This window comes from Fretibacterium fastidiosum (assembly GCF_000210715.1).
Taxonomy (GTDB): domain Bacteria; phylum Synergistota; class Synergistia; order Synergistales; family Aminobacteriaceae; genus Fretibacterium; species Fretibacterium fastidiosum.
This window is the reverse complement of sequence record NC_021038.1, coordinates 2,007,089-2,061,480: the sequence shown is the minus strand read 5'-3', so window position 1 is coordinate 2,061,480 and position 54,392 is coordinate 2,007,089. Positions and strand designations below refer to the sequence as shown.

The 54,392-nt window shown below is 63.7% G+C and carries 45 protein-coding genes, 1 other RNA gene, 2 pseudogenes and 1 riboswitch; of the genes and pseudogenes, 26 read left to right on the top strand and 22 right to left on the bottom strand.

Translation table 11 applies throughout. The annotated features are described in order from the left end of the window. Window positions 1-123: 123 nt before the first annotated feature. From SY1_RS09405 to SY1_RS09355, 11 genes are all read left to right on the top strand, one after another. Window positions 124-1,767, top strand: a complete 1,644-nt coding sequence (locus SY1_RS09405; protein WP_015556873.1) for a nucleoside kinase — start codon at window positions 124-126, stop codon at window positions 1,765-1,767. Further along, window positions 1,757-2,701, top strand: coding sequence for a DNA-methyltransferase (locus tag SY1_RS09400; RefSeq protein WP_208873584.1), 945 nt, complete (start codon window positions 1,757-1,759; stop codon window positions 2,699-2,701). The genes SY1_RS09405 and SY1_RS09400 overlap by 11 nt, the downstream gene beginning before the upstream one ends. Continuing rightward, on the top strand, window positions 2,698-3,333 hold the full coding sequence (locus SY1_RS09395) for a BglII/BstYI family type II restriction endonuclease (protein ID WP_015556872.1): 636 nt from the start codon (window positions 2,698-2,700) through the stop codon (window positions 3,331-3,333). The genes SY1_RS09400 and SY1_RS09395 overlap by 4 nt, the downstream gene beginning before the upstream one ends. A 12-nt stretch (window positions 3,334-3,345) precedes the next feature. Next, entirely contained in the window at window positions 3,346-5,109 is a 1,764-nt protein-coding gene (gene ade, locus SY1_RS09390; protein WP_015556871.1) for an adenine deaminase, read from the top strand. A 16-nt stretch (window positions 5,110-5,125) separates the two neighbouring features. Beyond that, a complete protein-coding gene (locus SY1_RS09385) occupies window positions 5,126-6,445 on the top strand; it encodes an NCS2 family permease (protein WP_015556870.1) in 1,320 nt (439 codons plus the stop codon). Window positions 6,446-6,625: 180 nt separating this feature from the next. Beyond that, complete coding sequence (locus tag SY1_RS09380) at window positions 6,626-8,269, top strand: type IV pilus assembly protein FimV (protein ID WP_208873582.1); 1,644 nt, start codon at window positions 6,626-6,628, stop codon at window positions 8,267-8,269. A 36-nt stretch (window positions 8,270-8,305) separates the two neighbouring features. Next, window positions 8,306-9,046, top strand: a complete 741-nt coding sequence (locus tag SY1_RS09375) for a gamma-glutamyl-gamma-aminobutyrate hydrolase family protein (RefSeq protein WP_015556869.1) — start codon at window positions 8,306-8,308, stop codon at window positions 9,044-9,046. A 100-nt stretch (window positions 9,047-9,146) separates the two neighbouring features. Beyond that, entirely contained in the window at window positions 9,147-10,070 is a 924-nt protein-coding gene (locus tag SY1_RS09370) for a helix-turn-helix domain-containing protein (protein WP_015556868.1), read from the top strand. Between the two features lie 242 nt (window positions 10,071-10,312). Beyond that, a complete protein-coding gene (locus SY1_RS09365; RefSeq protein WP_208873580.1) occupies window positions 10,313-11,524 on the top strand; it encodes a hypothetical protein in 1,212 nt (403 codons plus the stop codon). Between the two features lie 358 nt (window positions 11,525-11,882). Continuing rightward, window positions 11,883-12,980 (top strand): hypothetical protein, encoded by a 1,098-nt coding sequence (locus SY1_RS09360; protein ID WP_208873578.1) that lies wholly within the window; start codon window positions 11,883-11,885, stop codon window positions 12,978-12,980. A 345-nt stretch (window positions 12,981-13,325) separates the two neighbouring features. After that, a complete protein-coding gene (locus tag SY1_RS09355) occupies window positions 13,326-14,225 on the top strand; it encodes a hypothetical protein (protein ID WP_208873577.1) in 900 nt (299 codons plus the stop codon). A gap of 623 nt (window positions 14,226-14,848) precedes the next feature. Here SY1_RS09355 and SY1_RS09350 read toward each other — a convergent pair. From SY1_RS09350 to SY1_RS09315, 8 genes are all read right to left on the bottom strand, one after another. Further along, window positions 14,849-15,637 carry an ABC transporter ATP-binding protein gene (locus SY1_RS09350; protein WP_015556866.1) on the bottom strand — a complete coding sequence of 263 codons (789 nt, stop codon included), beginning with the start codon at window positions 15,635-15,637 and terminating at the stop codon, window positions 14,849-14,851. Beyond that, a complete protein-coding gene (locus SY1_RS09345) occupies window positions 15,634-16,611 on the bottom strand; it encodes a FecCD family ABC transporter permease (protein ID WP_243440654.1) in 978 nt (325 codons plus the stop codon). Before SY1_RS09345 ends, SY1_RS09350 begins: the two co-directional genes overlap by 4 nt. Window positions 16,612-16,643: 32 nt before the next feature. Beyond that, complete coding sequence (locus SY1_RS09340; RefSeq protein ID WP_208873573.1) at window positions 16,644-17,729, bottom strand: ABC transporter substrate-binding protein; 1,086 nt, start codon at window positions 17,727-17,729, stop codon at window positions 16,644-16,646. 77 nt (window positions 17,730-17,806) lie between these two features. Continuing rightward, entirely contained in the window at window positions 17,807-18,436 is a 630-nt protein-coding gene (locus SY1_RS09335; RefSeq protein ID WP_015556865.1) for an ABC transporter ATP-binding protein, read from the bottom strand. Continuing rightward, window positions 18,429-19,298: an ATP-binding cassette domain-containing protein gene (locus SY1_RS09330; protein WP_015556864.1), complete on the bottom strand. Its 870-nt coding sequence runs from the start codon at window positions 19,296-19,298 to the stop codon at window positions 18,429-18,431. Before SY1_RS09330 ends, SY1_RS09335 begins: the two co-directional genes overlap by 8 nt. Window positions 19,299-19,310: 12 nt before the next feature. Further along, on the bottom strand, window positions 19,311-20,165 hold the full coding sequence (locus SY1_RS09325) for an ABC transporter permease (RefSeq protein ID WP_015556863.1): 855 nt from the start codon (window positions 20,163-20,165) through the stop codon (window positions 19,311-19,313). Then, window positions 20,158-21,042 carry an ABC transporter permease gene (locus SY1_RS09320; protein WP_208873571.1) on the bottom strand — a complete coding sequence of 295 codons (885 nt, stop codon included), beginning with the start codon at window positions 21,040-21,042 and terminating at the stop codon, window positions 20,158-20,160. The genes SY1_RS09325 and SY1_RS09320 overlap by 8 nt, the downstream gene beginning before the upstream one ends. Window positions 21,043-21,187: 145 nt before the next feature. Next, entirely contained in the window at window positions 21,188-22,741 is a 1,554-nt protein-coding gene (locus tag SY1_RS09315) for an ABC transporter substrate-binding protein (protein ID WP_015556862.1), read from the bottom strand. A 171-nt stretch (window positions 22,742-22,912) separates the two neighbouring features. Then, a riboswitch (cobalamin riboswitch) is annotated at window positions 22,913-23,162 on the bottom strand. A gap of 234 nt (window positions 23,163-23,396) precedes the next feature. Between SY1_RS09315 and SY1_RS09310 the strand changes: the two genes are divergently transcribed. The 8 genes from SY1_RS09310 to SY1_RS09275 all read left to right on the top strand — a co-directional run bounded on the left by SY1_RS09310 (window position 23,397) and on the right by SY1_RS09275 (window position 31,031). After that, window positions 23,397-25,397 carry an AAA family ATPase gene (locus SY1_RS09310; RefSeq protein ID WP_015556861.1) on the top strand — a complete coding sequence of 667 codons (2,001 nt, stop codon included), beginning with the start codon at window positions 23,397-23,399 and terminating at the stop codon, window positions 25,395-25,397. Then, a complete protein-coding gene (gene mcrC, locus SY1_RS09305) occupies window positions 25,394-26,449 on the top strand; it encodes a 5-methylcytosine-specific restriction endonuclease system specificity protein McrC (protein ID WP_015556860.1) in 1,056 nt (351 codons plus the stop codon). Before SY1_RS09310 ends, mcrC begins: the two co-directional genes overlap by 4 nt. A 122-nt stretch (window positions 26,450-26,571) precedes the next feature. Further along, window positions 26,572-27,045, top strand: coding sequence for an SsrA-binding protein SmpB (smpB, locus tag SY1_RS09300; RefSeq protein ID WP_015556859.1), 474 nt, complete (start codon window positions 26,572-26,574; stop codon window positions 27,043-27,045). A 79-nt stretch (window positions 27,046-27,124) separates the two neighbouring features. Then, window positions 27,125-27,478: a transfer-messenger RNA gene (gene ssrA / locus SY1_RS09295) on the top strand. A 119-nt stretch (window positions 27,479-27,597) separates the two neighbouring features. Next, entirely contained in the window at window positions 27,598-27,843 is a 246-nt protein-coding gene (locus SY1_RS09290) for a hypothetical protein (protein ID WP_015556858.1), read from the top strand. Continuing rightward, a complete protein-coding gene (locus tag SY1_RS09285) occupies window positions 27,836-28,114 on the top strand; it encodes a type II toxin-antitoxin system RelE/ParE family toxin (RefSeq protein WP_015556857.1) in 279 nt (92 codons plus the stop codon). The genes SY1_RS09290 and SY1_RS09285 overlap by 8 nt, the downstream gene beginning before the upstream one ends. A gap of 332 nt (window positions 28,115-28,446) precedes the next feature. Then, a complete protein-coding gene (locus SY1_RS09280; RefSeq protein ID WP_015556856.1) occupies window positions 28,447-29,589 on the top strand; it encodes an adenosylcobinamide amidohydrolase in 1,143 nt (380 codons plus the stop codon). 53 nt (window positions 29,590-29,642) lie between these two features. Next, entirely contained in the window at window positions 29,643-31,031 is a 1,389-nt protein-coding gene (locus SY1_RS09275) for a serine hydrolase domain-containing protein (RefSeq protein ID WP_015556855.1), read from the top strand. 82 nt (window positions 31,032-31,113) lie between these two features. On the opposite strand, the gene SY1_RS09270 is transcribed toward SY1_RS09275, so the two are convergent. From SY1_RS09270 to nikB, 6 genes and pseudogenes are all read right to left on the bottom strand, one after another. Beyond that, the gene (locus tag SY1_RS09270) at window positions 31,114-32,631 is read right to left on the bottom strand and encodes an ABC transporter substrate-binding protein (RefSeq protein ID WP_243440653.1); all 1,518 of its coding nucleotides are present in this window, start codon (window positions 32,629-32,631) and stop codon (window positions 31,114-31,116) included. Between the two features lie 378 nt (window positions 32,632-33,009). Continuing rightward, the gene (locus SY1_RS09265) at window positions 33,010-33,606 is read right to left on the bottom strand and encodes a hypothetical protein (protein ID WP_015556854.1); all 597 of its coding nucleotides are present in this window, start codon (window positions 33,604-33,606) and stop codon (window positions 33,010-33,012) included. Further along, a pseudogene (locus SY1_RS09260) lies at window positions 33,603-34,591 on the bottom strand (ABC transporter ATP-binding protein). Before SY1_RS09260 ends, SY1_RS09265 begins: the two are co-directional and overlap by 4 nt. Continuing rightward, window positions 34,588-35,583 (bottom strand): ABC transporter ATP-binding protein, encoded by a 996-nt coding sequence (locus tag SY1_RS09255; RefSeq protein WP_015556852.1) that lies wholly within the window; start codon window positions 35,581-35,583, stop codon window positions 34,588-34,590. Before SY1_RS09255 ends, SY1_RS09260 begins: the two are co-directional and overlap by 4 nt. A 16-nt stretch (window positions 35,584-35,599) precedes the next feature. After that, on the bottom strand, window positions 35,600-36,454 hold the full coding sequence (locus SY1_RS09250) for an ABC transporter permease (RefSeq protein ID WP_015556851.1): 855 nt from the start codon (window positions 36,452-36,454) through the stop codon (window positions 35,600-35,602). Between the two features lie 15 nt (window positions 36,455-36,469). Continuing rightward, on the bottom strand, window positions 36,470-37,399 hold the full coding sequence (gene nikB, locus SY1_RS09245; RefSeq protein ID WP_208873565.1) for a nickel ABC transporter permease: 930 nt from the start codon (window positions 37,397-37,399) through the stop codon (window positions 36,470-36,472). 307 nt (window positions 37,400-37,706) lie between these two features. Here nikB and SY1_RS09240 point away from each other — a divergent pair, with 307 nt between their 5' ends. Then, window positions 37,707-39,296, top strand: coding sequence for an N-acyl-D-amino-acid deacylase family protein (locus SY1_RS09240; RefSeq protein ID WP_015556850.1), 1,590 nt, complete (start codon window positions 37,707-37,709; stop codon window positions 39,294-39,296). Window positions 39,297-39,320: 24 nt separating this feature from the next. On the opposite strand, the gene SY1_RS09235 is transcribed toward SY1_RS09240, so the two are convergent. Continuing rightward, window positions 39,321-39,659: a branched-chain amino acid transporter permease gene (locus tag SY1_RS09235; RefSeq protein WP_015556849.1), complete on the bottom strand. Its 339-nt coding sequence runs from the start codon at window positions 39,657-39,659 to the stop codon at window positions 39,321-39,323. Beyond that, window positions 39,652-40,344 (bottom strand): AzlC family ABC transporter permease, encoded by a 693-nt coding sequence (locus SY1_RS09230; RefSeq protein ID WP_015556848.1) that lies wholly within the window; start codon window positions 40,342-40,344, stop codon window positions 39,652-39,654. Before SY1_RS09230 ends, SY1_RS09235 begins: the two co-directional genes overlap by 8 nt. A 274-nt stretch (window positions 40,345-40,618) precedes the next feature. On the opposite strand from SY1_RS09230, the gene SY1_RS09225 reads away from it, so the two are divergent. From SY1_RS09225 to SY1_RS09215, 3 genes are all read left to right on the top strand, one after another. Continuing rightward, the gene (locus tag SY1_RS09225; RefSeq protein WP_208873563.1) at window positions 40,619-41,191 is read left to right on the top strand and encodes a hypothetical protein; all 573 of its coding nucleotides are present in this window, start codon (window positions 40,619-40,621) and stop codon (window positions 41,189-41,191) included. Window positions 41,192-41,330: 139 nt separating this feature from the next. Continuing rightward, entirely contained in the window at window positions 41,331-42,290 is a 960-nt protein-coding gene (locus SY1_RS09220; protein WP_015556847.1) for an L-lactate dehydrogenase, read from the top strand. A 36-nt stretch (window positions 42,291-42,326) separates the two neighbouring features. Beyond that, complete coding sequence (locus SY1_RS09215) at window positions 42,327-43,400, top strand: branched-chain amino acid aminotransferase (protein ID WP_015556846.1); 1,074 nt, start codon at window positions 42,327-42,329, stop codon at window positions 43,398-43,400. Between the two features lie 22 nt (window positions 43,401-43,422). On the opposite strand, the gene yjfF is transcribed toward SY1_RS09215, so the two are convergent. The 4 genes from yjfF to SY1_RS09195 all read right to left on the bottom strand — a co-directional run bounded on the left by yjfF (window position 43,423) and on the right by SY1_RS09195 (window position 48,052). Next, window positions 43,423-44,448: a galactofuranose ABC transporter, permease protein YjfF gene (gene yjfF / locus SY1_RS09210; protein ID WP_208873561.1), complete on the bottom strand. Its 1,026-nt coding sequence runs from the start codon at window positions 44,446-44,448 to the stop codon at window positions 43,423-43,425. After that, entirely contained in the window at window positions 44,445-45,440 is a 996-nt protein-coding gene (locus tag SY1_RS09205; RefSeq protein ID WP_208873559.1) for an ABC transporter permease, read from the bottom strand. The genes yjfF and SY1_RS09205 overlap by 4 nt, the downstream gene beginning before the upstream one ends. 60 nt (window positions 45,441-45,500) lie before the next feature. Beyond that, window positions 45,501-47,009, bottom strand: a complete 1,509-nt coding sequence (locus SY1_RS09200) for a sugar ABC transporter ATP-binding protein (protein ID WP_208873557.1) — start codon at window positions 47,007-47,009, stop codon at window positions 45,501-45,503. A 104-nt stretch (window positions 47,010-47,113) separates the two neighbouring features. Beyond that, window positions 47,114-48,052 (bottom strand): ABC transporter substrate-binding protein, encoded by a 939-nt coding sequence (locus tag SY1_RS09195; RefSeq protein WP_208873556.1) that lies wholly within the window; start codon window positions 48,050-48,052, stop codon window positions 47,114-47,116. A gap of 667 nt (window positions 48,053-48,719) precedes the next feature. Here SY1_RS09195 and SY1_RS09190 point away from each other — a divergent pair. The 3 genes from SY1_RS09190 to SY1_RS09180 are packed head-to-tail and all read left to right on the top strand — an operon-like array spanning window position 48,720 to window position 53,541. Further along, window positions 48,720-50,507, top strand: a complete 1,788-nt coding sequence (locus tag SY1_RS09190; RefSeq protein WP_208873554.1) for a GGDEF domain-containing protein — start codon at window positions 48,720-48,722, stop codon at window positions 50,505-50,507. 50 nt (window positions 50,508-50,557) lie between these two features. Beyond that, window positions 50,558-51,187 (top strand): CvpA family protein, encoded by a 630-nt coding sequence (locus SY1_RS09185; protein ID WP_208873552.1) that lies wholly within the window; start codon window positions 50,558-50,560, stop codon window positions 51,185-51,187. After that, on the top strand, window positions 51,187-53,541 hold the full coding sequence (locus SY1_RS09180) for an endonuclease MutS2 (protein WP_015556845.1): 2,355 nt from the start codon (window positions 51,187-51,189) through the stop codon (window positions 53,539-53,541). Before SY1_RS09185 ends, SY1_RS09180 begins: the two co-directional genes overlap by 1 nt. Before the next feature lie 110 nt (window positions 53,542-53,651). On the opposite strand, the gene SY1_RS09175 is transcribed toward SY1_RS09180, so the two are convergent. Together SY1_RS09175 and SY1_RS12670 are read right to left on the bottom strand one after the other, a co-directional pair. Further along, window positions 53,652-54,194, bottom strand: coding sequence for an FAD-dependent oxidoreductase (locus SY1_RS09175; RefSeq protein ID WP_341523911.1), 543 nt, complete (start codon window positions 54,192-54,194; stop codon window positions 53,652-53,654). Further along, window positions 54,128-54,392, bottom strand: a pseudogene (locus SY1_RS12670) (hypothetical protein); the annotation flags it as partial. The pseudogene SY1_RS12670 and the gene SY1_RS09175, both read right to left, overlap by 67 nt.

Sequence of the window (54,392 nt, the reverse complement as noted above, 5' to 3'; positions counted from 1 at the left end):
CCCCTTCGGGGAGCCTTCCGCCCCGCCGTTTTCCAAAAAACCGGCCATGAGCTATAATTCTCTAAAAGTACGCACAGACGCACCCTCTGCCAGGGCGTATCTCGACCGTGAGGAGGAAATGCTATGGCCTTTACCATCCACGTGCTGAACCAGGACAAGTACATCACCAGCGAGACGCCGGTGACGGGGCACAACGTGCTGGCGGATCTCGATTCCGCCGAGAAGGGGAGAGTCATCGCCTGGCGCGTGAACAACTACACCCGGCCGCTGGGCTGGGTCATCGACGACGACGCGGCGGTGGAGTTCGTCCTGACCACGTCGCCCGACGGGCTGCGCATCTATCAGCGCTCCCTGGACTTCCTGTTGGTCATCGCCTGCGAGAAGACGCTGAACCGCAAGGCGGTCCTGCGCCACTCCATCGGGGAGGGGCACTACTGGGAGCTGGAGGACGGCCCCGTGACGCAGTCCGACGTCTACAAGCTGCACGCCGCCATGAGCGAGATGGTCCACGAGGACCTGCCCATCACGCGCAAGATCCTGCCCATCGACAAGGCCAAACGCATCTTTCAGGAGCAGGGGGAGCCTGAGATCGCGGACCTCTTCGTGCGGGCCAACCTGGACCCGGTGGAGGTCTACCGCTGCAGCTCGCGCTACGGCTACTTCTGCGGGGCCATGGCCCCCTCCACGGGGCTCCTGCGCACCTTCGACCTCCTGTTGTTCGACCGGGGGCTGGTGCTTCAGTTCCCCACCGTCGATACACCGGAGGGCGTCCCCCCCTTCCAGGCGGACGCCTCGCTGGCCAGCATCTTCTTCGACTACGCCCACTGGCTTGAGGTGATGAACCTCAACTACCTCACGAGCCTGCACCGCTGTGTGGCGGAGGGGAAGGTGCAGGAGCTGATCCTCATCGCGGAGGCCTTTCACTCCCAACGCCTGGGCAGCATCGCGAAGGACATCGCCTCAAAGCCCGTGAAGGCGATCACCATCGCGGGGCCGTCGGGATCCGGCAAGACGACGTTCTCCGAGCGGCTGAAGGTGCAGCTCATGGTCTGCGGCAAGAACCCCGTGACGCTGCCCCTGGACAACTTCTTCAAGGAGCGGGAGGACTCCCCCCGCGACGAGAACGGGGATTACGATTACGAGAGGCTGGAGGCGCTGGACCTGGAGATGCTCCAGGACAACCTGGCGCGCATCCTGGCGGGCGAGGAGGTCGTCACGCCGCGCTACAACTTCATCACCGGACACAAGGAGCCCGGAAAGGTCATCCGTCTGGGGGAGGCGGACGTGCTCATCATGGAGGGCATCCACGGGCTGAACGACCGCATCCTGGCCATGCTTCCGGAGAAGAGCCGCTACGGCATCTTCGTCTCGCCCCTGACGAGCATCTGCATCGACCCCCACAACCGCGCCAGCACCGGCGACAACCGCCTGCTGCGGCGCATCATCCGCGACTACCGCACGCGGGGCAAGTCCGCGCAGGTGACCCTCGAAGTGTACCCCAAGGTCATCCGCGGCTCCATGCGCTACATCTTCCCCTACCAGAGCCGGGCGAACGCCACCTTCAACTCCGCGATGCCCTACGAGCTGGGCGTCTTGAAGAGCTACGTCGAGCCCCTGCTGCACACGGTGGACGAGCGCTCTCCCGTCTTCAGCGAGGCGCTGCGCCTCCTGAACATCCTGCGCTTCGTCCCCGCCATCCAAAACGAGGGCATCCCCAACAACTCCGTCATCCGCGAGTTCATTGGAGGCAGCTGCCTTGACGTGTGAACAGGGCGTTTTGTTCGAGATGAAATTGCCGGATTTCCGCTACGAGTGTCGAGATGCGCTTGATTTCTGCAAGGAGATACCCGATGAAACGGTGAAGCTGGTCATCACGTCACCTCCCTACAACATCGGGAAGGAGTACGAAACACGAACGGGAATTGAGGAATACGTTCGTAATCTGGAACCGATCCTTGCCGAGTTGGTCCGCGTTTTGTCGCGCGACGGCAGCCTGTGCTGGCAGACGGGCAATTGCGTTGAAGAAGGCGAAATTTACCCGCTTGACATCTACTTCTACCCCTGTTTTAAAAGAATGGGGCTGCATTTGCGTAATCGTGTGATATGGCATTTCGGTCACGGCCTGCATTGTTCCAAGAGGTTCAGTGGCCGTTACGAGACGATTTTATGGTTTACGAAGTCGGATGAGTACACGTTTAACCTCGATGACGTGCGCATCCCTTCCAAGTATCCCGGAAAAAGATACTTCAAGGGGGAAAGGAAGGGGCAGTTCAGCGGCAATCCAAAAGGCAAGAATCCTGAGGACGTTTGGGAGATGACGGTAAGCCGGTTAATTGACGATTGGGACGCGCTGGTGTGGGACATCCCCAACGTCAAGAACAATCATCCTGAAAAGGTTGAGCATCCGTGTCAGTATCCGGTTGAGCTGGCGGAGCGCTGTATCCTGGCGCTCACCAATGAAGGGGATATCGTTTACGATCCTTTCGCAGGGGTGGGGTCCTCCCTGGTGGCGGCGCTCAAGAACGGCCGCAGGGCCTACGGATCGGAATGGGAGCGGAAGTTTGTCGATACCGGCTTGGACAGACTGCGAAAGTTGAGGGAGGGCACCCTTTTAACGCGCCCTATCCATCGGGAAATATGGAGGCCCAGGCCGGGGGATAAAATCGCCCGCGTTCCCGAAGAATGGACCCAGGCACAATGAAAATCGCCCAGGTGTACAGCCATTTGAATGGACTGGAGTTCCTCCTGGTCCACAGGCCTGCGTTGTGGGATGAGGTGAAGGCCGCTGTCCAAAATGTGGATGCGTCCCTCGCCTTCAACAAAGTGAGCAGGGAAAAAACGATGACGGGAAGGACCCTGTTTGCGCCAAAGGAGCTGAACCGTCTTTTCAAAGCCGAGTTTTTGAGCAAAGGCTGGCGTGAAACAAGGATAGACTACTTCGTCAACGAGGATTTGGAGACGACGCGGGACACCGTTCACATTCGGGACAAGGACCGGCAAAGACAGGCGATTACGGAGAAGGGCTTTACTGCGTACAGCACTTATAATCAGGTGGATTTCGTGAAGGATCGCGTTGCCGTTGAGGTCCAGTTTGGCAAGTATTTTTCGGTGCAGTACGACCTGCACGTCAAGCACACGTTCTTTTATGAGAGAGGGGACATTGACGCGGGCATCGAGATCATTCCCATGCACAGCCTCATGTCGCAGATGTCGTCGGGCCTCGCCTGGTACGAAAATGAGTTGACCAACATCGTGCGCGAAGGTCGTTCTAATCCATCGGTCCCCATTGTACTGGTCGGAATTGAACCCGATGAGCGACGTCTGTCGGAATAGGAGGGAGAGTCGATGAACACACTGGCCGCAGTTGCCAGGGGCAGCCGGCCTGCGGACCTCGTGATTCGGGGGGCCCGCGTCGCGAACGTCTTTACCCTGGAGTACGAGGAGGCCGACGTCGCCGTCTGCGGGGACCGGATCGCGGGCGTCGGCAGGGGCTACGAGGGGCACCGTGTCCTGGATGCGGCGGGGGCCGTCCTGGTCCCCGGCCTGATCGACGGGCACGTCCACATCGAAAGCAGCCTGATGGCGCCGGCGGCCTTCGCGGACGCCGTGGTGGTCCACGGGACGACCACCGTCATGGCGGACCCCCACGAGATAGCGAACGCCCTGGGCCTCCCCGGCGTCCGCTACATGTACCTGGCGAGCCGCGGACTGGCCGTCGACGTCTTCCTGGGCGCGCCCTCCTGCGTCCCCGCGTCCCGCCTCGAAACGCCGAGGGATGAGCTGGACATGATGGCCGTTCGGGAGATGCTTCGGGAGGGGTGGTGCACCCACCTGGGGGAGCTGATGAACTACCCCGCGCTCATCGAAGGGGACCCGGACGTGTGGGGCAGGGTGGCGGCGGCGGGCGACGTCGTCCTGACGGGCCACGCGCCGGGCGTTTCGGGAAAGGACCTGAACGCCTACCTCACCTCGGGCGTCTCGTCGGACCACGAGTGCGTGGACCTCGATGAGGCGCGGGAGAAGCTGCGGCGCGGCATGTGGGTGATGATGCGCGAGGGCGCCTCCTTCCCCAACCTGCGGACGCTCCTTCCTCTGGTGAAGGAGAACCCGTTCCTGGCCGCGCGCTGCATGGTCGTGACGGACGACGCCACGGCGCGCTACATCCGGGACACGGGGCACATGGACGCCAAGCTGCGCATCATGATCGAGGAGGGCGTGGACCCCCTCGTGGCCCTTCGCCTGACGACGCTCTCGCCGGCGGACTACTTCCACCTGTGGGATCGGGGGGCCATCGCGCCCGGACGCCGAGCGGACCTCGTGCTGGTCGATGACCTGGCGAGCTTCAACGTGAAGCACGTCTGGAAGGACGGACGCGCCGTCGTCCAGGACGGCGTCGCGGTCAAGGGCGCGCAGGCGCGTTCCATCCCCCTGCCCCACGCTGTGCAGACGATGCCCCTCACCGAGGAGCAGCTTCGCGTCCCCGCCGGGGGCGAGACGATGAACGTCATCGAGATGCAGCCGGGCGAGATCATCACCGGCTCGCGGCGGATGCCCCCGCTCGTGTCGGAGGGGAACGCCGTCCCCGACCCGTCCCGCGACCTCGCCAAGATTGTCGTGCTGGAGCGCCACCACGGCACGGGACGCTTTGCCGTCGGCTTCGTCACGGGCTTTGGGATGCAGCGCGGCGCCATCGCCTCGTCCGTGGCTCACGACGCGCACAACTTCGTGACCGTCGGCATGGACGACCGGTCCATCGCCACGGCGCTGAAGTGCCTGTGCGAGACGGGCGGCGGCCTGGTCCTCGCGGAGGGAGGGTCCGTGCGCGGCAGCCTTCCCCTGCCCATCGGCGGCCTGATGACCCACCTGGACGCCGAGAGCGTCGCCCGCGCTCTGGAGGACCTGGAGCGGGGGGCGGAGCAGCTGGGCGTGCAGCTGCCCCACCCGTTCATGGCCCTGTCCTTCCTGTGCCTCTCCGTCGTCCCCAACCTCCGCATCACGGATCAGGGGTACGTCGATATCATGAGGGGCGGAGTTCAGCCCCTCTTTCCCGAAGGCGGCCGGGCCCCGCAGCAGGGGGACGCGACCGCCGTACCCAACTCAATCTCTTAGAAGGGGTGTCTTTGTCATGATGTCGTTTCTGGATCGCACGTTCCACGTCAGGGAGGCGGGGAGCTCCGTCCGCACGGAGTTCCTGGCCGGCCTGACCACCTTCGTCACCATGTCCTACATCGTCTTCGTCAACCCGGCCATCCTGAGCAAGACGGGCATGGACTTCAACGCGCTGGTGGTGGTCACCTGCCTCAGCTCGGCTCTCGCCACGTTCCTGATGGCCGTGCTGGCCAACTACCCCATCGGGCTGGCGCCGGGCATGGGCCTCAACGCCTTCTTCACCTACACCGTCGTGCTGGGAATGCAGATCAACGGGGCCCCCGTCACCTGGCAGATGGCCCTGGCCGCCGTGTTCATCGAGGGCGCGATCTTCATCCTGCTGACGCTGACCCGCATCCGCGAGATGGTGGTCAACACCATCCCGAAGGCGCTCAAGGTCGGCATCTCGGCGGGCATCGGCTTCTTCATCGCCTTCATCGGGATGAAGAGCGTCGGCATCGTCGTCCACAACGACGCGACCCTCATCGCCCTGGGACAGATCGGCGACAACGTCCCGGCGCTCCTCGCCATCGTCGGGCTGCTCCTGATGGCCGTGCTCACCGCCCACCGCGTCCACGGCGCCCTCCTGATCGGCATCCTGGCCGTCACCGTCCTCGCGGCCGCCTGCGGGATCACGACGCTGCCCGATACGCTCGTCTCGATGCCGCCCTCCATCGAGCCGCTGTTCTGGAAGATGGACTTCTCCCTCGTTCGTGAGCCGGACTTCTGGGTCGTGGTGTTCACCTTCTTCTTCGTGGACTTCTTCGACACCGTGGGGACGCTGGTGGGCGTCTGCAGCCGCAGCGGGCTGCTGGACGATCGGGGGCGTCTGCCCAGGGCGAAGGGCGCCCTCATGGCCGACGCCGTCGGCACCGTCGCCGGCGCGATCCTGGGGACCTCGACGGTCACCTCCTACGTCGAGAGCTCCAGCGGCGTGGCCCAGGGGGGACGAACGGGCCTCAGCTCTGTCGTGACCGCCGTCCTCTTCATCGTCGCCATCTTCTTCACGCCCGTCGTGGGCATCGTCCCGAGCTGCGCCACGGCCCCCGCCCTGATCCTGGTGGGCGTCTACATGATGATGAGCCTTCGGGACCTGGATTACGACGAGTGGACGGACGTCTTCCCCGCGATCCTGGGCTTCACGATGATGCCCCTGACCTACAGCATCGCGACGGGCATCGAGTTCGGCGTCGTCTCCTACGTGCTCGTCAAGAGCTTGTCCGGCAAGTTCCGCGACGTGAGCGGCCTCATGACCTTTTTGGCCATCCTGTTCGCCCTGAAGGAGCTCCTCTCCTGAGCCGGCCTGCGGCGTCTCGGCCCCGGACGTTTTTCGCTCCCCCGCAAGGGGGAGTTTTTTGACGACGCTCCGTGGCGGGCCCTTGCCCTTCCCCGCGCTTTCATGGATAATAGACGCAGGTGTCGTCGGGCCTCCATCGACGCCCAAGGCGCGCTTTCGCCGATGGAGGGACTTTTTTCGTTGGAGAATGGGAGATCGTCCGTGCAGTTTTTCGTGGAGATGAGGAGAGACAGGGCGGCCGCCGGATTTTCGACGTTCGACGAATTTTTGGCTCGGACGGCGAACGAGGACCGCCAATTTTTGACCGTGGAGGAGCTTCCCCTCTTTGCCCCCACGGCCTGCGGCATGGCCAACGGCGCCGGAGGCTGGGTCGTCCTGGGGGCGGAGTGGCTTGAAGAGGAAAGCCGCGCCGAGCCGCGGGGGCTCCGGAGCCCGGACGTGCTGCGCGATCAACTCGCGGTCGACTGCGGGGATGGCCGGACCTTCAGCACGGCGCTCTCCGTCACCTTTCACGTATTGAGGGACCCTGCGCCGATCCTGCTGGCCCGCGTCCTGCCGGCGGAGTGGCACGAGCGCCCCGTGTGCATCGGGCAGGACTACGCCCGCGGAACTTGGCGGCGAACGGAGGGCGTGGGCTTCCTGTCGGGCGTCGGAGCGCGCTTCCGTTTGGGGCTGGACGCCCTCGAGAGGCTGAAGGACGATCGTCCGATCCGCGGCATGAGCCTCGACGACCTTCACGAGGAGAGCGTCGCCTCCTTCCGCTCCGCGGTGGTCCGGCGCCGGCCGGAGTGGTCGGAGCTGTCCCTCGAGGCGTTTTTGGCCCGCGCGCAGGTCCTCTCAGGCGGCGCCGTCACCCAGGCAGGACACCTCATGCTGGGCCGCAGGGCCACCCGCGTCCGGGCGGAGGTCCGCAGGGGAAACGCCGACGGCGAGGCCCTGGAGGTGCGCAACCTCTGGAAGGCGTACTCCGACCTGATGCCCCGCCTCACCCGCAGCCTCTCCCCGGCCTGCGCCGCAGCCTTTCGCGAGTGCTTCGTCAACGCGCTCCTGCACGCGGACTACGACGGCGGAGACGTGACGGTGCTGCTGAGGGGTGGACCGGCCTCCGCCCGCTTCAAGAACCCCGGCCTGATGCGGACGCAGCACCGGGGCGAGAGCGCCTGCCGCAACTTCCGATTGATGAAGGTCTTTCAGCTGCTGGGGGCCGCCTGGGGCGACGGGCGCGGATTGTCCCTCATCCGTCGCTATCAGCCCGACTTCGCGCTGCAGCAGGACGCGCTGGAGCTGACCACCGCGGCGGTCCTGAACCTGGAGCCCCTGGCCGCCCTTCAAGGAACGCCCCCCACGGCACGGCGCCAGGCTGGGGCCGCGCCGCTCACCCCCCGGCCCGACGACCGGAGATCGCAGCGGGAAGCGCCGTCGCAGGAACCGGCGCCCATGGAGGCCGAGCCGGCGCCGTTCCTGCTGGCAGACCCCACGGCAACGGCCGAGGCATCGACGCCCGCCCATGAGGCCGTTTCGTCGAGGTCTGACGAGGAATCGCCCCCTTCAGGGGCTCTTGTCAGCGACCCAGTGGAGCCTGCTGAGGAAGCCCCTCTGGAGCACGCTGGGGAGGCCCCGACGGAGCCTGCCGGGAAAGCCCCAACGGGGCAGGGGGGTGAAGCGGAGCGGCGGGCGGAGGAAGCGGCCCCGGTGGCGTCCGAGCTTCGGCGGCAGACCTCCTTCGGCAGCGCCGCGGACGAGTTGGAGCGAGCCATCGCGGAGATGCGCGGCAGGCCGGAGGGCCGGCGCGCGCAGGACGAATCGGAACGGGCATCGAGTTGAGGTGCGGGGCCCATCGCGGGCGAGGAGGACTTGAACATGGCAAAGCCGATTATCGGAATTCTGGGCAACATCCTGGTGACAACGTCTTCCACCTCCGGGAGCGTCATGCGCCGCAGCTTCACGAACGACACCTGCGTCCGCTCCGTGGCGAACAACGGCGGCGTCCCCGTCATCCTGCCCTTCGTCAGCGACCTGAGCCTGATGGACCCCCTTCTTGAGGCGTGCGACGGGCTGCTGTTCCCCGGCGGGGACGACGTGGACCCCGCCTACTACGGGGAGGCGCCGCACGAGAAGCTGGGGGAGGTCGATCGCGCCCTCGACGAATGTTGGTTTCACGCTGCGCGATACGCCATGGAACGGCAGGTCCCCATGCTTGGCATCTGCCGGGGGGCCCAACTTTTGAACGTCGCCTGCGGCGGCAGCCTGTACCAGGACATCGGGGAGCGGGGGGAGGACCACCTGACGCACGTTCAGACGGAGAAGCGCCACGTCGTCACGCAGACGGCGTGCGTTGTGCCGGGCACCCGGCTGGCCCGACTTCTGGGGCGGGAGGCTGTGCCGGTGAACAGCCTGCACCACCAGTCCGTCAAGGCGTTGGGAAAGGGCCTGGCCGTCTCCGCTCAGGCGGAGGACGGAATCGTGGAGGCCATTGAGAGCGCCGACGGGCTGATCGTCGCCACCCAGTGGCATCCGGAGGACCTGATCGAGTCCGTTCCCGTGATGAACGCCCTGTTTCAGGACCTGACAGCCCGTGCCGCAGCCCGTTGTGGTGACTGACAGCCCGTGAGCAAGGGCGAACGGCAGCCGGAAGGCTCCCCGGAGGGGGGACTGACGATCTCGCCGGCCTTGAGGGCTTGTGTCGAGGAGGGATAACGGGATGAAGGACAACCTCTCCGAGAAGGTCACCCGCCCCTGGGTGCCGTTCCGCGAGTTCATCGGAAACAACCCCTACCTGGAGTTCTTCAGGACGAACAACCTGACCGTGATCGTGAGCCGCAGGCCGGTCTGTATGCTGCCCAACAGCTACCGGCACGAGAGCGTGCAGTTCTTCATCGCCCTCTCCCCGGTTCGGGGCGGGACGAGGGATGGACACCCCATCTTCGTCCCAGCCGGCTCCATCTACCCCGTCAACGGCAGTCAGCCCCACGCGGTGACCGAGCCGATCCCCAACGTCTCCTTCATCAGCCTCTACTTCCGCTATGCCTTCTTCCAAAAGATGTGCCGTACCCTGCGCGGCAGTCCCGACACGGTTTTCGAGAACGACCTGATCCCCTACGACCCCGAGCTCAAAGCCCTGATGCGCGCATTCTTCATCGAGTACGGGGGGGGCAGAAGGGGCAGCCCAGGCATCGGGTCCGGAGTGATGGTCGACTGTATCGTCATCCAGCTTGCCGTCTGCCTCATTCGCAGGCTCCGTTTCTCCGCGGCGGCCACGGAACAGCGCGTCCCAAGCGACGCGGAGCTGGACCGGGCCGTCGAGCACCTGAGCGAACGCAGTGACCCCTGTCCTCTCTCGGAGGTCTCCCAAATCGTCCATGTCAACAAGTTTACTGCCCTGCGCAAGTTCCGCGCTCACACGGGCATGACGCCCCGCCAGTTCCAGATGCTGATCCGCATCCACCGCGCGATGGATATCCTGAAGGACCCCCGGTGCACCATCGCCGAAGTGGGGAAGCTCTGCGGATTCCCCAACCCCAGCCACTTCGCGCGCGTGTTCCGCCAGAAAACCGGGCTCTCTCCCACCGAATACCGCCGAAAATCCCTCAACGAAGTGCCCCGGACCTCCAGATTTTCCTCTTAAAAAGTCAATAACGAAACAGGAAAAGGACAAAAACGGAACATTCTTTTTCAAGGCAGCGTGATAACCTAATTGCACGCAGGCTCTCATTATCTACATCTACGGGGAGGTTCGTGTACGCTCCCGGGAATGAGCAGAGGAATGATCAAACGAGGGACGGACGCGAGGCGTTGTCACGGTGCCGGGCTCAAGGAGCCTGGGGAAGACCGAAAAGGAAGGAAGTGTTGTTCGTCATGACAAAGCGTTTGAGGCAGTTTAAGGCTGCGTCAGTACTGTTTGTGTTGGCTCTGGCCGCCATCACGTTTGAGGGTAAGCCGGCTTCGGCTGCTCCTCCTGGTCTGAAGACCGAATTCTTCATCGAATACGCGGCTTCGACTTTGGAGTCGGGGGATGTAAGCGTCGAAGGGGAGACCGACCTCACGGTAAAGGGCTTTTCCGAGATGTTCCTCGGTGCGAAGGTCGATGTGGTGGGAACGCGCCAGGAGGGCGTCTTCCCCCTCAAGGTGCCCAACGAGATACAGAAAGATTCCTCTGCCGGTCTCGACTACCGGGTGGGGGTTCCCAACCACGAGGGGTCATTCGGGTTCTCGGCCGGGACGAAACCGGGCGATACGGGAAAGCTTGTGCTGAAAATGCAGAATGGGGGGACATCCTCCAAGTTCACCTTCGACATCACCGCAAAGGATCCGGTCAGCGTAGATCAGAGCAAGGCGGCACTCGCCATCGATACCTCGACGGCTTCAGAGGACACGCTGACCCTGACGCTCAAACCTATGGTCGGAGCGGTTCTCAAGGACCTCAAGGTCGCCGGCGTCGCGTTCGACTTCGACCCCGCAAAACTGGACGCAGCCAAGCTCTCCCTCACCTGGGATGGAGCCGCCAACAAGATCCAGGCCAAGGCGCTCAATGCGGCCTACAGCGTCAAGGACGTTCCGGTGAAGGCCAAGGTGGACGTGACGTTTACCGGCGTGGACGGCCAGAACTGGACCCTTTCCGAGGCCGTCAACTTCACGATTACGTCCCGGCCGGGACGCCCCGCGACCGTCACGGTGACGGCCACGGCAGGGGCCGGCGGCACCATCGCGCCGAAGGGTGCCGTCACGGTAGCCTTCGGCGCGGATCAGGCCTTCACGATTTCACCCGACAGGAACTATAAGATCAAGGACGTCAAGGTGAATGGCGCCTCCGTCGGCGCGGTGGCTACCCACACGATGAAGAACGTCACATCCGACGGCACCATTGAGGCCACGTTCGAAAAAACCTCTGGTGGCGGCGGCGGTGGCGGTAGCGGCGGCGGCGGTGGTGGTAGCGGCGGCGGCGGTGGCGGTAGCGGCGGCGGCGGTGGCGGTAGCGGCGGCGGCGGTGGCGGTAGCGGCGGTGGCGGATGCAACGCAGGCTATGCCTTCCTGCCTCTGCTGGGGCTCCTTCCGCTGGCCTCGAGGATGAAAAAACGATAATCGATAGCGGATCGAACGTAGCTTGGGAACGGGGGCCGATCTCCGGCCCCCTTATGACATCGAGTCCGTTCCGGACCTCCGGATTCTCCCTAAAAGTCAATAACAGAATAGGAAAAGGGCAAGAACGGAATATTCTTTTGCAAGGCAACGTGATATCCTGACAGCAACATAGGGGTCTGTACTGGAGGGGACGTTTCGGAGAGTTCCGCGCCCCCCTCGGGAGGAGAGGGAATCGGAAAGTAGGCGGATGGGGTTCGGACATCTTCACCATCCGTGCCGCGGTTGAGGCGCGACGAAAGATCAAAGAGGAAAGGAAGTGTGGTGCATCATGGCAAAGCGAGTGAATCAAGGAGGATTCGTGTCGGTTCTGCTCGTTCTGGCGGCTGCGGTCGTCCTGGGGACCGATCTGACGGCGGACGCAGCGGAGTTCGGATTTCACTACAAATCTTCGGCAGGGCAGGAGGGGTATGTGACTAGCGTCAAGGATACGACCACCGAAGTACCGGCACTCAAGGAGATGTTCTTGGGTGAGGAACTGGATTTCACAACCTCGGATGATTACAGCGGTGTTTGGGATAAGGTTTTGCACATGGACGCCCTTCTCGAGGAGAAGATCGAGTATGTCAACTTGGGGATGGGGACAGGGAAGGCACACTTCCTCAAAACCGTAAAACCTGGTGAAACGGGCAGACTTTTGCTGTCCCCTTCGGCCACGACAGGAGAAAAGACCTCTTTCGATCTGAAAGGGATCACCGCGAAGAGCCCCGTCAGTATGGACCTGGACAAGGCGGCACTCGCCATCGACACCTCGAAGGCTTCGGAGGACGCGCTGACCCTGACGCTCAAAGGCAAGGCCGGAGCGGTCGACAAGGACCTCAAGGTCGCCGGCGTCACGTTCGACTTCGACCCCGCAAAACTGGACGCGGCCAAGCTCTCCCTCACCTGGGACGGCGCCGGCAAGAAGATCCAGGCCAAGGCGCTCGACGCGGTATACAGCGTCGCGGGCGTCCCGGTGAAGGCTGAGGTGGGCATGACGTTTACCGGCGAGGACGGCCAGAACTGGGCCCTTTCAGAGGACGTCAACTTCACGATCACGTCCGGGCCGGGACATCCCGCGACCGTCACGGTGACGGCTACGGCAGGGCCTGGCGGTACCATCGCGCCGAAGGGGGCCGTCACGGTGGCCTACGGAGCGGACCAGGCCTTCACGATTTCACCCGACATAAACTATAAGATCAAGGACGTCAAGGTGAATGGGGCCTCTATTGGCGCGGTGGCCACCCATACGATGAAGAACGTCACATCCGACGGCACCATCGAGGCCACGTTCGAAAAAACCTCTGGCGGTGGTGGCGGTAGCAGTGGCGGTGGTGGCGGTGGTGGATGTAGCACGGGCTACGCCTTCCTGCCTCTGCTGGGGCTCCTTCCGCTGGCCTTGAAGATGAAAAAACGATAATCGATAACGGATTCGACTGTAGCTTGAGAACGGGGGCCGATCTCCGGCCCCCTTTATGACATCGAGTCCGTTCTGGACCTCCGAATTTCCCTCCTAAAAAGTCAATAACGGAACAGGAAAAGGGCAAGAACGGAACATTCTTTTGTAAGGCAACGTGATATCCTGACGGCATGCAGTCTCTCGTTCTTTATGGAGAGGCAGGGGGAGGTTCTCGTGTCCGCCTCCCGGGAACGGGCGGAGGAATGGCCAAACGAGGGACGGGCGCCGCTGCGGAGGGAGGTGTTGTCACGGCGCCGGACTTGAGGGGCCTGGGGAAGACCGAAAAGGAAGGAAGTGTCGTTCGTCATGACAAAGCGTCTAAGACAGTTCAAGGTTGCGTCAGTGCTGTTCGTGTTGGCTCTGGCCGCCATCACGTTTGAGGGTAAGCTGGCTTCGGCTGCTGTCCCTCCTATTCTGAAGACCGACTTCTTCATCAAATACGCGGCTTCGACTTTGGAGTCGGGGGATGTAAGCGTCGAAGGGGAGACCGACCTCACGGTAAAGGGCTTTTCCGAGATGTTCCTCGGCGCGTCGGTCGATGTGGTGGGAACGCGCGAGGTTGGCTTCTTGATCGCCCAACCTAACGAAATACAGAAGGATTCCTCTGCCGGCCTCGACTACCAGGTGGGGGTTCCCAACGACAAGGGGTCCTTCAGGTTCTCGGCTGGGACGAAACCGGGCGATACGGGAAAGCTTGTGCTGAAACTGGAGCATGGGGGGACATCCTCTAAGTTCACTTTCAACGTCACCGCAAAGGATCCGGTCAGCGTGGACCTGAGCAAGGCGGCGCTCGCCATCGACACCTCGAAGGGTTCGGAGGATACGCTGACCCTGACGCTCAAACCCACGGTCGGAGCGGTCGATAAGGACCTCAAGGTCGCCGGCGTCACGTTCGACTTCGACCCCACAAAACTGGATGCGGGCAAGCTCTCCCTCACCTGGGACGGCGCCGCCAACAATATCCAGGCCAAGGCGCTCGACGCGGCCTACAGCGTCAAGGACGTTCCGGTGAAGGCCAAGGTGGACGTGACGTTTACCGGCGTGGACGGCCAGAACTGGACCCTTTCCGAGGCCGTCAACTTCACGATCACGTCCGGAAAAACCTCTGGTGGTGGTGGCGGCGGTGGCGGCGGATGCAACGCAGGCTACGCCTTCCTGCCCCTGCTGGGGCTCCTTCCGCTGGCCTTGAGGATGAAAAAACGATAATCGATAGCGGATCGAACGTAGCTTGAGAAAGGGGGCCGATATCGGCCCCCTTATGATATCAAGTCCGTTCCCGTGATGAACGCCCTGTTTCAGGACCTGACGGGCCGGGCCGCCGAGTGCTGTGGGGACTGACGGCCCGTGAGCGTCAGCGAACGGCAGCCGGAAGGCTCCCCGAAGGGGAGGGGTGTAGGGGCGGCGAGTGTTTTTCATAAGACGCGCCTGTCTAACATCTCCCGCCAACGCCGAAAGACGACAATAAATTGTCCTCTTTCGGCACAGCCGACCGACACGACGCCGCAATCCTCCCGAAAGATCGGCTTGCGTGAGGCCGGTCGTCTGGCCGAGCTGCGGAAGTCCCCCGGACTTCCTTCGCCCTCAGCCGACCGACACGACGCCGACCGCCTGTCGGCGTCCGTAAGTCGTGTCGTCTGGCCGAACCCCTCCGGTTCGCTGACGCAAACCGCCTCCCCTTTCATAAGTGAGACAGCAAATCTTTGATTTGCGTCGTCGAACTTAGGGGCTTCATCAGGGGAGGCAATCCATATAAAACGCGATTTGGTATAATAGCGCTTCCTTAAGCAAGTTCAGGGGGAACGGTCCGTGGGGGTGAAGTGCGCGGCGCGTTATGCAAGCGACAGCGGAACCACGATGTCGTAAAGTTCCCCCCTGTCTTCGATCTTGCGGATCGCGGCGTGCACTCCAAAGGCGCTGCGGATGTTCTCCACCGTCACGACTTCATTCACTGGGCCATAGAGGTTTGTCCCATCCCGATTCAAGAGCAGGGCCTTGTCCGCCAGCCGCATGGCGTGGTCGGGAAAATGCGTGTTCAGCACAACGGATTTGCCAAGGTCGTGCGCCAGGTGACGAATGACCTCCAGGATCACCAGCTGGTTGTGAAAGTCCAGGTTGGACTCCGGCTCGTCCATCACCAGCAGGGATGGCTGCGTCGTCAGCGCGCGAGCGATCAGGACCATCTGCAGTTCGCCGCCGCTCATGCGATTGCAGGGCTTATCCTTCAGGTGCAGGATTCCCGTTTCCTCCATGCACTCCATGGCGATTCTCTCGTCGTCAGGCCCCGGCTGCTTGAACGCTCCAAGGTGTGCACTTCGCCCAAGGAGCGTCATTTCATACGCCGTATAGGGGAAGCCGGCCGTTCTCGCCTGCGGTACGTAAGCCATCTTTCTCCATATCTGTCGAGGGCTGAACGACGAGAGTTCGCGCCCGTCGATAAAGGTCCCTCCGTCACGCCATGGCAGGAAACCCATCATGCAACGAAGCATCGTCGTTTTTCCTGCCCCGTTTGCCCCCAGAACCGCCAGCACCTCTCCCGGCTCTATGCGGAACGAGATGTCGCGCAGAAGGATCGAGCCGCGACGATAGCCGAAACAGCCATTCTCGACCGCAAAGATCATTTCATGCCCCCCTCCTGCGTGGAGCGCAACAGCATGATGAACACGGGGGCGCCCACGATGGCCGTAAGGATCGAAACCGGTATCTCCGCGGCGGTAACGCTCCGCGCCACCGTGTCAACACAGAGCGTAAACGCCGCGCCGAACGACAAGCTGAGGGGGATGATGCGTTGATTGCTGCCGCCGCCGACCATGCGCGCAAGGTGCGGGATCAGGAGGCCGATCCATCCAATCTTGCCGCACATCGAAACGCAGGAAGCCGTCATCGCCGCTGCCGCAAAGATGACCGTGAAGCGCATGGCTCTGAGGTGAATGCCCATGGAACGCGCTTCGTCCTCGCCGAGGGAGAGGATGTTGAGTCGCCAGCGCAGCAGAAATATAGTCAAAAGCCCGGCGCCGATCATTGGCGTTCCAAGTGCCAGCGTGTAGTAGTTGGAGGCCGACAGGCTGCCCATCAGCCAATAGGTAATGGTCGGCAGCGCTTCCTCGGGGTCGGCGACGTATTTCAGGAGCGAGAGCAATCCGTCGAACAGCGCGGAGATGACGATGCCGGCCAGCACGATCATCACGATCGTACTCTGTTTCCGAATCCTTGCAGCCGACCATGTCAGGAGCACGGCAATCAAGCCGAAGACCAAAGCCGTTGCCTGCACGGCCAGCAGGTTCCAGCGAAGCATCAGAGCGATCACGGCCCCGCAGGAGGCGGCGCTGGCCACGCCAAGCGTGTCCGGCACCGCCAGCGGATTGTTGAACAAGCTCTGAAAGGCTGCGCCGGACACGGCCAGCGCCGCACCGCATAAAGCGCCTTGCAGGATGCGGGGCAGGCGAATTTTGAACACTACGGCAAACTGCATGGCGTCGACTTTTTCTCCCGTCAGCGGCGAGAAGAGGACGTGGAGCGTTTCCCACAGGCTGATGGAGTACCGCCCCACGCCGAGGCAAAGGAGCGCCGTCAAGAGGGGAAGGGCAAGCAGCAAAAGCGCGCCTGCCCTCCTTGAAGATAGAGCCATCAGTTGAAGATGGCGGCCTCGCGTCCGGGGTGCAGTATCTTGGCGATGTCCTCGTCCGTTGGCTCGTAGTGGTAGAATTTTTGATAGTAATCCCTAAGCTCCTTCGCGATATCGACGTCGCTGAACAGCTCCGGATGCAGTTGCTGGGCAACCCACAGGATGCAGAGCGGGGTGTCGCCGGACGGCGGATACCAGCGATAGATGCCCAGAGGAAACTTGTAGACGCGCTTGTTTTTCACAGCGCTTACCAGACCCCAGTCGTAGCCGGCGATCTTGTTCTCGTAGAAATCCTCAGGCACATAGGGGCAGAAATTGTTGATCAGGATGACCTCCGGGTCCCACTCGTAGATCTGCTCGAGGTTGACGCCCTTTTGGCCGTCAATCTCCGCCGCTACGTTCACCGCCCCGCACTCGCGCAGATAGAACTCGGAATAGTGATTCGAGCCCGACGCCACGAGCTGGTTTCCGCTGTACCCGGCAAAGATCACCGCCTTGGGGCGCTTGAGGTCGCCCGCCGCAGCGATACGGTCCCGCACCATTTGAAGCGTCTTCGCGCCATAGTCCGAAACGCCCGCCGTCCCCTCGCCTGCGCCAAATACTCTTTCAAGGTAGCCCAGCCAGTCGGCAATCGTCCCCAGCGGGTCGCCATGATACTTTTCTGTGCGGAAACACACGGCAGGAAGCCCGATGCGGCGATAGGCTTCCCCCTCCTCCGGACGCGAGGCGTTGTAGAACACGACGTCCGGCTTCAACTTCAGGACTTCCTCGACGTTCACCTCGCCGCCCTTCATGAAGTCGGAAGGAATATCGAGGATTTTCGGAAACATCTTTGCAAGGTAGGAGTACCGTGCCGCCACCTTCGTGCCGTCTGAGATGCCGATCAATCCTGTAATGCCGCCGCGATAGAGGCAGTATACGCTCGTCAAAGGCATGATGGACGTGATGAGAACACGTTCCGGCGAGCGCGGCACCGTCACCTCCTGCCCGCTGTCGTCCACAAACTTGACGAATTCGGCGCCCAGCGCGCCTTGTGCGCACAGCACACAGCACAAAAACGCCAAAAAGCTTCTCTTGAAAAACCTCAACCTGTTGCCCTCCTTAAAAATAAAATATACCTCCCTGATCCGTTCTGCGCCTCGCGCACCGTGGGTTTGTTTCAACGTCACAGGCTGCTGCGGTCCACCTGCACGTGATTCAGCTCCGGAATGTGGATGATGCGGTCCGCGACGCGCTCCGCCAGGGCGCGGTTGTGCGTTATCGCCACCACGGCCATGCCGTTCCGGTCCGCATAGTTCAGCACGAAGTTCCAAATGTGCGCCTGGCTCAAGGCATCCAGCATCGTCGTCATCTCGTCGGCGATCAGGACGCGCGTTTCGCTCCGCATGACGCGCGCCACGCAGAAGCGCTGCAGCTCGCCGCCCGAGAGCTCGATGGGCCAGCGATCGTACCACAGGGGGCGAATGCCCACCTCGCGCAGGACGTCTTCGTCCAGCGCTCCGGCCTCGAACAGGGACTGCCGCATCTTCCAACGCGGGTTGAGCGCCCGCTCCGGGTGCTGGTAGATCAGCTGAACGGGGCAGTAGCCGCGGCCGGGCAGCGGGGCGCCGTTCCACAGCACCGCGCCTTCCGCGGGGCGTTCGTACCCGGCCATGAGCTTTGCCAACGTGCTCTTGCCGTAGCCGCTGGGGCCAAGGATGGCGATGCGCTCCCCATCGGCGACCTTAAGGCTCACGTCCTTCAGGACCCATGGTCCGCCGCCGTAATGAAAGCCGACGTTGTTTACCTCAAGCATCGCTGCACCTGCACCTCATCGTTTCTCCGTCCACGTCCCACGTCGCTTCGCTTGCCCCGCACGCGGGGCAGCGCTCCAGGGAGAACCCGTTCTGGGGTAGAGCCCGAAACAGGGCGCGGCTGTAAGGGTGCTTCAAGCCGGCGCCGTCCCCGCTGAAGGCCGCCGCCGCGGCGGTTTCCACGACGCGGCCCTCGTGGAAAATCGCGACCTTATCCGCCACGCCAAGCGCCAAATCGATGTCGTGCGTGATGAGGAGGATGCCCTTCCCCTGGTCCGCCATGACGCGAAAGTCCTTCAGCGCCTCGATGGCCAGCTCCAGGTCCAGTCCAGGTGTCGGCTCGTCCGCAATCAGAAGCTCCGGGTCGGCGACGAACGCCGTGGACAGGAGGACGCGCCGGGCCATTCCGCCCGAAAGCTGAAAGGGATAGGAATCCGCCGTCTCGCGCTTCAGGTTGAAGTGACGAAAGGCCGCCCGTTGCCTCTCCCGAGCGCTTTCCCCCGCCGTGCCGCACACCTGGTCTCCCACGCGCATCAGCGGATCGAGGTAGGCCACGGACTGCGGAATGAACGCGATCTCACGTCCGCGCAGGCGGGACTTCATCCCGTCCGTCATGACCGCGCCGCAGTAGAACATCTCGCCTCCAACGCGCGCGTTGTCGGGCAGGATCCCCAGCACCGCGTGAGCCAGCAGGCTCTTGCCGGAGCCGCTCGATCCAACGACGGCCAGGATCTCTCCGCGCTCCAACGACACGCTCAGGTCGGTGATGGCGCAGTAGTCCACCCTCTCAAGGCGCGTGTCGTAGCTCTCGAAGCTCACGGACAGGTGGCACACTCTCAGGAGGCTGTCTTTCAATTCGCCCATCTCCAGTCCCCCCTACTCCCTCGCAGCGTGCGGGTCGACGAACACCCGCAGGCTGTCGCCCACGACGTCGAAAAGCTGTACGACGAGGAGCAGCGCCAGGCCGGGGAAGAACGCCAGCCACCACATGCCGGCCGCCAGGTGTCGCATGGACTCGGCGAGGATGACGCCCATGGCCGGCGTGTCGAGCGGCAGACCGTAGCCCAGAAACGTGATGCCGGCCTCATGAAGGATCGCGTGCGGAAACAGCAGGATCAGGCCGACGGCGTACTGTGGAAACACGTGAGGGACGATGTGCCGCAGGGCGATGTGGAGCGGGCCCTTTCCCATCTTCCGCGCGACCTGCACGTACTGCGCGGAGCGGATCTGGAGGATTTCCGCGCGGATGAGGCGCGTCAGGTTCGGCCAGTGCGTGACGGCGACCCCTGTGATGACGCCTGCGGCGCCTCCTCCGGCGGCGATGGAGATGAGGATGAGCAGGATCAGGTGTGGCACGCCCATGCACAGGTCAACGCAGTAGCTGACGGCGGAGTCCGTCCGCCCGCCGAAGATGGCGGACAGGCTCCCCAGGATCAGCGCGATGACCGAGCTGATGACCGCAGCCGTCAGACCGATGCGGATGCTGAGCGACAGGCCCGCAACGACGCGAAAGAACATGTCGCGCCCCAGGCTGTCGGTCCCGAAGGGATGAGCGGCGCAGGGGGCGATGTACCGAGCCGAGTAGTTGGGGCCATAGTCGCCGGGGCCAAGGAGCGATCCCCAGACGAAGATCCCCGCGAGGAGGATAGCCCCCAGCCCAATCGCACAGAGCGTCCTGCGGCGGTGATTCAGCCACGGGCCGCGCGCTGCCTTGACGAGCGCTTCAGCCATGGGCTTTCTCTCCCTCCCGAATGTGCGGGTCGATCAACCCGTAGAGGACGTTCGCGGCCAGGTTCCCCGCGAAGACGAAGAGCACGCTGAAGAGGGCGATGCCCATCAGGAGCGGTGCGTCCGCGTGGAGGCCGGCCTCGACGGCGGTGCTGCCCAGGCCGGGGTAGGAGAACACCTTCTCCGCCAACACGGAGCCGCCGAATATCTCGTTCACCGAGGCGAACTGCAGCGTGATCGCCGGCAGGGCGATGTTGCGCAGGCCATGGCGCCGGATGATCTGCCCCAGCGACTCGCCGCGGGCACGGGCGAAGAGGACGTATTCGCTCTCCAGCACGTCGATCAGCTTCTGTCGGGTGTGCAGCGCGATGTTCGCCACGCCGGTGATGGACAGCGTCAACGCAGGAAGGATGAGGTGGTGCAGCCGCTCGGCCCACGTCGTCTCCGCGGCCACGCGGCCGATGGGGATGGAGAGCCCCAGGGGGAACCACTGTAGCTGTACGGCAAACACGATCAGGAGCAGAAGTCCGAGCCAAAACGTCGGAGTGGAGGCCAGAAGCAGGCTGAAGGTCTTGATCACCCTGTCCGGCCAACCGCCCCGCCAGGCGCCGGCGGCGATTCCTAAAATCAGGCCAAGGACGCCGGACAGCGCCCAGGCCGTGCCCATCAGAAGCAGCGAGGCCTTGAAACGCTCCGCCAGCACTTGCGACACCGGCTTGTGGTGCATGATGGACTGTCCGAGGTCGCCCCGCAGGGCCGCTGCTGCCCACTTGAAGTAGCGTTCCAGGGGCGGCCGGTTCAGGTCCCACTGCTCCTCGATGTGGGCCCGCTGTTCCTCTGAGACGTTGACCTCACCGAGGAAGGCATCAATCGCTTTCAAGGGTGACGCCGTGACCAGAAAAAAGCTGAGCGCGGAACAGGAAACGAGCAGGAGCAGCAACCGCCCGAGAGACCCCGCGACGTACCGTGCGAATCCCTTACTCACTAACCCCTCTCCTTCCCCCGGGGAGCGATCCCCCGCTGTCTCATTCGCTCCAGCTCCACTCGTTCAGGTTCTCCAGCCCCGCTCCGCCCTGGTTTCTGGATTTGACCCTTCCTAGCGGCGGTATCGTCAGTCCGTCGCGGACGAGGTAGTTGTCCTGGGGACAGGCAACGTACAGGAACGGCACGTCTGCGTCCGCCAGCTCTTCAGCCTGCTGCCACAGCCTGTCGCTCTCCTCCTGGCTTGTGGCGCGCAGCGCCCTGTCGATCAGGGCGTCGACCTCCGGGTTGGAGTACGAGGGCGGATTGCCGATCACGCCTTTGTTGATCTGCGAAGAATGGTAAAACAGATAGAAGTCCGAAGGGCTGGGGTAGCCGAACGCCCAGCACGTCGGCGTAGCGCGGGCGTGGCGCGCTTCAACCCAGGGTGCGGATTGAGGGATAATATGGATTCCAAGCGCTTTGGCGCTCTCCGCGACCGCCACGACCACGTTGTAACGAGGCATGTCGTTGCTGCGGCCCTTGATCGTGAACTCCGCCTTCAGGCCGTCCTTCTCCCGGATGCCGTCGCCGTCCGAATCCACCCAGCCGGCGTCCTCGAGGATCTTCTTTGCCTCCTCCAGGCGTCCGTCCTCGAACGTCCGCTTCGAGGCCCAGGGCAGCCAGCCTCCGCCGATGGTGAAGGAGGGCTTCCCCATTCCGCTCAACGCCTGATCGACCAGAAGCTGACGGCTGATGCCGACGTTCAGCGCGCGGCGGATGGCCGGGTCACAGGTCACGTTGTTACCCACCTTCTCATCTCCTGAGGCAACCCCTTCGGGGATGACGGGCAGGTTGATCGCCAGCGAGGTGAAGGTGTCGAGCGTCAGGAGCTTCATGCCCGGCACCTCCTGTTTTGTGGCCGCGAACTCCGCCGGAATGAAGACGAAGTCCAACTGTCCCGACTTCGCTGCAGCGAGCGTGGCGTCGTCGTCGACCTTGAGGATCGTCACCCGTTTGAAGGGGGACTTCCTGCCGTAATAGTGCGGATTGGGCTCCAAAATCATCTGCTGTCCGATCTGGAAGTCCACGATACGCCAGGCGCCTGAGCCCAGCGGCATGTCACCGTAGCCCTCCTTATAAGCGTGCTTCGGAACGATGCCGACGTAACTCAGGAGGTGCGGAAAGAACGACCATGGACGGGAGAGCGTGAACTCCACCGTTCGGTCGTCGAGCGCCCGAACGCTCTCCAACATCGAGAGGTCTGCGACCGATGCGGCGGCCTTCGTGCTCTCAAACGTGAAGACGATGTCCTCCGCTGTCAGGGGGTGGCCGTCGGCGAACTTCGCGTCCTCGCGAATTTCATACGTGTACCTCAGCCCGTCTTCGCTGACCTTCTCATCCGTTGCCAGGTCCTTTTCCAGCAGGTTGTCCTTGCCGGGTTTCAGCAGGTGGCAGTGAAAGATGTCGGGTCCCCAGACACCATACCCGCGGACGGGGTCGATCTTTCCCGCCATGGCGTTATCGCCGCCCGACAGGACGATCTCATCCTTCGCCAGGGCCGTGCCGCAGAGGAGCGCCATCGCGAGGGAAAGCGCCGCAAAAACCGTTTTCTTCATGTTTGCCTCCTAAAATTCCAAAAATAGTGCAAAACTCCTGCGGGCGGCAAGCCCGCACCTTTTGCGCGTCGCAGAGATAAAAACGCGCCGGCCCTCTGCGCTTCTGCAAGCGAGAAGGTCGGCGCGTCCGTTTTCACGCGCCAAGACGTCCGCCCTGGGCAGGGGGCCAACGTCCTCCAGAGAAAATGCGTAAGTCTCCTGACTTGCGATTCAGGGGGAGAGCCCCCAGCGCCCGATGCCTGCCTTCCCACGGCCTGATGCCGCAGTGACTGACGTTCGTCATGGCGTCCCGAAGAGACGCTTCAGCATGGGTTCACGCTTACAGTGCCGGCCGCGCGGGGACTCTCACCCCATTCCATCTACACCGTCCCCACCGTATCGCGCGTCGGACAGGGAGGACGATGACGCATTTCCATATACAAACAGCCTGTTTGTACAAGACGTCATTCTAATGGAACGCCCTCAAAAAAGCAACAAGGCCGCCGATCGTCTGCTGTCGCTCAACGGTCCTGTCACCCCGTTTTGGGGGATGGCGTCTGGCCTGAAGCAGTGGCGGGCGGCGTTGAGGTTCAATTTCCTGCCTTGATGATGGAGCGCTATAATAAAAGCACCTGGTTTTCGCTATAGCACGACAAGCATTTGAGAGGTGTTTGCCATGTTTGATCCATTTCGACTGAAGGATATACTGGTTGAGTACAAACGGAACTTCGTTTCAAAACAGTGGGAAAATGAGAAATACAAATGGGAAGCCGTGAAATGGTTTCAGGATAATTGGGATGTGAACGCAGTTGATTTTCCGGAGATGCTGAGTCGGTCTTTGGACAAAACCCTCAATTTACTGACTTCCGCAAATTACTTCCCGAAGGGCATGATCGTCGATTTCGCCAGGTCCGCTCATGAAGAGGTTCGTTCCATGTTCATTGCTCTGTTCGATGAGAGCAAGGATGTGTTTGAACGGATGGATGCTTTTAGTGCGCACTCGTCCATCCTCTTGAAGGAGTACGGGAGCGAGGACGCACAGCATTATCAGTATGAAAATTCCATCAGCACCTACTTGTGGCTCCGTTATCCGGACAAATACTACATCTACAAGTTCAGTGAAGCAAAAGCAGTTGCCAACGAACTTAACTCGAATTACCGTTTCAAAAAAGGCGCTTATGCCGATAATATCCGAAACTTCCTACGACTTTACGATGAGATCAGCCTGGCTTTAAAAGAAGATACCGAGCTGGTGAACCTCTTCGAATCGCAATTGACCGAGACGTGCTATTCCGATCCTGAGTTGAAAACTCTGACCATTGACGTTGGATTTTACATCAGCAGATATTATTCGCAAAAGGATGCCGCTGCTGCAAAGCCTGTTAAATGGTATGGTTCCGATTATGATTCCGGCCTTACTGTCGATGACTGGAGCAAACTCCTCGAGGACGAAACCGTCTTTACCACCAGTGCACTGGAAATCATGAAGCGCATAAAAGACTACGGCGGCATGGCATCCTGCACACAGCTTGCCATGAAATACGGTGAGACAAAAAATTTCTACAACGCCGGTTCATTCGGACTGGCAAAGCGCATTTGTGAAGCCACCGGCATTTCACCAAACACCAGAGACAATGGCTCCACACGGTGGTGGACGGTTCTTTACGTGGGCCGTAACGCTGATAAAAATGAAGAAGGCAGCTTCGTTTGGAAATTGAGGGATGAGCTTTCTGCGGCACTCGATAAGGCTGATTTGAGCAACGTTAAACTGTATGTTACTGCCGCATCGGGCGAAAAATATCCGGTTACAGTGGTGGCTCCCATTAACGCATACACAAAGAGTGATTTCCTTGATGAAGTTTACATGACGGAAAAACGTTATGAAAACCTTGTATCCGTTCTTCAAAATAAAAAGAATATCATCCTTCAGGGCGCTCCCGGCGTGGGAAAGACCTTTGCTGCCAGACGTCTGGCATGGTCTATGATGGGAGAAGAAGATGATAGCAGGATTGAATTCGTGCAATTTCATCAAAACTATTCCTATGAGGACTTCATGATGGGCTACAAGCCCGTAGAGGACGGTTTTGAGCTCAAGTATGGTATCTTTTATCGCTTTTGTGAGAAGGCCGCGAACCGATTGGATAAAGATTTCTTCTTTATCATTGACGAGATCAATCGTGGCAACATGAGTAAAATTTTCGGAGAGCTGCTTCTGCTCATTGAGAAAGACTATAGAGGCACCAAGGCAACATTGGCCTATAATGGACTTCCCTTCTCAGTTCCTAAAAATCTGTACATCATCGGCATGATGAATACAGCAGACCGCAGCCTGGCCATGATTGACTACGCTCTTCGTCGCCGCTTCAGCTTCTTTGAAATGGAACCGGGCTTCGATTCTGACGGCTTCATCCAGTATCAAAACAGCCTGAATAACGAAACACTGAATGAGCTGGTATCTAAGGTTAAGGAATTGAATCGGGAGATTTCTCTCGACAGGTCGCTGGGCAAGGGATTCTGCGTCGGCCACAGCTATTTTTGTGGCAGAGATGTTTGCACCAGGGACTGGCTGTATTCCATCGTCGATTACGATATTCTGCCGATGTTGAGTGAATATTGGTTTGACGATGTCAACAAGCTCCGACACTGGGAGAATATTTTACTGGGTGTGTTTCAATGATAAAGGATAGGAGCATCTTCATAAAAAACATATACTATATGCTTTCGTATGCCTTCACCGCGCTGAATCAAGGTGGTTATGAGGATGTCGCTACCGAAGAATTCGAGAACATACATAACCTTTTTGCGGCGGTCCTCGCCAAGGGTATCGGTCGCCAACTGAAGCAGGGCCTGTATCGAGAGTATCTAAATCGCAAAGAGGATGTGGCTGTGGTCCGTGGCAAAATTGATATGCCGAGAACCATTCAAAATCGCCTTGCCAGAAAGTGCATGCTGACCTGTGAGTATGATGAGCTGTCAGAAAACAATCTCTTGAATCAGATACTGAAAACGACCGTCATGCTCTTGCTCCGGCATACGAAGGTAGACCAGGAGTACAAGAGCAATCTGAAAAAAGAGATGCTGTTTTTTTCCAAGGTAAGTACGATTGATCCCACCACGATTAGGTGGTCAGCTATCCGTTTTCAGAGGAACAACAATACCTACCGTATGCTCATCGGCCTGTGCCAGCTCATTATTGATGGAATGCTGCTGACCACGGATTCCGGCGAGTATAAGCTGGCAGCCTTTGTTGATGAACAGCGTATGAATCGTCTCTACGAGAAGTTTATCCTCGAATATTATGTCAGGGAATGCCCGCAGGTGACGGTAACGGCCTCGCAAATTCCGTGGGCGCTTGATGATGGCAACGGAACAATGCTGCCGATTATGCAGAGCGATATCATGCTGATCAGGGGCAGCGAAGTCCTTATTATTGATGCCAAGTATTATAGGCGCACAACGCAGACGCAGTATGACGTTCACACGCTTCATTCCAACAATCTGTATCAGATTTTCACTTACGTAAAAAACACGGACACGAATTTCGGAGCCCAACCGCATAAGGTTTCCGGTATGCTGCTGTATGCAGCTACCGATGAGGCCATCCAGCCGAACAACGTTTATCAGATGAGTGGGAACCGAATAAGCGTAAAAACATTGGATTTGAACCAAAAGTTTTCACAGATTGCAGCTCAGCTGAATGCTATAATGGAGGAGCATTTTAGGAAGTAATAATTCCAGGAGGCGATTGCGCATAGCGGTGGCGGGCGGCGTGGCCACGAAGAAAAGCCTCTTGTCAATGCAAGATTGTGTGATAAAATAAAAAGCTAAATGAAATTGGGGAGGAGGATGAGATGCCGGAGAAGGCGAATAAGACGGTGGCCCAGAACCGTAAGGCAAGGCATGATTATTTTATCGTTGACGCTTTCGAGTGCGGGATCGTCCTGACGGGAACGGAGATCAAGAGCGTGCGTGCCGGAAACCTGAACCTCAAGGATTCCTACGCCTCTCTGGATGAAGGGGAGCTCTGGCTGGTGGGGATGCACATCTCTCCCTACGAGAAGGGGACGTATTACAATCATGAGCCGGAGCGGCGGCGCAAGCTGCTCCTTCACCGTCATGAACTGCTGCGGTTGAAGGGCAGGGTCCGCGAGAAGGGCTTGACGCTGGTCCCTCTCTCCGTCTATATTAAGGAGGGGCGGCGAGCCAAGGTGGAACTGGCCCTGGCGCGAGGCAGGACGGCACACGACAAGCGGGACGCCATTGCGGATCGGGACGCGAAGCGAGATATGGCGCGTGCCGTGAGGCACAACGGACGGTACGACTGAGAGGACGGCTCTTCCCGTCATGCCGATGGATCATCGTTCATGTGATCGGGAAGTTTTGGATGATAAAGCCGGTTTTATTGGGGGCGACAGGTTTCGACGGCGCGTGGAGTGCCTGACAGAGCAGGTCGAGTTACGTCCGTAATCCTCGTTAAACATTCGGGCAGACGAATAAACGTCGATAACGATTACGCATTGGCGGCTTAGGCCTGCCACGTCGAAGGATGAGCTCGTCTGTTGGCTCGCCGGAGACGTCATTTTAGACAGATGCTTCGCTCACAGTCGGATCTTGCTGGAGTGAAAAAGACAAGAGGTCTTGGAAAAAGGAAGGCCGTTTTCTGCCTCACCTTTGACGACAATTAAAAGAAAACTAAGCCTGTAGCGCTGTCACGCTGGCCCACGTCGGACGGGGGTTCAATTCCCCCCGCCTCCACCAACTGAATCCTCGGCGCAATCGTTAACGCGTCGGGGTTGATTTTAAAAAAAAGGGCCTTTCCCGACAGAAGGAAAGGCCCTTTTGGCAACAGAAGAGCGGAGAGAGAGGAGCTGGGAAAGATGAACGTGGCCCACATGGAAAACGTAAAGACCCGAAAAAGCCTGTACCGCCGTATCCACGCACTTTCGGAGGAAAACCTGCAATCCCTTGTCCATTACCTGAATGAGCTCGAAAGTGGAGAGGCCCAGGAGCCCAATGAAGAAACCGTTGCGGCGATGCGAGACGTTATTGCAGGACGCAATCTCAGCAAAACCTATGACAACGTCGATGAAATGATGAAGGATCTGCTGGGCTCAAATGCTTAAGCTCCGATTTTCGTCAAAAATACAAAAAGACCTAAAGTTGCTGTTAAAACGAGACTATGACTTATCCGCCTTTGATCGTGTCGTCAGGTTGCTGGCACAGAACGCCGCTCTCCCCGAGTCTTTGGGGGATCATCCTTTAAAGGGCGATTGGTCCGGCTTCAGGGAATGTCATATAACATCCGACTGGCTCCTGATTTACCGGGTTGAACGGGATACGTTGACCTTGGTTTTGGTGCGTACCGGTACGCATTCTGATCTGTTCAAAAAATAACCCGAACGAGCGACCTGTCGGAATGGGAGGACACAAAACGGGTTCGATGGATAAGTGGTCCACCAGAAGCGAAAATCCCTGAGTTTCAAGAGGGATTCAGACGATAGGGAAACCCCCTCGCCGAGGGGGTTTTTGCTTGTTTGTCCCGCCTTTGTATTTCACGATGCCGCGAGTCAATCCACGGCGGGTGAGGCCGTGGCGGGCGGATTATTATGGAGCGATTGGCTGGGGTATAATTTGGAGCGGGAGGTGAACGGGATGACCTCTGTCGATACGGCATTATGGCCCGCGGGGATGCCGGAGTTCCCGATTCCCCTGAGGACGTTTTTTGAATGAAGGTCTGGAGCTCGGCGTGCGGTGACGTGGCGAGGCGCCTGGGGGAGGCGGGCCGCGCTGTGGTGCTGGCCTTCGGTGGGCCGCGCCGCGTGCTGAGCACGTCGCCCTTCAACGGCGGCCTGCGCACGGACCTGCGGCAGGCCTTCAACTACAGCTACAGCATCAAGGGCGGCGAGTACTGCACGATGCGGGCTCCGACCTATGCGGAGCACCTGGCCCTGATCGCGCGGGAGATCGGGCTGAACCCCGCCGTCAGCGTCGGGCTCTCCACCTCCGCCAAAATGGGGCACCTGGCGATCCTGGAGGACGGCTGGGGGTCCGCTGAGGTCGCCGCGCTGGTGACCGCGGGGCTCGACGTCAACGCAGGGCGCTCCGGCGACCCGGCGGACTGGGACGAGGAGGCGGAGCGCCGGTCCGCGCCCCCGACGGGGACGGTCAACGTCATCCTGCACTTCAGTTGCGACCTCAGCGAGGGGGCTCTGACCCGCGCCCTGATCACCCTGACGGAGGCGAAGGCCGCCGCCCTTCAGGAGCTGGCCGTCCCCAGCCGCTACTCCCACGGCATCGCGACGGGGTCGGGGACGGACGGCGCCATCGTGGTGGCTAACGCAGCGAGTTCCCTGCGCCTCACCGATACGGGGAACCACAGCAAGCTGGGCTCGGCGGTGGGGCGCGTGGTGAAGGCCGCGGTGAAGGAGGCCCTGCGGCTGCAGAGCGGCCTGACGCCCCAGAGCCAGCACGGCATCCTGCGGCGCACGGAGCGCTTCGGGGTGACGGAGGAGTCGTTGTGGGAGCGCTATCGCCACGGGGGCGGGAGGCTGGACCGTGCGCGCTTCGCCGCGGCCCTGGCGGGGCTGGATGCCCGAGACGGCCTGCTGGCGTCCGTGTCCCTGATTGTACACCTGATGGATCAGGCGGAGTGGGGGCTGCTCTACCCCGACGAGGCGCTGTCCGCCGCGCTGAGGCTCCTGGCGGCGATGGGCGTTTGCGTCGCCCCCTCCGGATCGGTCCACGACGCTCATGACGCTGAGGAGGCCGTGGCCTTCATCGCGGGGGCGGTGTCGGACGCTCTGGTCCGGCTTGCGGTGGACAGCGGGAATTCCTGCGAGGGGCCCCTTGCGGGCAACGGCGCGGGATGATGGGGATACTATGAAAGGCCGGTTCCTGTCATGGACGGCGGAGGAGGAGCTTGATGAGCTTGAACAGCGATCTTGAGCGTCGGTACGAGGAGTATCTGGCGGAGGTGATGGAGGTTCACCGCGCCCGGGGCGTCGCCGTGGCCGTGATCGACCGGGTGGGGCGCACGCTTTGGCAGAAGTTGGCCGGATACCGCGACGCGGAGCGCCGCCTGGCGATCGACGAGGACACGATCTTCGGGCTGGCGTCCCTCACGAAATCCTTCACCGCCCTGCTGGTGACGCAGTTGGCCGAGCGGGGCTCTCTCTCCCTTCAGGACCCGGTGTCGGTCCATTGCCCCTCCTTCAGGGACGCGGGCCCGAACCCCGTGAGGCTGGCCCACCTCCTGAGCCACAGCGGCGGGTACTTCCCCCTGCCGCGGACGACGCTGGAGCCCGTGGCGAAGGAGTTGGGGCTCCCGCTTGACGGTCCGGAGGACCCGGCCTTCAGCGACGAGCTGGCCCGCGCTGGCGTCGACAGGGTGGCGGGGGCTATGAGCGCTGCGTCGGAGCGCGTCGGCGAGCCGGGGGAGTACATGAGCTACTGCAACGATGGATACGGCCTCCTGGCGGAGGTCATCCACCGCGCAAGTGGGGCGGGCAGCTACGCCGCCTGCGTGAGGCGGGAGGTCCTGGAGCCCCTGGGGATGACCCGCAGCTCCTGCGAGTTTCTGCGCCCCGCGCAGGACGCGAACGTCGCGAAGCTCTACTCCGAGGCGGCGCCGGAGGGGGACCTGAACTTCTGCCGCAACGCCTTCGTCCTCATGGGCGGCGGTGCCATGAAGTCCACGCTGGCCGACATGAAGAAGTACCTCCGCATGTACCTGAACGAAGGGGCCATTGATGGAGGCGGTCGTCTGGCTTCCGCCAGGGGCGTCCGCGCCATGTGCCGCCCGCGCATCCCAACGCGCAGCCAGCAGTTCTATGGCTACGGGCTCTCCATCAGCTTCCTTGAGGACGTCACGGTGATCCGCCACGGCGGCAGCCTGCCCGGCGTGTCCTCGCACATGGCCTGGTCTCCGGAGCTGGAGCGCGGCGTCGTCGTGCTGTGCAACACGGAGGACGTTCCCGTGTCCCTGCTGGCGGACGCGGCGCTGCGGCTATCCATGGGACTTGACCCTCGACCGGCGAGCCGCTGGCGCAGATGTCCCTGGACGGACGCGACCCTTCGAGCTGCCTGCGGACGGTACGAGTCGGGGGAGGGCGCAGACGTCCTGGTGGAGCGCGACGGAGAGGGCGTCGCCGTCACAAACAGCGGCAAAGTTATGGAGGTCCTCATGGTGCACCCCTTCCGGGCGGTGTTGCGATCCGGCCTGTCCGAGACGGAGTTTCGGCTCCACTTCGGCGAGGACGGGGAGGTGTGGGGCGCCCGGCTGGGGGACCGCATCGTCAAAAAACGGTCCTGAAGCGTCGGCGACCGACGACGAAACGGCAGGGGCCTGGGCAAATGCCCAGGCCCCCTCGTCGTCGTTTTGAGGTGCCGATGCGCTACTCGTAGTACACGCCGTCAAGACGGTTGATGATGCCGCGGTAGAAGTTGTCCGCGCCCTTCAGGGCCTTGTTGGTGCCGTAAAGGGTGTCGGCGATGGCGAGGTAGCACCACGGGTTCAGCTCGTTCACGCGGTCGCAGAAGCGCTTGTAGATCTCCGCGCGCTCCGGGCCGTCCGCCGTGACGGTCCCCTTGTCCAGCAGCTCGTCCACCTCGGCGTCCTTCAGCCAGACGCGGTTGGAGGGCCCTGCGAACTTGGAGTGCATGGCCGCCTTGATGTAGGCGTCCGGGTCCGGGTTGATGTCGGAGGCGGACCAGCCGATCATGAAGACGGGCAGCTTGCCGGCCTTCAGCTGATCCAGGAAGGTGCCCCACTCCAGGACCTGGATGTCGACCTTGATGTCCAGCTCGGCGAGCATGTTCTGGATGACCTCGGCGTAGTCCTTGCGCTGCTTGTTCTCGTTGGTGTAGATGGTGAAGGCAAGGTCCTTGACGCCGGCCTTGTCCAGCATCTCCCTGGCCTTGTCGGGGTCGTACTCCACGGGGACGGGCTCGGGGAAGTAGTTGTTGATGGGCAGGAGCGGGCTGGTGGGCACGCGGCCCAGCCCCTGATAGACCACGTCCAGAGCGGCCTCGCGGTCGATGGCGATCGTGATGGCCCGGCGGACCTCGGGTTTGTCGAAGGGCGGCGTCTGGGTGTTGAAGCCCATGTAGGTGATGGACAGGCCCGGCTTGTTGTAGACGCTGACCTTGCCCTCCTCCTGCAGGCGCTTGAAGTCGCTGGTGGGAAGGCCGTAGGCGATGTCGATGTTCCCCGTCTCAAGCTCGATGACGCGGCTCGTGGTCTCCGGAATGGTGCGGATCTTGAGCGTCTTGAACTTCGGCTTCTCGCCCCAGTAGTCCTCGAAACGCTCGAAGGTGATGTGGTCGCCCTTCAGCGCGGAGACGAACTTGAAGGGGCCGGTGCCGATGGGCTCCTTGCCGTAGTCCTCGCCTGCGGCCTCCACGACCTTCTTGTTCATGATGTAGGAGGAGGAGTGGTTCAGGTAGGCCAGGAAGCCGGCCATGGGGGCGGAGGACTTGACCTGGAACGTGTACCGGTCGATGACCTTGAGCCCCTCGGGGTCGATGTTGGCGCCGTAGGACTTCACGGCCGCAGCCTTCGGCGTCGTCATGCGGTGGAGCGTGAACACGGCGTCCTCGGCGGTCAACTCGTCGCCGTTGTGGAACTTAATGCCCTTGCGCAGCGTGATCTCCCACGTCGTCGGGTCCAGTTGCTTCCAGCTCTCCGCCAGGTATCCGACGAGCTTCTTGTCCGGCGAGAACTCGAACAGCGGTTCGTACATCTGGATCAGGGCGCAACTGGACGAGGTGTCGTTCGCCATCTGGGGGTCCAGGGACTTCGCGTCCGACGCCGTGCCCACGACGATCTCGTCCTTGGGCGCCGCTGCGGCGACGCCGCAGGCCAGGGCTGCGAACGCCGCAGCCAACAGGAACAGAAAAACGCGCTTCTTCAAAACAGAACACTCCTTCCGGGTAGTATAAGGCCTCACAGAGGCCCTATGATCCATCGTTAAAGGGCGCCGCGTCATTCATGCCCAATCGCGTCTGACAACGCGGTTCGCCTCCCCTGCAAGGGGAGGTGGTTCGCGCCAGCGAACCGGAGGGGTTGGTCCTCAGGCTCACACTCCCCAAAATAACCCCTCAGTCTCGCCCCTTCAGGGCTCGACAGCCCCCCTTCCAGGGGGGCCTGAAAACGCGCCGCTTCGTTTTCGCCTCCCCTGCAAGGGGAGGTGGCCCGAAGGGCCGGAGGGGTCGCCTTTCACACTCAACGATAACCCCTCAGCCCCTTCGGGGCAGCCCTCACAGGGGCGCCAGGAGCCCTGAGCGTTTTTTTAACGCGAACTGGCATCGGTCTTCTTCCGGTGCGTCTCCGCGTAGAGCAGCGCCTGGTCGTAGGTGGCGTCGTCCGGGCAGTAGACCCGCATCAGCACGCCCCGACGGCCCCTCAGGAGGAGGACCCGCATCGCGTCCATGGGCTGCACCGTCGTCACGTCCTCCCATCGGGCGCGGCGCTCTGTGCTGCGGATGACCTCCAGGACCGGATCGATGGGGTAGCCCGTGAAGTGCAGGCGCCGCCCGTCCGCGGCGCGGGGGCTGCACCTCATGTTGTCGCAGAAGGCGTCCTCCTCGTCGAAGCGGTAGAGCGCCGCGTAGCGGTTCCTCATGACGACGAAGCAGACGACCCCGAACAGCCCCAGAAAAGCCAGGACCAGGTAGCCCGACACCAAGGCGGCCCCCTTGACGTGGGAGGCGTCCACGTAGCCTCCGAACCCCGCCTGAAGCGCCAGGAGGGAGAGCCAGCTCACGGACCAGCCGACGGTCAGCAGGATGGAGAGGTCCAGCAGGATCAGGGGGTTCGTCCCCAGCGGCACGCCGACGTACCAGCGCAGCCGTGAGGGAGGGGAGCCTTCGGTCCGTTCCCCGCTCATGAAGATCGGCTCCGGGTCAGACGCCCGGCGAAGCGGCAGGCCACGAAGTGCCCCGGCTCGTACTCCGTCAGGGGCGGCGTCCCCTCCAGGCACTCGTCCTGACGGTAGGCGCAGCGCCCCATGAAGCGGCAGGAGCCGGCGGGTTGATGGGGCTCGGCACGTCGCCCTCCAGGATGATCCTCTGGCGGCGCCCGCTGAGGCGCGCCGTCGGCACGGCGGAGAGCAGCGCCTGCGTGTAGGGGTGGACGGGGTTCTTGAACAGGGTGGTGTTGTCCGCCTTCTCCACGACCTGTCCCAGGTACATCACGGCCACCTCGTCGGAGACGTAGCGCACCACGCTCAGGTTGTGGGAGATGAAGAGGTAGGTGTAGCCCCTCTCCTTCTTCAGCTCCTCCAGAAGGTTCAGCACCTGGGCCTGAATGCAGACGTCCAGCGCCGAGACGGGCTCGTCCAGGACGATGAAGTCCGGGTCCAGGGCCAGGGCTCTGGCGATGCCGATCCGCTGCCGCCGTCCGCCGTCCAGCTCGTGGGGAAAGGAGGTGATGAGGCGTGAGGCCAGCCCCACGGTGTCCATCAGTTTTTTGACGCGGGCGTCCAGCTCCCGGTGGGGGCAGGCCCGGTTGATGACGAGAGGCTCCGCGATGAGCTGCGACACCGACATGCGCGGGTTCAGGGACGAGAAGGGGTCCTGAAAGACGATCTGGGCCCTGCGGCGAAACTCGCTGCGCTTCGCCCCCGTGAACTTGAGGGAGTCCTGGCCGTCGAAGAGCACCTCGCCGTCCGTGGCCTCGATCAGGCCGATGACGACGCGCCCCAGGGTGGACTTCCCGCAGCCGGACTCGCCCACCAGCCCCAGGGTGCAGCCCCTGGCGATGGAAAGCGAAACGTCGTCCACGGCGTGGAGCAGGCCTCCGTGTACGCTGAAGTATTTTTTGAGTCCCCGGATATCGAGAAACGTCTCCGGGGCAGCCTTTGCGCCGCTCATAGCCTGGCTCCTCCCTCGATCTTCTTCGGAAAGTGACAATCGACGAAATGCCCCTTTTCCACCTCGACCATGCCGCAGGCCCTCTCGAAGCAGACGGGCTGGGCCTGGGAGCAGCGCGGAGAGAAGCTGCATCCCGCGGGCAGGTTCGTCGGGTCGGGCGGGAGGCCTGGGACCACCGCTAGCTTCTGGCCGAGGGGGGTGTCCAGGTCGGGCACGGCGTCAAAGAGCCCGTGGGTGTAGGGGTGCAGCGGGTTCCCGTAGAGCTGACGCAGGTCCGCGTACTCCACGAGGCGCCCCGCGTACATGATGGCGACGCTGTCGCAGGTCTCCGCCACGATGCCGAGGTCGTGGGTGATCAGCAGCATGGAGGTCTTCACCTTCTGCTGGAGGTCCTTGATCAGCTCCAGCACCTGCGCCTGAATGGTGACGTCCAGGGCCGTGGTGGGCTCGTCCGCGATGAGCAGACTCGGCCGGCAGGCCAGGGCGATGGCGATGCCCACGCGCTGGCGCATCCCGCCGGAGAACTGGTGGGGGTAGTCCTTGGCCCGCTCCGTGCGGATCCCCACGAGCCCCAGCATCTCGTAGGCGCGGTCCCGGACCTCCCGCCCCTTCAGGTCCGTGTGCAGGGAGATCATCTCCATGATCTGCTCCTCGACGGTCATGATGGGGTTCAGGGAGGTCATGGGGTCCTGGAAGATCATGGCGATCTGGCTGCCGCGCATGTGGCGCCGCTCCGCGTCCGTCATCTTTCGGACGTCCTGCCCCTTGAACAGGATCTCGCCGCCCGTGACCTCGCCGGGGGGCGACTGGATGAGCTGGAGGATGGCCAGGGCCGTGGTGGTCTTGCCGGCCCCCGTCTCGCCCACGAAGCCCAAGGCGTGTCCCTCCCGGAGCTGGAGGTTGAGGTGGTTGACGGCGTGCACCACGCCGGAGTCCGTGTCGAACTGGACGGACAGGTCGCGGACGTCGAGGAGCAGATCGTTGCCGTTCATCGTCGTTCCCCTCCCGTCAGCGCTTCAGCTTGGGGTCCATGGCGTCCCGCAGGCCGTCGCCCAGGAAGTTCAGGGCGATGATGGTGACGACGATGGCGATGCCCGGAAACATGCTGAGGTAGGCGCTGCCGCGCAGGTAGCCGCGAGCGCTGGACAACATGCCGCCCCACTCCGGGAACGGCGGCTGGATGCCCAGGCCGATGAAGCTCAGGGCGGCGGAGGAGAGGATGGCGCCGGCCACGCTCAACGTCGCCTGGACGATGAGCGGAGCGCAGCAGTTGGGCAGGATGTGCAGCAGGATGATGCGGAAGTCGCTGGCGCCCATGGCTCTGGCGGCCTCGATGAACTCCATCTCCTTCACCGAGAGCACGGAGGCCCGCAGGAGGCGCGAGAAACGCGGCACCGACGAGATGCCCACGGCGATCATCAGGTTGAAGAGGCCGGGGCCCAGGGCCGCGGCGATGGCGATGGCCAGGAGCGTGGAGGGGATGGCCAGCTGCACGTCCATCAGGCGCATCAGGAGGTTGTCCAGCCAGCCTCCGTAGTAGCCCGCGATGGCACCCAGGGCGCCGCCCAGCACCAGGGCGATGGAGACGGACACCAGCCCCACCTGCAGGGACACGCGCGCGCCGTAGATCAGGCGGCTCAGGACGTCGCGCCCGAATTCGTCGGTCCCCAGGAGGTGCTTGGCGTTGGGGTACTGAAGCACCTCGCGCAGGTTCTGACGCGAGTACTTGAAGGGCGCCACGTAGTCTGCAAAGACGGCGACGAGGATCAGCAGGATCAGGACCGCCAGGCCGATCATGGCCAGCTTGTTGCGCCGCAGGCGGATCAGCGTCAGCCGCAGCATACTGTTCTTCTTCAGGATCATCTCTTCACTTTCCCCCTAGCGGTATTTGGCCTTGATTCTGGGGTCAACCCAGGCGTAGAGAAGGTCTACGACGAGATTCATGATGCAGTACACGACGGCGATGTAGAGCACGCCTCCCTGGACGACCGGGAAGTCGCGCATCTTGATGGACTCCACCACCAAACGGCCGATGCCGGGAATGGAGAACACCGTCTCGGTCAGGATGGCGCCGCCCAGGAGGCTGCCGAACTGCATCCCGATGATGGTCAGGATGGGGATCAGGGCGTTGGGCAGTGCGTGCCGCCAGATGATGACGGACTCCTTCTGTCCCTTGGCGCGGGCCGTGCGGATGTAGTCGGAGCGGATGACCTCCAGCATGCTGGAGCGCGTCATGCGGGTGATGACGGCCAGCGTGCCGCCGGAGAGCGTGAACACCGGCATGATCATCTCGGCGAAGGTGTTGAAGCCGGACGGCGGCAGCCACTCCAGCTTGACGGAGAAGAGCAGGATGAGGAGCACGCCCAGCCAGAAGTTCGGCATGGCGACGCCGATCAGGGCGAGGACCATCGTGATGGAGTCGAAGAAGGAGTACTGCCGGATGGCGCAGATGATTCCGAAGGGAAGTCCCAGGGCCACGCCCAGGACCACGGCCCAGAAGGCCAGCTTCAGCGTGATGGGGAACCGGGCCATCAGCTCCTCGCTGACGGGGGCCTTCGTCACGTAGGAGCGCCCGATGTCGCCTTGAAGGGCGGCCTTGTAACAGTAGCGGCCGAATTGGACGAAAAAGGGGTCGTTCAAGCCGTAGTTGATGCGGAACTGCTCCACCGCCTCCGCGGGCGCGTCCTCGCCCAGGGCCATTCGGGCGGGGTCGCCGGGGGTGATGTAGAGGAGCGTGAAGACGATCAGCGCGACTCCCGCAAGCACGGGAATGAGCATCAGAAGTCGGCGCAGCGTGTACTTTAACACCAGGAACCCTCCTTGAGAAAGATCGGCTCGGACCTCGATTCAAAACCGGATCCGTTGAGCGTCGTGCGTTGCGGCAGACGAAACCGTCCTGCAGGCCTTTCGTAAATGCGCAGCTTTGTGCAAAATCCTTTCATTACTTTAAAGAAAAAACTTGAAACGTGTCATCCTGCAAGGAAAAACGCACTTATCTTACCATAAGGGGAGCGTTTTGACTTGAGCGATTTTTTTATTCGTGAAATAATGAACCTTGCGATGGTGGAGTTTGTCGTCTTTGTAATTATGTTGTTTTACTGAAGGATGGGATTGCATGTCGGACTTTGTCGTAACGAACGCCCGGATCTGCGACGGGAGTGGGAGCGCGTGGTATCGGGGCGGGGTACGCGTCCGGGACGGGGTCATCGCGGAAGTGGGGCGGAACGTGGCGCCCTGCGGCGGTGTGACGGAGGTGGACGCAGGGGACGGGATGCTGGCCCCTGGCTTCATCGACATTCACAGTCACGCGGATTTCGTCCTGCCTCTGCACCCGGAGGGAGAGAACCTCCTGCTGCAGGGGGTGACGACGATCGTCATGGGGCAGTGCGGCATCAGCCCGGCTCCCATCGTCCCGGAGCGGGTGCTCCAGCTTGACGAGTATGCGGGGGTGACGCGGTCCGGCCGGAAGCTGAAGTGGGACTGGCAGAGCTTTGGCCAGTGGCTGTCGCGCCTGGAGGAGCTTCCTCTGGGGATCAACGTGGGCTCTTTCATCGGTCAGGGGACGGTACGCCTGTGCGTCATGGGCTTTGCGAGCCGCGAGCCGTCGCAGGACGAGCTGTGCCGGATGCGGGAGCTGGTGGAGCAGGGCATGGAGGAGGGGGCGTTCGGGCTGACCAGCGGCCTGGCCTACCCGCCGGGGATCTACTCCTCGGACGCGGAGCTGGAGTTCGTGGCGGGCGGCCTCGCGAAGCGCCGGGGGCTCTACCTCTCCCACATGCGAAATCAGGCCGACAGGTCGCCGGAGTGCGTGGAGGCCACCATCAACGTGGGGCGGGTGAACCGCATCCCCGTCCAGGTGGTGCACCTCAAGGCGCGGGAAGGGGACCGGCCCGGCATGGCGGCACACCTCTTCGGCATCATCGAGAGGGCCAGAGCGGAGGGCATCGACGTCACGGTGGACCAGTACCCTTACACGGCCGCCAGCTCCACCATGCGCTCGCTCATGCCGAAGTGGGTGCACGAGGGCGGCGTGGCGGGCATCGTGGAGCTCCTGTCGGACCCCGTGCGCCGCAGGCCGCTGCACGACGAGATGGCCGCGTCCGAGCGCTGGCAGAAGTGCATGGAGCACGGGGACGGGCCGCGGGGGATCGTCCTCGGACAGCTGCCCGGGACGCCGCAGTACACGGGGATGAACCTGGAGGCCGTGGCGAAGGACATGGGGACCGACGCAGTGGACGCGCTGCTGGAGGTCATTTTGAAGAATCGGGGGTGCGATCAGGGCGTCTACTTCACGATGACGGAGCAGGACGTTCGGAACGTCATGGTGAACCCGCTGGTGATGGTGGGGTCCGATGGCGGCATCGCGCTTCGGGGTGAGTTCGTCCACCCGCGCTATTGCGGGACCTTCCCCCGGGTCCTGGGGCGCTACGCGCGGGACCTGAAGCTGTTTTCCATGGAAGAGGGAGTCCGCAGGATGACGTCCCTGCCCGCGTCGCGGCTTGGGCTGACGCGCAAGGGCCTCCTGCGGCCGGGCATGGACGCGGACATGGTGCTCTTCGACCCCGGAACCATCGCGGACGGCAACGACTACGAGCACCCCACGGACCCTCCGGTCGGCATCGAGTCCGTGTGGGTTGCCGGACGGCTGGCGGCGCACCGGGGACGCCTCACGGGCGAGCGGGCCGGGCGCGTGCTGCGCTTTTAGATGTCGGCGGCCGGGCTGGCGCCGCTAGAACGCCGTCTGCACCAGGAGCATGTAGCAGGCCGTGCCGCAGAGGACGCTGAGGAGCAGGCTGCGCAGCCGGACGTGCAGGAGGGCGGCCACGGCGCAGGCGAGGAACTCCGGCGCGCCGTAGGGCGCGGCGGTCAGGTTTACGTTCCGAAGGCAGTAGACCGCCAGCATGGGCATGATGGCTCCGGGCAGGACCCGTCCCAGGTACGCGACGATGGCGGGCGTCCTGCGCCCGAAGGTGAGGAAGGGCAGGAACCTCAGCGCCAGCGTCACGGCGCCGCTGACGAGGACGATGAGGGCGTCGTGCGCGTGGGGGCCGCAAAACAGCTCAGTCATCGCCTTCCTCCAGCCTCCCGCGCAGGAGCAGCAGGGCCGCTGAGATGGAGAGCATCGTCGGGATCAGAAAATGGTCCGGGCCGAAGGCCGCCAGGCAGACGAGGGACGACGCGAGGCCCACGAGGGCGGGGGAACGGCGGCGGGCGGTCAGCTGCTGCTCGACGCAGAGGGTCACGAAGAGCGCGGTGAGGGCGAAGTCGATCCCTTTCGTGTCGAAGGGGATGAAGGGCCCCAGGAGGGCGCCCAGCGTCGTGCCGGTGAGCCAAGCCGCGTGGTTGAACAGCGACACGAGGAAGCAGTAGCGGCGAAAGCCGGGCTGGTCTTCCGCGCTGCACGCCAGGGACCACGTCTCGTCCGTCAGGGCGTAGATCAGGTAGGGCTTCCTCCAGCCCGCGCCCCGGTAGCGGTCCACCATGGAGATGCCGTAGAAGAGGTGGCGGGCGCTGACCATGAGGGCGGTGAGGGCCGTCGTCGGAAGGGACGCGCCCCCCGCCATCAGTTCGAGGTCCACGAACTGCATGGAGCCGGAGTAGACGACGAGCCCCATGGCCAGGGCCCACAGCGCACCGTACCCCCTCGTGCTGAGCAGCACGCCGAACCCGGCCCCCAGGACGATGTAGCCGGCGACGACCGGCAGCGTGTCGGAGAGCGCGCGTCGCGCGGCCCCTCTGTCCTCGTTGGTCATGATCGAAAACTCCCGTCCGTCGAAGATCCGCCGGGCGTCCCGCCCGGAATTCCACGTATTATATCATCGGGAAGCGCCGGTTGAATTCAAAAGGGCGCCGGCACGGGGCGCGGGGCGTCGGGTCGGGGGCGAAAATACTATATAATGGACCGATGGCACCTGAGACGAGGTGGGAGCGTCGTCAAAGCGCGCGGGGAGGGGGCGTCTCGGCGCGAAAGGGTTTTGCGATCTATATTTTGAAGATGGGTGGGTGTTTTCAGTGGTCAGGAAACTCTTGATGGCGTTGCAGGCCTTTTCGTTCATCGTGGGGCTCGCTGTGATCTTTGCAGGCGGGGTCATCTGCTGGGATGTGGCGTCCCACGGCATCCCCGAAATCGTCGACCTGAAGGTCCTGAACGCCACGAAGGCGAAGTACGCGCGCGTCACCGCTGCGCTGGAGGATACGGGCGTGCACTTCCCAAGGGACAAGAAGAACAGCGCGTCGTACTTCTACACGATCCGGATGGAGGACAAGCTGGTCCTGGTCAAGAGCCTCCACAGGCGGAAGGAGGGACCGGCCACCGAGTTCTTCGTCTTGGTCTCTCCCTACGAGGGGACGCGCGTCGAGACGTACTTTTCGCTGCAGGCCGCCGCGCGCGGCGTCCCGGAGGAGGAGGTTCGGTCGGCGTACGCGGACCGGATGCTGCAGTACTTCGACAGCAACCCGAGAAAGTATGGGAGGCTCCTGCTGAGCCTGGGGGCGTTCGTGTTCCTGGTCGCAGCAGTCTGGACGGCCGTGGCGAAGAACGGAGGGGCGTTGCTCCGAATGGTCCTGACCCTCGGGCGCAGCGAGAGAGAAAGGCGCTGAACGCGCCGGCTGGTTCCCCACGCGGGGACGGCGGCATGGTCTTATCGGTGCCGCCGCCCCCGGATGGGTTCGGGGACGTGCGGCAGCTTCTTAAGTCAACCGGCGTTGGCTTTTTGGACGGACGGGGAGTGAATCGAGTATGCAGGGGAAGAAGAGGACGGTCGGCATCATCGGCATTGGGCATGTTGGGGCGCACGTCGCCTACAGCCTTGCGGTGCAGGGCATCGCGGACGAGATCATCCTGGTGGACCGGGAGAGGAAGAAGGCGGACTGCGAGGCCCAGGACGTTATGGACTCCGTCTGTTACCTGCCGCACCGCGTCGAGGTGCGCTCCGGGGACTTCCCGGACCTGAAGGACTGCGACGTGCTGGTGAACAGCGCGGGGCACATCCAACTGCTGGCCACGGGCAACAAGAGCCGTCTCGAGGAGATGGACTTCACCATCCGGGCCGTCAACGGCTACGTGGATCGGGTCATGGAGTCCGGTTTTGACGGGGTCGTGATCAACGTCACGAACCCCTGCGACGTGGTGGCCTGGCGCTTCGCGGAGCTGTCGGGGCTGCCGCGGGGCCGCGTGTTCGGCACGGGAACGGGCCTCGACACCGCGCGCCTGCGGTCCGCCCTGGCGCGTCAGACGGGGGTGGACCACAAGTCCATCTGCGCCTACGTCATGGGGGAGCACGGCGCGTCCCAGATGGTGCCCTGGTCCTCGGTGTCCTTCGGCGGCAGGCCCCTCGCGGAGTGGGAGAGGACGGACGAGCGCTTCCGCTTCGACCGCGAGGCCATCCGCAAGGAGGCACGGGACGCGGGCTGGGTGGTGTTCAGCGGCAAGCAGTGCACCGAGTACGGCATCTGCTCCACGGCGGCGCGCATGGCGAGTGTCGTCCTGCTGGACGAGAAGCAGATCCTGCCCGTCACGACGCGCCTCGAGGGCGAGTACGGGGAGAGCGGGATCTTCATTGGCGTGCCCGCCGTGGTGGGTGCAGGCGGCGCGGAGCAGGTGGTGGAGGTCCCCATGTCGGCGGAGGAGTTGGCGGAGTTCAAGGGTTGCTGCGACGACGTGCGCGCGAACATGGCGCACGCGCTGGAGGTCCGCTAGCGGCCGGGGGCCGTCGTTGGTCTGGAGGTCATGACGATGAGGATTGCGTTTACGAGGAACGAGCGTCCGGGGAAGCTGCCCCCGACGAAGGAGCTGGGCTGGGGGACCGTCTTTACGGACCACATGTTTTTGATGGACTACGGCGACGCGGAGGGGTGGCACGGGCCGCGCATCGTCCCCTTCGGCCCCATCGTCCTGTCGCCCGCGGCCAGCGTCCTCCACTACGGCGCGGAGGTCTTTGAAGGGCTGAAGGCCTACCGCCGCGCTGACGGCGTCGTGCAGCTGTTTCGGCCCATGGAGAACGCCTTGCGCCTCAACCTCTCCTGCGAGCGCATCGGCCTGCCTCGGCTGAACCCGGAGGACACGGTGGAGGCCATCAGGGAGATCGTCAGGACGGATCAGTCCTGGGTGCCGTCGGACCCCGGCACGTCGCTCTACATCCGCCCCTTCGTCTTCGCGACGGACCCCGCGCTGGCGCTGCACGGCATTCACCGGGCGACGTTCGCCATCATCCTGTCGCCGGTGGGCAGCTACTTCCCCGACGGCCTGAAGCCCGTCCGAATCATGATCGAGACGGAGGACGTCCGGGCGGTGCGGGGCGGCACGGGCTACACGAAGTGCGGAGGGAACTACGCGGCGAGCAACCGGGCGGGGGATCGGGCCATGGAGAAGGGCTACGCTCAGGTGTTGTGGCTCGACGGCGTGGAGCGCAGGTACGTGGAGGAGGTCGGCGCGATGAACGTCATGTTCAAGATCGGGGAACGGGTCGTCACCCCCTCCCTGGCCGACGGGTCCATCCTTCCGGGTATCACGCGAAAGTCCTGCATCGAGATGATGCGGAGCTGGGGCATGGCGGTGGAGGAGCGGAAGGTCGGCGTCGACGAGCTGACGCGGGCCGCGGAGGACGGGACGCTGGAGGAGGCCTGGGGCACGGGCACCGCGGCCGTGATCTCCCCCATCGGAGAGCTGTCCTACGGGGGGAAGAGCTACGTCGTCAACGGCACGGAGATCGGCCCCACCTCCCGAAGGCTCTACGACGAGCTGACGGGCCTCCAGTGGGGCAGCCGGCCCGACCCCTTCGGCTGGACGGTCCCGATCCCCAAAAGTTGAGGCCGATCCTCCGGAGGTCGCTCTACCTGGCGGCCTCCGGAGGGCTCTTCGTGGCGGGGACGGCGAAGCGCGCCGACCGCACCACCCAGGTCTGGAGGAGGATGAACAGGAAGAGGAGCGCCCCCACCACGATCTTCGTCCACCAGGAATTGAGGGTTCCCTCGAAGCTGATGAACGACTGGATCACCCCTTGGATCAGGACCCCGACGATGGTGCCGGGGAGATAGCCGACCCCGCCCGACAGGAGCGTGCCCCCGATCACGACCGAGGCGATGGCGTCCAGCTCGAGCCCGATGCCGGCCAGGGCGTAGCCCGAAAACGTGTAGAGGCTGTACAGGATTCCTCCCAGCGAGGCGAAGAAGCCGGACAGGGCGTACACCTGAACCTTGCAGGAGCGGACGGGTAGCCCCATCATGGCGGCCGAGGTCTCGCCGCCCCCTATCGCGTAGACGTTCCTGCCGAAGGCCGTCGATTGGGCGACCCAGGTGGCGGCCGCGGCGACCCCCAGGAAGACGAGCGCCACGAAGGGCAGGTCAACCCGCTCCGTCAGGGGGATGCCGAAGGAGGCCATCGCCGCCAGGGGCGGGGACTTCAGCGGGATGGACTCCAGGCTGATCATCTGGGCGGCGCCGCGCAGGAAGAACATGCCGCCCAGGGTCACGATGAAGGGCGGGAGGTCGCAGCAGGCGATCAGGACGCCCATCAGGGCCCCGAAGGCCGTGCCGAGGACGAGGACGAGCCCCATCACGAGGAAGGGGTTCAGCCCGTGGACGGACACGAGCCTGGCCATCAGGACCCCGGTGCAGGCCACGACGGACCCCACGGAGAGGTCGATGCCGCCCGACAGGATGACGAACGTCATGCCCACCGCGATGACGCCCAGGAAGGCGTTGTCGATGAGGAGGTTCACGAACACCCTCAGGGAGAAGAAGCCGGGAAACCGCAGGGAGGCCGCCGTAAAGAGTAGCAGGAAGACCGACAGGGTGGCCAGCAGCGGGATGTGGCGGACCCTCAGCCGTCCCGGCCTCCGTCCGCAAAGGGGCCTCACAGCGCGGCCCTCATCCGCGCCATGCCGGCGCGCACCGAAGGTGACTGCATGAGGCTGATCAGGATGACGACCAGCGCTTTGACCACCAGCGTCGCCGGCCGGAGCACGCCCTGGGCGAGGATCGTCGTGGTCAGGGTCTGGATGATGAGCGCTCCGATGATGGAGCCCAGGAGGCAGAATCGTCCGCCGGTCATCGGCGTCCCCCCGATGACCGTGGCCAGGATCGCGTCCAGCTCCAGGTTCAGGCCGACGTTGTTGGCGTCCGCCGCCCGGATCTCCGTCGTCAGGAGCAGGCCGGCGACGCCCGCGCAGAGGGCCGAGAGGACGTAGACGAGAACCTTGACCGCCGAGGCGTTGACGCCCGCGTAGCGGCTGGCGGAGGGGTTGACCCCGATCGCCTCGACGAAGAGCCCGAGGGCCGTCCTGCGCGCTGCGAGGCCCGACCCGATGCAGAGGAGCGCGGTCACGTAGAGGGAGAACGGGAGGCCCAGGAGGAACCCCGACGAGAGGAACTCGAAGGCGGGGTACGAGAAGCGGACGATCTGCCCCCCGCAGAGCAGCTGGGCGATGCCGCGCCCCGACACCATGAGGATCAGCGTCGCCACGAAGGGCTGGATGCCGAGGCGCGTCACGAGGAGCCCGTTCCAGAGCCCAGCGACGGCCGCAAGGGCCAGCGGAGCGGCGACGACCAGGAGCAGGGGGCAGTGGGCGCGGGCCAAAAGGGCGGCCGCCGACCCCGCGATGGCGATGACGGCCCCCACGGAGAGGTCGATGCCTCCCGTGGCGACGACCAGGGTCATCCCCATGGAGAGCAGGACCGTGGGCGCCGCTCGACGTAGGACGTCCAGGAGGCTGCCGTAGAGGTGCCCGTCCCGGACCTCGATGGTCCAGAAGTTCTCCGTGAAGAACAGGTTGAAGATCAGGAGCAGGAGCCAGAACGACAGGGCCCAGAGGTAGGGCCGCGACGTTCGGTTCCCCAATGGCTTCAGCACGACGACTCTCCCTTCAAGCTTCAATCAATCAATGGCCTGCCTGCAAGGCAGGGCGCTTCCTCAGGCGTTGGCGATGGCCTGCAGGATCCTCTCCCGGTTGACGTCGGCGTTCGACAGCTCCTCCACCTTGCGCCGGTCCCGAAGGACGGCGACGCGCTCGCAGCAGCGGACCGTCTCGTCCAGCTCCGAGGAGATGAAGAGCACGGCCAGGCCGTCGTCCGCCAGGGACAGGATCAGCTTCTGGATCTCGAACTTCGCCGCGACGTCGATGCCGCGGGTCGGCTCGTCGAGGATCAGGAGCCTCAGGTTCGAGGCCAGCCAGCGGGCGATGACGACCTTCTGCTGGTTCCCTCCGGAGAGCTTCTCGACCGCCTGTTCGGCGCCGGGGGTCTTGATCTGCAGCGCCTGGATGAATCGGTCCGCGATCCGCTCCTGCTCGGCGCGCCTCAGGAGCCTGATCCAGCCGCGGCTCGTCTGCAGCACCAGGATGATGTTCTCCCGGACCGAGAGCTTGCCGACGATCCCGTCCGCCTTCCGGTCCTCCGGACAGAAGCCGAACCCCAGGGCGATCGCGTCGGCGGGGGAGGCGATCCTCTCCCGCCGTCCCTCCACGAGGAACTCTCCGCGGTCCGCCGGGTCGGCCCCGAAGATCATCCGCGCCGCCTCGCTCCTGCCCGACCCCAGGAGGCCGGCGAGGCCGACGACCTCCCCCCGGCCGATGGAGAGGTCCAGCGGCTCGATCGCCCCGCTGCGGCCCGCTCCCCGAACGTCGAGGAAGGGAGTGGCCCCTCCCCGGCCCTTTTCGGTCCGGCGCGCCCCGGTCCCCTCCTCCACCTGCCGCCCCACCATGGCCGTGACCAGGTCGATGCGGGGCAGGTCGGCGACCTCGTACTCCCCGACCCGACACCCGTTGCGCAGCACCGTGACGCGGTCGGCGACCTCGTACATCTGCTCCAGGAAGTGGGTGACGAAGAGGATGCCCAGCCCCTTTCGCTTCAGGTCCCGCATCACGTCAAAGAGGAGGGCCGTCTCCTCCGCGTCGAGGCTCGACGTCGGCTCGTCGAGGATCAGGACGTCCGAGGACATCCGAAGGGCGCGCGCGATGGCCACGAGCTGCCAGACCGCTATGGAGTAGCTCTCCAGTCGTTCGCTCACGTCGATCCGAAGGTTCAGCCGGGCCAGGAGCTCCTCCGACTCCCGAAACATCCTGGCCCAGTCGATCCGGTGGAGCCCCCGCCTGGGGAACGCGCCGAGAAAGAGGTTCTCGGCCACGGAGAGCGTGGGGATCAGGTTGACCTCCTGATGCACCGTCGCGATGCCGGCCCTCTGCGCGTCGAGGGGCGTCCCGAAGGCGACCTCCCGACCCTTGAAGCGCAGGGACCCCTCATCGCGACGAGAGACGCCGGAGAGGACCTTGATCAGGGTCGATTTTCCAGCCCCGTTCTGCCCCATGAGGGCGTGGACCTCCCCGCGCCGGAGCGTGAAGTCAACGTGGTCGAGGGCCTTCACTCCAGGAAAGGAGAGACAGACGTTCGATGCCTCCAGCAGGACGGCTCCTTCTGATACCACTTCATATCACCTGCCCCAAAAAATACCCCTCTCCGACACGTCCCCGGAAGGGCGGAGGCTCCGGAAGCCCTCCGGGCCGGGGAAGCGCTGTCTCAAGTGTTCCCCTAGTACTTGCGAAGCCCGATCAGCTCCGCGGCCTGGGCCATCTCGAACAGCTCGTCCTTCTGGACGATCCACTTCTCCAGCGTCATGCCGGCGATGGCCTTCTTCAGGGTTTCGAAGGCCAGGGGGCCAAGCAGCGGGTTGCACTCCACGACCGCGTTGATGTCCCCGTCGACCATCGCCTGAAAGGCGTGTCTGGTCGCGTCGATCGTGATGACCTTGATGTCCGTTCCGGGCTTGAATCCCGCCTCGCGTATGGCCTGAACGGCCCCCAGCCCCATGTCGTCGTTGTGGGCGTAGACCACCTGGATATCCTTCCCGTGCTTCTTCAGGAACGCCTCCATGACCTGCTTGCCGAGCTCCATCGTGAAGTCGCCGGTCTGGGACTCCAGGATCTTGATGTCGGGGTGCTGGGCGAGCTCCTCCTCGAACCCCTTCTGCCGCTCCAGGGCGGCGGAGGCGCCGGGGGTCCCCTGAAGCTGGACCACGTTGCCCTTTCCGTTCAATTCTTTGGCGACCCACTTGGCGGCCTCCCGTCCCTCGAAGACGAAGTCCGACGTGATCTTGCAGACGTAAAGGGAGTCGTCGTCCGTGACGATGCCGCGATCCAGGAGGATCACGGGGATGCCGGCCTTCTTCGCCTCGCCCAGGACGGGCTCCCAGCCGGTCTCGACGACGGGCGCGAGAAGGATTCCGTCCACGCCCTGAGCGATGAAGGAACGGATGGCCTTGATCTGGTTTTCCTGCTTCTGCTGGGCGTCGCTGAACTTGAGGTCGATCCCCATCTCCCTGGCTGCGGAGAGCACGGAGTCGGTCTCCGCCGTGCGCCAGCCGCTCTCCGCCCCGATCTGGGCGAAGCCCACGACCAGGGGCTTGTCGTCGCCAAAGGCACAGCTTCCAAAGAGCAGAGCACAAAGACACGCCAATGCAAATTTCTTCACTGCAAAACGCCTCCTGATTAAAAAAACGATTGAACTTACCCTTCCCGCCCCATATGCCTCCGGGGCGGACGTCCAGCGCCCGGCGCCTTTGAACGACTGCCCAGCGCTTTTTTGAACGACCGCCCACAGTTTGTTCGCCTGCCCGATGGAGCCTCCGCCGGGCTTTGTTGGGGCGGATGAGTATCATTCTAGCATTTTCGTGAGGGGTTTGCACGGGTGCCGTGCTTCGGGCAAACGCCGGCATTCGCTCCCGCGTCCGGCCGCCGTGCGAGGGGAAGGGGAGCGGATGGAAAGGGGAGCGTCCTTGAAGCACGGGGCACAGGACCTGCGCACGTTGCCCGATGGGCGCATCGGTTGGGTGTCCCAGGGCCCTGAAGCGGCGGGAGTAAGGGATATTGTTTTATGGGTTGAACGGCCTTATTTTTTCACCCCTCAGATGAGCTTAAATAGTGTAAATACATTATTCATGGCCTTTCGGGTGCCTTTTTTCCCGGCCCCTGGCCCATCGGCGGGCCCTTTAAATTTCTGTGGGTGGGAAGTATCATTATTAGTCACGGTCCATCTGCGGCGGAGGTCCCCTGCGGCTGTCCTGCATGGTCCGCCCGTTTTGCCTGGTGTGCCTTTTTTATTGATGCAGATAACGGCCTGCGGAAAGGACAGGGATAAGTTGAAGAGGCTGCGATGGTGGTTTGGGTTCCTTCTGATCGTCGTCTTCCTTTTGTTCGTGATGCGCATGGCGTACCAGGCGGGCGAGGACTGGGGGCAGTATCGCCTTGCGGCGATCGAGGAGCTGCCCGCGTCCGCCGAGCTGCCGTCGCTTGACGGGGAGATGGCGGAGGGGAGGGCGCGCCGGGTCGCGGCCCTGATGTCGAAGGCTTTCGTCCCCATGCAGGACGGCATGATGCGGATGGCGTCGTTCAACGGCGAGCGGTGGTTTCGGATCCCCGTCGCGCAGTTCGTCCAGAACGGCGGAGGGCCGTTTCTGCGCCGCAGCCAGGTGGCCATGCTGTCCACCGTCCAGGTCACGCGGGTGGAGTGTTTCGTTCCGGACCCGGTGGCGTCGGACCGCCTCATGCTCTGGGCCTCCTGGAGCGGCAGGCCCCTTGAGGGGATCGGCGCTGTCCGCAGCACGCACCCGGTCTTCCTCATGCCCTGTTTCTTTGACGCACGGCCGGGCCGCTACGTCTACCTGCGCATCCGGAACACCCTGCCGCTGAACGCCTACCTGCACATCCTGGACCAGGACCAGTTCATGGCGCGGCAGATGGAGGCCTTCTCGTTCCACACCCTCTTCATCTGCTCTCTTTTGGGCTTCATCCTGGCCTACCTCCTGTTCTACCTCTCCACGGGCAGCCCGTTCTACCGCAGCGCCATCGTCGGGCAGGTCGCGTTCTTCTTCTTCATCCTGTTCTTCAACCGCTACCCCGGCCTCTACTTCGACCTGCCGATGAGCCTGACCTACTTCCTCACCTGGCTTTTCTACGGCGTCCTGAACGTCGTCTGGTCCATGCTCAACCACGCGGTGTTCTACTCCCTCGGAGGGCGCGACCGGGGAGGCAGCCCTATGACGGGAGCGCAGGTCCTGCTGGGCCTCTTCGTGACGCTGCTGAGCCAGACGGACCGGCCGGACCTGCTCCTGACGGCGATCCTCCTGGCCTTCCTGGTCAACGTCGCGGGCTTCCTGAACCTGGCGTTCCACATGTACCGCATGGGGCGGCGGGACTTCTACCTGCTGACCTTCATCACCGTCAACCTCGCCTTCATCCTGTCCTTCATGGGCCTCTTCTGCTACACCTTCCTGTCCCTGGGCGGGGCCTTCTTCATGGGCATGGTCAGCATGGTCCTCTTCCTGATCCTGCTGCTGGGCGTCACCTGCATCCCGCTCTACGAGACGCGGACGCGCTTCCACGACTACACCCGGCTTCAGGCCCAGAGCAGCTACTATCGGGAGCTCAGCCAGAGGGACGCCATGACGGGCCTGTACAACCACGCCTTCCTGAAGTACTCGCTGGCCGAGCGCATCGCGAACGCCCGTTCCATGAACCGCCCCCTGTCCTTCATCATGATGGACATCGACCACTTCAAGGCCTTCAACGACACCTGGGGCCATCAGGAGGGGGACGGCGCGCTGATCCTGATAGCGGAGATACTGAAGGGCTCCCTCCGGGAGTACGACATTGCCGCGCGCTACGGCGGGGAAGAGTTCTGCGCCGTCCTGGACGGCGCGTCCATGATGACCGCCGTCGCCATCGCCGAGCGCATCCGCAGTACCTGCGAGTTCCGATCCCGCAGCCTTGGGGAGGGGAAGCAGGTGACGATCTCCCTGGGGGTGGCCGAGCTGAACCGGGAGGACACGCCGGAGACCCTGGTGGAGCGTGCGGACAACGCGCTCTATACCGCCAAGAGGAACGGGCGCAATCGGGTGGAGCACGCCAGCGCGCCGGGAAAGGCCTGACGGCCCCCGATCGGGTATACAAAACCACAGAAATTTAAGGAGAAATTTTCATGAGTCTTGCTTTGATCGTCGACGTGCTGGCTGCGTGCCTCCTGGCCTTCTTCTTGGTGCGCGGGGCGCTGCGCGGCTTCCTGGGCGAAGTCCTGAGCCTCGTTGGGTCCGTCGTCAGCGCGGTGGCCGCCTGGACCCTGTCGGGCCCCGCCGCGGAGTTTGTGCTGAGGCACTTCCCCTCCTGGGACCTTCGGCTGACGGGGCTGGGCTGCGCCGTCGCCATCTTCTTCGCGATCTCCATCCTCTTCGCCGCCCTGGCGGAGCTCTTCTCCATGCTGATCGCGGCGGCCAACCTGTCGCTGCCGGACCACGTGCTGGGGCTCGCCATGGGCGCGGTCAAGACCTTCTGCGTCCTCCTCTTCGTCTACGGCCTGCTGACGATGTTCTCCGCCGTCGTCCCCACCGGCTGGATGGCGGAGAGCCGCGCCATGCGCATAGCGGCCGCAGCCTGGCCGCCTGCGGTGCGCTTCCTCGAGGGGCAGGGACTGCTGGACCTCGAGAATCTGCGGTCCGGGGCCCTCTCCGCCGGGGTCTCCGCCCTGGCGCTGCCCCCGGCCTCGCAGGGCGAGGGGGTGGTTCGGTCGGAGGACGTGCTGGCCGTTCCCGCCTCGCCGGATGTGAGCCACTGATGCGCGCGGACCCCTCCGTCCTGGAGCTCCTGGAGTTCCGCAAGGCCCTGTCGCCCCTGAGGGAACGGCTGGGGGGAGAGCTGGGGGCCCTCGCCCTCGATCGGCTGGCCCCGGCGGAGGACTTCGCCCACCTCAGCCGCCGCGCGGACCTGCTGAAGGAGTGGCAGGACCTGCTGGACGCCCAGGGGGCCCCCCAGTGGAGTGCGGACCTGCCCGCCGTCACCCCCCTCTTCGAAGGGGCCAGGCGCAGCGGCATCCTGTCGGGCGGCGAGCTCCTGATGGTGCGCGCTCTGATGGGCGCGGCGAAGCGCGTGCGGGACGGCCTGGCGGACGCCCCGAACCCCGCCCTCGAGGCGCTGCGCCGAAGGCTGAGGGACTTCGCCCCGGAGATCGAGGCCCTCTCCGTGGTGGAGGACACGGGGCGCCTGGCGGACCGGGCCAGCCCGAAGCTGGCTCAGATCCGGGAGGCGCTCGAATCCCTGAAGCGGTCCGGGCGGCGCACGGCGGAGCGGCTGCTGAACGACCCCAACGTCCTGAACATGCTCCAGGAGCGGACGTTGGCCTGGCGGGACGGGCGCTTCCTGCTCCTGGTGCGGCAGGAGTACGTCAACCGCTTCCCCGGGCTTGCCGTGGAGCGCTCCAGCTCCGGAAACTCCGTCTACATGGAGCCCCGGATGCTCTCCTCCATCAACAACGGCCTCCTGATGCGGACCCACGAGGAGCGCGACGAGGAACAGCTGATCCTGCTGGACCTGACGCGGAAGGTCCTGGCCCGCGCAGGGGCCCTGGACGCGGCGGAGCGCGTGCTGGGGGAGCTGGACCTGATGACGGCCTGCGACGGGCTGGTGCGCGGTAGGGGCTGGATCGTCCCGGCGCTGAGCCGGAAGCGCGGCCTTCGCCTGGTGGGGGCGCGGCACCCCATGCTGAAGGACGCGGCCGTGCCCGTGGACGTGTCCTGCGGGGAGGACGAGGGGTTCTCCACCCTGGTGGTGACCGGGCCCAACACGGGAGGCAAGACGGTGGTCCTCAAGACCGTGGGGGTGCTCCTGCTGATGGCCTGGTGCGGTCTGCCGGTACCCGCCCGGGACGGCACCCGGATCGGCAGCTTCGACGCCGTCTTCGCCGACATCGGCGACGAGCAGAGCATCGAGCAGAACCTCTCCACCTTCAGCGCCCACCTGAGGAAGATCGTGGGCATCCTGCGGGACGCCACGCGCCAGTCCGTCGTGCTGCTGGACGAGCTGGGGGCGGGGACGGACCCCCAGGAGGGGGCGGCCCTGGGGACGGCCATCCTGGAGACCCTGCGGGGCCGCGGCTGCACGACCCTGGCTACCACGCACCACAACCCCATCAAGCAGTATGCCCTGACGACGCCCGGAGTGGAGACGGCCAGCATGGAGTTCGACGCGGAGCGCCTGGCCCCGACCTACCGGCTCCTCATGGGCGTTCCCGGCAAGAGCAACGCCCTGGCCATCGCCCGTCGCTACGGGATGCCGGAGGAGGTCCTGAATCGGGCTCAGGGAGAGCTGGCAGCCCGCGGGGTCTCGGCGGAGGAGTTGATGGGGGAGCTGGTGGAGCGGCGGGCGGCGCTGGACCAGGCGGAGCGGAGCTTCCAGGAGACCGTTCGGGAGACGGAGCGCCTGCGGCAGGCCTATCAGGACCGGGTGCGGGAGATCGACGGCCAGCGGGACAGCATCATGGAGGCGGCGGACCGCCGGGCGGAGCAGCTGCTTAGCCGAGCGGAGGCGGCGTCGAAAGGCATGATCCGCGACCTGGAGGAGACGGTGAAGATGAGGGCAAGTCAGGGGCTGGAGGGGCGCCGGCAGGAGATACGGAGGATACGGAGCGGCATCGACCGGCGCCGCGACAGGCGCGTGGAGCGGGAGATCGCGAGCCGTCCCGCGTCCTTTTCCGTGGAGCCGGGCGTCACGGTCCAGGTGGCGGGCAGCGGCATCGTGGGCGTGGTGGAGTCCGTGAAGAACGGCCGCGCAGCGCTGATGGCGGGTCCCATGCGCGTGGAGGTCCCCCTGGAGCAGCTGGCCCCGACGGAGAAGAAGGCCAGGGTCGCCGTGCCGCCTCCCAACGCCGAGGCCATGTCCCGGGCGGAGACGGTCCCCAGCTCCATCATGGTGCGGGGCATGGACGTGGGGACGGCCATGCCCTTGGTGGAAGGCTACCTGGACCGCGCCTACCGCGCCAACCACACGAGCGTCACGGTCATCCACGGGCGGGGTGAGGGCATCCTGCGCCGGGAGGTCCACGCGCTCTGCTCCCGGCTGAAGTACGTCAAAGACTTTCGCCTCGGAGGCGAAGGGGAGGGCGGCTTCGGCGTCACCGTCGTGTCGTTCCGCTAGGGATAGGGCGCAGAAAAGGGCGCGGCGGTCCGGTTTGGACCGCCGCGCCCTTCGTCGTCCCCCCGTCCGGGGTCAGGCCTTGAAAGTCCGGTCCCAGGGCCTCTCCGCCGTCAAGGCGCGGGGACGCCCTGGGCCCTCCAGAAGCCCTCGGCGGCGGCCAGGGCGCGGTCGCGACAGGCCGCGGCGCGAAGCTTTTTGTCCCGTATCCGGCCCTCCAGCGGCGGGAGGATGCCCAGGTTGGCGTTCATGGGCTGGAAGCGCTCCGGGTCCGCGGTTCGGAGGTAGCGCATCAGGGACCCGACGACCGTCTCGTCGGGCCAGCTGGGCAGGGGACGCCCCGTCGCCAGGCAGGCGGCGTGGAGGCCGGCCGCGAGCCCCATGGCCGTGCTCTCCATGTAGCCCTCCACCCCCGTGATCTGTCCCGCCAGGAACAGGTCACGGCGTCCCGTGGGCGCGGGGCGCAGCCACGGGTCCAGCACGGCGGGCGCGCAGACGGAGGTGTTGCGGTGCATCACCCCAAAGCGCACGAACTCGGCGCGCTCGAGGCCGGGGATCATGGAGAACACGCGCCGCTGCTCCCCCCACTTCAGCCCGGTCTGGAACCCCACGAGGTTGAAGAGCGTCCCCGCGGCGTCGTCCTGCCGCAGCTGCACGACGGCCCAGGCCCGGCCGCCGCGCCCCGGGCGGGGGTCCTCCCAGCCCACCGGACGAGGGGGCCGAAGCGCAGGGTGTCCGTGCCCCGCTCCGCCAGCGCCTCGACGGGGATGCAGCCCTCGAAGTACATCCCCCGCTCGAAGTCGTGGGGCAGCGCGCGCTCCGCGTGGACCAGCGCGTCGTGGAAGGCCAGGTAC

What these genes read in the sequence shown, in the direction of transcription:
- SY1_RS09405 (WP_015556873.1), top strand. Translation starts at nt 124, where the DNA reads ATGGCCTTTACCATCCACGTGCTGAACCAGGACAAGTACATCACCAGC.
- SY1_RS09395 (WP_015556872.1), top strand. Translation starts at nt 2,698, where the DNA reads ATGAAAATCGCCCAGGTGTACAGCCATTTGAATGGACTGGAGTTCCTC.
- ade (WP_015556871.1), top strand. Translation starts at nt 3,346, where the DNA reads ATGAACACACTGGCCGCAGTTGCCAGGGGCAGCCGGCCTGCGGACCTC.
- SY1_RS09385 (WP_015556870.1), top strand. Translation starts at nt 5,126, where the DNA reads ATGATGTCGTTTCTGGATCGCACGTTCCACGTCAGGGAGGCGGGGAGC.
- SY1_RS09375 (WP_015556869.1), top strand. Translation starts at nt 8,306, where the DNA reads ATGGCAAAGCCGATTATCGGAATTCTGGGCAACATCCTGGTGACAACG.
- SY1_RS09370 (WP_015556868.1), top strand. Translation starts at nt 9,147, where the DNA reads ATGAAGGACAACCTCTCCGAGAAGGTCACCCGCCCCTGGGTGCCGTTC.
- SY1_RS09355 (WP_208873577.1), top strand. Translation starts at nt 13,326, where the DNA reads ATGACAAAGCGTCTAAGACAGTTCAAGGTTGCGTCAGTGCTGTTCGTG.
- SY1_RS09350 (WP_015556866.1), bottom strand. Translation starts at nt 15,637, where the DNA reads ATGATCTTTGCGGTCGAGAATGGCTGTTTCGGCTATCGTCGCGGCTCG.
- SY1_RS09335 (WP_015556865.1), bottom strand. Translation starts at nt 18,436, where the DNA reads ATGCTTGAGGTAAACAACGTCGGCTTTCATTACGGCGGCGGACCATGG.
- SY1_RS09330 (WP_015556864.1), bottom strand. Translation starts at nt 19,298, where the DNA reads ATGGGCGAATTGAAAGACAGCCTCCTGAGAGTGTGCCACCTGTCCGTG.
- SY1_RS09325 (WP_015556863.1), bottom strand. Translation starts at nt 20,165, where the DNA reads ATGGCTGAAGCGCTCGTCAAGGCAGCGCGCGGCCCGTGGCTGAATCAC.
- SY1_RS09315 (WP_015556862.1), bottom strand. Translation starts at nt 22,741, where the DNA reads ATGAAGAAAACGGTTTTTGCGGCGCTTTCCCTCGCGATGGCGCTCCTC.
- SY1_RS09310 (WP_015556861.1), top strand. Translation starts at nt 23,397, where the DNA reads ATGTTTGATCCATTTCGACTGAAGGATATACTGGTTGAGTACAAACGG.
- mcrC (WP_015556860.1), top strand. Translation starts at nt 25,394, where the DNA reads ATGATAAAGGATAGGAGCATCTTCATAAAAAACATATACTATATGCTT.
- smpB (WP_015556859.1), top strand. Translation starts at nt 26,572, where the DNA reads ATGCCGGAGAAGGCGAATAAGACGGTGGCCCAGAACCGTAAGGCAAGG.
- SY1_RS09290 (WP_015556858.1), top strand. Translation starts at nt 27,598, where the DNA reads ATGAACGTGGCCCACATGGAAAACGTAAAGACCCGAAAAAGCCTGTAC.
- SY1_RS09285 (WP_015556857.1), top strand. Translation starts at nt 27,836, where the DNA reads ATGCTTAAGCTCCGATTTTCGTCAAAAATACAAAAAGACCTAAAGTTG.
- SY1_RS09280 (WP_015556856.1), top strand. Translation starts at nt 28,447, where the DNA reads ATGAAGGTCTGGAGCTCGGCGTGCGGTGACGTGGCGAGGCGCCTGGGG.
- SY1_RS09275 (WP_015556855.1), top strand. Translation starts at nt 29,643, where the DNA reads ATGAGCTTGAACAGCGATCTTGAGCGTCGGTACGAGGAGTATCTGGCG.
- SY1_RS09265 (WP_015556854.1), bottom strand. Translation starts at nt 33,606, where the DNA reads ATGAGCGGGGAACGGACCGAAGGCTCCCCTCCCTCACGGCTGCGCTGG.
- SY1_RS09255 (WP_015556852.1), bottom strand. Translation starts at nt 35,583, where the DNA reads ATGAACGGCAACGATCTGCTCCTCGACGTCCGCGACCTGTCCGTCCAG.
- SY1_RS09250 (WP_015556851.1), bottom strand. Translation starts at nt 36,454, where the DNA reads ATGATCCTGAAGAAGAACAGTATGCTGCGGCTGACGCTGATCCGCCTG.
- SY1_RS09240 (WP_015556850.1), top strand. Translation starts at nt 37,707, where the DNA reads ATGTCGGACTTTGTCGTAACGAACGCCCGGATCTGCGACGGGAGTGGG.
- SY1_RS09235 (WP_015556849.1), bottom strand. Translation starts at nt 39,659, where the DNA reads ATGACTGAGCTGTTTTGCGGCCCCCACGCGCACGACGCCCTCATCGTC.
- SY1_RS09230 (WP_015556848.1), bottom strand. Translation starts at nt 40,344, where the DNA reads ATGACCAACGAGGACAGAGGGGCCGCGCGACGCGCGCTCTCCGACACG.
- SY1_RS09220 (WP_015556847.1), top strand. Translation starts at nt 41,331, where the DNA reads ATGCAGGGGAAGAAGAGGACGGTCGGCATCATCGGCATTGGGCATGTT.
- SY1_RS09215 (WP_015556846.1), top strand. Translation starts at nt 42,327, where the DNA reads ATGAGGATTGCGTTTACGAGGAACGAGCGTCCGGGGAAGCTGCCCCCG.
- SY1_RS09185 (WP_208873552.1), top strand. Translation starts at nt 50,558, where the DNA reads ATGAGTCTTGCTTTGATCGTCGACGTGCTGGCTGCGTGCCTCCTGGCC.
- SY1_RS09180 (WP_015556845.1), top strand. Translation starts at nt 51,187, where the DNA reads ATGCGCGCGGACCCCTCCGTCCTGGAGCTCCTGGAGTTCCGCAAGGCC.